The 57,671-nt window shown below is 69.3% G+C and carries 42 protein-coding genes, 1 tRNA gene and 1 CRISPR repeat array (1 of these 44 running past the window's edge); of the genes, 17 read left to right on the top strand and 26 right to left on the bottom strand.

Annotated elements, in window-relative coordinates; translation table 11 throughout:
* On the bottom strand, positions 1-98 hold the 5' end (the start) of the coding sequence (locus GXY85_08485) for a MotA/TolQ/ExbB proton channel family protein (protein ID NLW50859.1). 808 nt of this gene lie to the left of the window's left edge; 98 of the gene's 906 nt are visible here — the first part of the coding sequence; its start codon is at positions 96-98; the stop codon falls past the left edge of the window.
* 192 nt (positions 99-290) lie between these two features.
* Positions 291-1,118 carry a hypothetical protein gene (locus GXY85_08480; GenBank protein NLW50858.1) on the bottom strand — a complete coding sequence of 276 codons (828 nt, stop codon included), beginning with the start codon at positions 1,116-1,118 and terminating at the stop codon, positions 291-293.
* A gap of 146 nt (positions 1,119-1,264) precedes the next feature.
* Between GXY85_08480 and GXY85_08475 the strand changes: the two genes are divergently transcribed.
* From GXY85_08475 to clpB, 5 genes are all read left to right on the top strand, one after another.
* Complete coding sequence (locus tag GXY85_08475; GenBank protein ID NLW50857.1) at positions 1,265-3,997, top strand: LPS-assembly protein LptD; 2,733 nt, start codon at positions 1,265-1,267, stop codon at positions 3,995-3,997.
* Between the two features lie 13 nt (positions 3,998-4,010).
* Complete coding sequence (gene xseA, locus GXY85_08470; protein ID NLW50856.1) at positions 4,011-5,264, top strand: exodeoxyribonuclease VII large subunit; 1,254 nt, start codon at positions 4,011-4,013, stop codon at positions 5,262-5,264.
* Positions 5,254-6,114, top strand: coding sequence for a hypothetical protein (locus tag GXY85_08465; protein NLW50855.1), 861 nt, complete (start codon positions 5,254-5,256; stop codon positions 6,112-6,114). Before xseA ends, GXY85_08465 begins: the two co-directional genes overlap by 11 nt.
* 408 nt (positions 6,115-6,522) lie before the next feature.
* Entirely contained in the window at positions 6,523-8,430 is a 1,908-nt protein-coding gene (gene dnaK / locus GXY85_08460) for a molecular chaperone DnaK (GenBank protein ID NLW50854.1), read from the top strand.
* A gap of 1 nt (position 8,431) precedes the next feature.
* Positions 8,432-11,056, top strand: a complete 2,625-nt coding sequence (clpB, locus tag GXY85_08455) for an ATP-dependent chaperone ClpB (protein ID NLW50853.1) — start codon at positions 8,432-8,434, stop codon at positions 11,054-11,056.
* 49 nt (positions 11,057-11,105) lie between these two features.
* Here clpB and GXY85_08450 read toward each other — a convergent pair whose 3' ends face one another.
* From GXY85_08450 to GXY85_08430, 5 genes are read right to left on the bottom strand one after another with little or no spacing between them, the layout of a single operon-like run.
* The gene (locus GXY85_08450) at positions 11,106-12,038 is read right to left on the bottom strand and encodes an FAD-dependent oxidoreductase (GenBank protein ID NLW50852.1); all 933 of its coding nucleotides are present in this window, start codon (positions 12,036-12,038) and stop codon (positions 11,106-11,108) included.
* Between the two features lie 20 nt (positions 12,039-12,058).
* Positions 12,059-12,502 carry a ferritin family protein gene (locus GXY85_08445; protein ID NLW50851.1) on the bottom strand — a complete coding sequence of 148 codons (444 nt, stop codon included), beginning with the start codon at positions 12,500-12,502 and terminating at the stop codon, positions 12,059-12,061.
* On the bottom strand, positions 12,493-15,498 hold the full coding sequence (locus GXY85_08440) for a YidC/Oxa1 family membrane protein insertase (GenBank protein NLW50850.1): 3,006 nt from the start codon (positions 15,496-15,498) through the stop codon (positions 12,493-12,495). The genes GXY85_08445 and GXY85_08440 overlap by 10 nt, the downstream gene beginning before the upstream one ends.
* Before the next feature lie 40 nt (positions 15,499-15,538).
* Positions 15,539-15,949 (bottom strand): HIT family protein, encoded by a 411-nt coding sequence (locus tag GXY85_08435; protein ID NLW50849.1) that lies wholly within the window; start codon positions 15,947-15,949, stop codon positions 15,539-15,541.
* Between the two features lie 35 nt (positions 15,950-15,984).
* Positions 15,985-18,156: a hypothetical protein gene (locus GXY85_08430; protein ID NLW50848.1), complete on the bottom strand. Its 2,172-nt coding sequence runs from the start codon at positions 18,154-18,156 to the stop codon at positions 15,985-15,987.
* 137 nt (positions 18,157-18,293) lie between these two features.
* On the opposite strand from GXY85_08430, the gene GXY85_08425 reads away from it, so the two are divergent.
* Positions 18,294-18,385, top strand: a tRNA-Ser gene (locus GXY85_08425).
* 55 nt (positions 18,386-18,440) lie between these two features.
* On the opposite strand, the gene GXY85_08420 is transcribed toward GXY85_08425, so the two are convergent.
* The 3 genes from GXY85_08420 to GXY85_08410 form a co-directional block, all read right to left on the bottom strand.
* A complete protein-coding gene (locus tag GXY85_08420) occupies positions 18,441-19,994 on the bottom strand; it encodes a GNAT family N-acetyltransferase (GenBank protein NLW50847.1) in 1,554 nt (517 codons plus the stop codon).
* Positions 19,981-20,988 carry a D-alanine--D-alanine ligase gene (locus tag GXY85_08415; GenBank protein NLW50846.1) on the bottom strand — a complete coding sequence of 336 codons (1,008 nt, stop codon included), beginning with the start codon at positions 20,986-20,988 and terminating at the stop codon, positions 19,981-19,983. The genes GXY85_08420 and GXY85_08415 overlap by 14 nt, the downstream gene beginning before the upstream one ends.
* Before the next feature lie 103 nt (positions 20,989-21,091).
* A complete protein-coding gene (locus tag GXY85_08410; protein ID NLW50845.1) occupies positions 21,092-22,318 on the bottom strand; it encodes a KamA family radical SAM protein in 1,227 nt (408 codons plus the stop codon).
* A gap of 669 nt (positions 22,319-22,987) precedes the next feature.
* Here GXY85_08410 and GXY85_08405 point away from each other — a divergent pair.
* Positions 22,988-23,674: an MBL fold metallo-hydrolase gene (locus GXY85_08405; protein NLW50844.1), complete on the top strand. Its 687-nt coding sequence runs from the start codon at positions 22,988-22,990 to the stop codon at positions 23,672-23,674.
* A 16-nt stretch (positions 23,675-23,690) separates the two neighbouring features.
* Positions 23,691-24,599 carry a hypothetical protein gene (locus tag GXY85_08400; GenBank protein NLW50843.1) on the top strand — a complete coding sequence of 303 codons (909 nt, stop codon included), beginning with the start codon at positions 23,691-23,693 and terminating at the stop codon, positions 24,597-24,599.
* 36 nt (positions 24,600-24,635) lie between these two features.
* Here GXY85_08400 and GXY85_08395 read toward each other — a convergent pair whose 3' ends face one another.
* The 3 genes from GXY85_08395 to GXY85_08385 form a co-directional block, all read right to left on the bottom strand.
* Positions 24,636-26,099: a TolC family protein gene (locus GXY85_08395; protein NLW50842.1), complete on the bottom strand. Its 1,464-nt coding sequence runs from the start codon at positions 26,097-26,099 to the stop codon at positions 24,636-24,638.
* 208 nt (positions 26,100-26,307) lie between these two features.
* Positions 26,308-29,391: an efflux RND transporter permease subunit gene (locus GXY85_08390; GenBank protein ID NLW50841.1), complete on the bottom strand. Its 3,084-nt coding sequence runs from the start codon at positions 29,389-29,391 to the stop codon at positions 26,308-26,310.
* Positions 29,388-30,587, bottom strand: a complete 1,200-nt coding sequence (locus GXY85_08385) for an efflux RND transporter periplasmic adaptor subunit (protein NLW50840.1) — start codon at positions 30,585-30,587, stop codon at positions 29,388-29,390. Before GXY85_08385 ends, GXY85_08390 begins: the two co-directional genes overlap by 4 nt.
* A gap of 280 nt (positions 30,588-30,867) precedes the next feature.
* Here GXY85_08385 and GXY85_08380 point away from each other — a divergent pair, with 280 nt between their 5' ends.
* Positions 30,868-32,343 (top strand): rhamnulokinase, encoded by a 1,476-nt coding sequence (locus GXY85_08380; GenBank protein ID NLW50839.1) that lies wholly within the window; start codon positions 30,868-30,870, stop codon positions 32,341-32,343.
* Between the two features lie 20 nt (positions 32,344-32,363).
* The gene (locus GXY85_08375) at positions 32,364-33,635 is read left to right on the top strand and encodes an L-rhamnose isomerase (GenBank protein ID NLW50838.1); all 1,272 of its coding nucleotides are present in this window, start codon (positions 32,364-32,366) and stop codon (positions 33,633-33,635) included.
* A gap of 8 nt (positions 33,636-33,643) precedes the next feature.
* On the opposite strand, the gene GXY85_08370 is transcribed toward GXY85_08375, so the two are convergent.
* From GXY85_08370 to GXY85_08310, 13 genes are all read right to left on the bottom strand, one after another.
* Positions 33,644-34,753, bottom strand: coding sequence for a hypothetical protein (locus GXY85_08370; GenBank protein NLW50837.1), 1,110 nt, complete (start codon positions 34,751-34,753; stop codon positions 33,644-33,646).
* 14 nt (positions 34,754-34,767) lie between these two features.
* The gene (locus GXY85_08365) at positions 34,768-35,586 is read right to left on the bottom strand and encodes a sugar phosphate isomerase/epimerase (GenBank protein ID NLW50836.1); all 819 of its coding nucleotides are present in this window, start codon (positions 35,584-35,586) and stop codon (positions 34,768-34,770) included.
* A 10-nt stretch (positions 35,587-35,596) separates the two neighbouring features.
* Positions 35,597-36,337, bottom strand: a complete 741-nt coding sequence (locus GXY85_08360; protein ID NLW50835.1) for a sugar phosphate isomerase/epimerase — start codon at positions 36,335-36,337, stop codon at positions 35,597-35,599.
* 14 nt (positions 36,338-36,351) lie between these two features.
* A complete protein-coding gene (locus GXY85_08355; protein NLW50834.1) occupies positions 36,352-37,623 on the bottom strand; it encodes a hypothetical protein in 1,272 nt (423 codons plus the stop codon).
* A gap of 30 nt (positions 37,624-37,653) precedes the next feature.
* Entirely contained in the window at positions 37,654-38,940 is a 1,287-nt protein-coding gene (locus GXY85_08350) for a DegT/DnrJ/EryC1/StrS family aminotransferase (GenBank protein NLW50833.1), read from the bottom strand.
* A 219-nt stretch (positions 38,941-39,159) separates the two neighbouring features.
* A complete protein-coding gene (locus tag GXY85_08345) occupies positions 39,160-40,011 on the bottom strand; it encodes an AraC family transcriptional regulator (GenBank protein NLW50832.1) in 852 nt (283 codons plus the stop codon).
* Positions 40,012-40,093: 82 nt separating this feature from the next.
* On the bottom strand, positions 40,094-40,861 hold the full coding sequence (locus GXY85_08340) for a hypothetical protein (GenBank protein NLW50831.1): 768 nt from the start codon (positions 40,859-40,861) through the stop codon (positions 40,094-40,096).
* A 21-nt stretch (positions 40,862-40,882) separates the two neighbouring features.
* Positions 40,883-43,564 carry a hypothetical protein gene (locus GXY85_08335; protein NLW50830.1) on the bottom strand — a complete coding sequence of 894 codons (2,682 nt, stop codon included), beginning with the start codon at positions 43,562-43,564 and terminating at the stop codon, positions 40,883-40,885.
* A 30-nt stretch (positions 43,565-43,594) separates the two neighbouring features.
* Entirely contained in the window at positions 43,595-44,263 is a 669-nt protein-coding gene (locus tag GXY85_08330) for a cyclase family protein (protein NLW50829.1), read from the bottom strand.
* Positions 44,264-44,265: 2 nt separating this feature from the next.
* Complete coding sequence (locus GXY85_08325) at positions 44,266-45,537, bottom strand: aminotransferase class V-fold PLP-dependent enzyme (GenBank protein ID NLW50828.1); 1,272 nt, start codon at positions 45,535-45,537, stop codon at positions 44,266-44,268.
* A 123-nt stretch (positions 45,538-45,660) separates the two neighbouring features.
* Positions 45,661-46,341, bottom strand: coding sequence for a helix-turn-helix transcriptional regulator (locus GXY85_08320; protein NLW50827.1), 681 nt, complete (start codon positions 46,339-46,341; stop codon positions 45,661-45,663).
* Positions 46,342-46,343: 2 nt separating this feature from the next.
* A complete protein-coding gene (locus GXY85_08315) occupies positions 46,344-47,222 on the bottom strand; it encodes a creatininase family protein (protein ID NLW50826.1) in 879 nt (292 codons plus the stop codon).
* A 12-nt stretch (positions 47,223-47,234) separates the two neighbouring features.
* Complete coding sequence (locus GXY85_08310; protein NLW50825.1) at positions 47,235-48,422, bottom strand: DegT/DnrJ/EryC1/StrS family aminotransferase; 1,188 nt, start codon at positions 48,420-48,422, stop codon at positions 47,235-47,237.
* Between the two features lie 764 nt (positions 48,423-49,186).
* Between GXY85_08310 and GXY85_08305 the strand changes: the two genes are divergently transcribed.
* Genes GXY85_08305 through cas2 form a run of 7 tightly spaced genes read left to right on the top strand, consistent with a single transcriptional unit; the run spans position 49,187 to position 57,018 of the window.
* Complete coding sequence (locus GXY85_08305) at positions 49,187-51,442, top strand: CRISPR-associated endonuclease Cas3'' (protein NLW50824.1); 2,256 nt, start codon at positions 49,187-49,189, stop codon at positions 51,440-51,442.
* Between the two features lie 33 nt (positions 51,443-51,475).
* Positions 51,476-52,150 (top strand): type I-C CRISPR-associated protein Cas5, encoded by a 675-nt coding sequence (cas5c, locus tag GXY85_08300; protein NLW50823.1) that lies wholly within the window; start codon positions 51,476-51,478, stop codon positions 52,148-52,150.
* Positions 52,147-54,084 carry a type I-C CRISPR-associated protein Cas8c/Csd1 gene (gene cas8c, locus GXY85_08295; GenBank protein NLW50822.1) on the top strand — a complete coding sequence of 646 codons (1,938 nt, stop codon included), beginning with the start codon at positions 52,147-52,149 and terminating at the stop codon, positions 54,082-54,084. The genes cas5c and cas8c overlap by 4 nt, the downstream gene beginning before the upstream one ends.
* A 32-nt stretch (positions 54,085-54,116) precedes the next feature.
* Positions 54,117-55,010, top strand: coding sequence for a type I-C CRISPR-associated protein Cas7/Csd2 (gene cas7c, locus GXY85_08290; GenBank protein NLW50821.1), 894 nt, complete (start codon positions 54,117-54,119; stop codon positions 55,008-55,010).
* Positions 55,011-55,018: 8 nt separating this feature from the next.
* The gene (gene cas4, locus GXY85_08285; protein NLW50820.1) at positions 55,019-55,693 is read left to right on the top strand and encodes a CRISPR-associated protein Cas4; all 675 of its coding nucleotides are present in this window, start codon (positions 55,019-55,021) and stop codon (positions 55,691-55,693) included.
* Entirely contained in the window at positions 55,690-56,721 is a 1,032-nt protein-coding gene (gene cas1c, locus GXY85_08280) for a type I-C CRISPR-associated endonuclease Cas1 (protein NLW50819.1), read from the top strand. The genes cas4 and cas1c overlap by 4 nt, the downstream gene beginning before the upstream one ends.
* 6 nt (positions 56,722-56,727) lie before the next feature.
* Positions 56,728-57,018 carry a CRISPR-associated endonuclease Cas2 gene (gene cas2 / locus GXY85_08275; protein ID NLW50818.1) on the top strand — a complete coding sequence of 97 codons (291 nt, stop codon included), beginning with the start codon at positions 56,728-56,730 and terminating at the stop codon, positions 57,016-57,018.
* 184 nt (positions 57,019-57,202) lie between these two features.
* Positions 57,203-57,634: direct repeats of the CRISPR family, unit length 32 nt; unit sequence ATTCGCTCCCGCACGGGAGCGCGGATTGAAAC.
* Positions 57,635-57,671 lie beyond the last annotated feature (37 nt).

Raw genomic sequence — 57,671 nt, 5'->3', positions numbered from 1 at the left:
CCCGTCTGGGCCGTCTGCGCCCGGACCCACCGGGCCGGCATGCACAGGAGCGTAAGGGCGAGGATGAATCCGACAGCGACGGCGCGACTTGCTCGCATGGGTCCTCCTTGCGTAGTTCAGGGGAACGCTGGGGCGGACGGAATTGCGCGGTGCGCGTCCTTCGACCCTCGAGCCCGGCCGGTCCGCTGCCGGGCTCCTTCCCAGATTTCAGAGGCGTCCCAGCTTCTGTGCATCGTACGCATTGCGGACACCCCCGTGCAAGCGAAGGCGCCCGTGCACCGGGCCACCCCCTACCGCGTGCCGATGGGGCCGGGCTCCAGAAAGGCCCTGCGCACGTCGTCGAAGCCCCGGACGCCTCGGCACCGCAGTGCGTTCACCGCCTGCTCGCCGGCATCCCAGGCGGCGGCCACGCCGTCGGGCCGGGCGCCCCACTCCCGGGCCAGCCGCGAGCCCACTTCTGCGCGCGGCAGGAGCCGCTCGAAGCGATCCTCATCCTCCCGCCACCGGTAGATCGGCTCCAGGCGCCCGCCCAGCCGGACATACAGCGTCCGCACGCGGCGCATGGCCCCGCGGCGGGCGCGGGCGACGTGGATGTAGAGCTGCAGCCCGATCCCGCCGAGGTCCCCGGCGGCGACCCCGAACGGCGCCAGCATGGCCAGCGCCTGGCCGGGGTCGTCGGCGTGCATGCAGGTGACGCATCGCCGGCCGCCGCCGGCCAGCCGCAGGAAGTCGCATGCGGCGGTGCCCCAGAGATAGCCGTACCAGCGACCGGCCCCCAGCTCGTGCACCAGCAGCGTGGCGGGGCGCGGGATGCGGCCCCGGGCGGCGTCGCAGAGCACGTACGCGTCGGCGACGGTGACGATCGGCTCGCCCGGCGGGAGGAACCCCAGCAGCGCGGCCATGATCGTGGTCTTGCCGGCCCCGCCCGGAACGGCGCCCGTCAGCCAGCTCGTTCCGTTCAGAACCATGATGCGGCAGAGGGCGGCCATCTCGGCGTCCATGGTGCCGGCATCGACCAGGTCCACGATGCTCAGCGTGCGCCCGCCCCGCTGATTGAGCCGCTCGATCTCGACAAGGTTGCCGTGTTCGATGCCGCCGAGGCCCGACAGAGTCGTCACTGCACCCCCTCCCCTCGTTCGGAAGCGCGGACCGCAAGGCCCGGATCAGGTTTACACGCACGTGCCGTTTATGGTAGAAGATGCAGGCTGCTTTTTGTAGCGGAGGCGCCGGTACGCCTTCGATTCCTGAGGCTGGGAACACCGTTATGAACCTTCGGCGCAGCGTGCGGGCGGTGCTGCTTGGGGTGCTTCTGCTCTCGACGTGTGGAGCGCTTCCGTGCCGCGCCCAGGGCCGGCTGCTGGAGTTCGACCACAGCCATGAGACGCTGTATCTTGAGTCGAACCAGACGGTTACGACGTGGGAGGACGGCCCGGTCCGTGTGTTCATCGCCGATGCGGGGGCCGTGATCCGCCAGGGCGAGTCGCGGCTGAGCGCGCCGCGGATGGTGGTGTGGTTCGACCGGGAGGCCTCGGCGCGTGCGGGCGTGCGTGCGGCGCGGGTGCGCGTCTACGCAGAGGGCGTGGAGAACCTGCAGGGACGCGGAGTGCCGGTGCGGCTGGTCGAACGCCGGTCGGTGCGGGAGGCCGGCGCCGTCTCGATGCACTTCTCCAGCACGCTCGCATTCGTCTGGGACTGCCCGCTGAACCGTCGGGAGGCCCCCGTGCCCTCCCCCCTGCTGACGCGGGCGGAGGACATGACGGCCGAGGCGCAGGGCGAGTTCCTGTGGACGGACTACCTGCCACCCACCGCGGAGGAGCGGCTGCATCTGATCGCCCAGAACCTCAATGCCGAGTACTCGGAGGTAGAGTTCGCCGAAGGCAGGATGGTCGGCGTCTACATGGGCGACGTGCGCGGCACCTACGCCAACATGGACATCCGGGCCGACGCCGCCGTCGCGTGGTACAGTTCCTCGCAGCGCATGTGGGAACTCTACGCCGAGGGCAACGTGCGCATTGCGCGCGCCGCCGCACCGGCGGAGCAGTCGCCTTTGCGGGCGGGCGCCGAGGCCGGCGTGACCGACGTGCTGGACTTCCTGCACGCCGACCGGCTGTACATCAACCCGGAGACCGCCCGGGGCCTGGCGACGACTCCGCACGTGCGCGTCAGGGACCCCTACGCGCCCGTCGAGAACGTCTACGTGGTCCGGGGCCAGGAGGCATTCATCGTCGACAGCCAGACGCTGGTGATCACGAAGGCGTCCCTGTCGCAGTGCGAGTTCGCCCGGCCCCACTACCACTTCGAATCGCGCCGCGCCCAGGTGGTGCGCCACGGGCCCAACACCGTCTTGAACGCATGGGACGTGCGCCTGAAGGCGGGCAGGGACGACCGGACGCTGCTGTGGGTGCCCTTCCTCGGCACGAACCTCTCGAATCGGGCGTTCCTGCTGGCCGACTACGCCCTGGGCGTCTCCAGCAAATTCGGTGCCTTCATGCAGACCACGTGGCTGCCCATGGACCTGATGGCGGCGCCGCCCGACTGGCTCGAGGAATGGACCGTGAACCTCGACTACTACGGTGCCCGCGGGCCGGCGGTCGGGACGCAGATCGAGTACGGGTTCGGCTCCGGCCGCTACCCCACGCATGACGGCCGGATCGACGCCTACTTCGTCCACGACCGCGCCAGCAGGGACGACAACGACGTCCCCGTGCCCCAGCGGAACCGCGGGCGCTTCCACTGGGAGCATCGGTCGCAGTTGAGCCCGTTCTGGCGGGTCGACGCGGAGTACTACCGGCTCTCGGACGCCAACTTCCTGAACGAGTACTTCGAGGATGACTTCGAGAACAGGAAGCCGCCGGAGAGCTACCTGCTGGCCCGCTACCTGCGTGACTCCACCTACCTGGCGCTGCTCTACAAGGCGCAGGTGAACGACTTCCTGACGCAGATCGAGGAACGTCCCAGCGCGGACCTGCAGGTCCTGGGGCTCTCGCTGGGCCGCCTGGTCTACGACGGATCGCTGACCGCCGGCCTCTACGACCTGGAGTTCAGCGACCTGATCGCCCCGGCCCCGAACGATCCGCCGGCCGTCACCCGCTTCCACACGGATCACCGGCTCTCCCTGCCGTTCATGGCCGGCATCGTCCGCGTCAATCCCTTCGTGCGCGCCCTGGCCACCACCGTGAGCCGAAGCGCCGACGACGGCACAGGGTTCCAGGGCCGCGTCAGCCGGGCCGGAGTCGGGGCGGGCATCACCGCGAGCACGACGTTCTCCCGCGCCTACGACCTGACCTCCGAGCGGTTCAACCTCAACCGCCTCCGACACGTCGTCACCCCGCACGTCGGGGTCGAAGCGCTCTCGGTCTCCGGAGACGGCTCCGCCGACTTCATCCAGATGGACGAGATCGACACGATCGACAACATGGTGCAGGCCACCGTCGGCGTGCGCCAGCGCCTCCAGACCAAACGGCTGGTGGACGAGCAGTGGCAGTCGATCGACTGGGCGAAGCTGGACGTGGCCCTGGTGGCACGCAGCAGCGACTCGGTCAACACGGACCTGGACGAGGGCTACATCAGCGCCGACTTCCGGATGCAGCTCACCGATCATCTGTCACTGCATTCGCGGGACAACCGCATCTCGCTGGGCGATCTCCCCTCGGTCTACAACATGGGTCTGGCCGCCGAGTACATGCCCCGCTGGGCGCTGAGCATCGACTACGACCGGATCAGCGACGTCTGCTCCACCGTGACCCTGACGCTCAGCCGCGAGTTGAGCGACCGCTACCGGCTGCTCCTGTTCGAGCAGTACGAGTTCGACTCCCGGGGCACGGGCGATCGGGCGAACCTGGGCACCACCGTGATACTCCGCCGCGTGCTGCACAAGTGGGTGCTGGACCTCGGCCTGCACGTCGAGAGGGCCAACGACGAGGTGGCGTTCATCTTCGGCTTCGGGCCGGCGGGATGGGGTGTCTACACCGATCCCCGCCGCGCCGGGCGGCGCTGATCGGGCCATGCAAATGCCACTGCCCAGCAGAGACGGCGCCCCGCAGCCGCTGACCATCTCGCAGATCACGGCCGCCATCCAACAACAGCTTGAGGACCGCTTCGCCGACGTGTGGGTGACCGGCGAGCTGTCGCGCGTGACGCGCGCGGCGTCCGGGCACGTCTACCTCACGCTGAAGGACGAGGGCGCCGTGTTGCAGGCCGTCGCCTGGCGCGGCGTCGCCTCCGCGCTGCGCTTCGACCTGGCCGAGGGCATGGAGATCGTCGCCCGCGGCAGGATCGACGTCTACCCGCCCCGCGGAAGCTACCAGTTGATCATCTCCTGGGCCGAACCCCGCGGGCTGGGCGCCCTGCAGGCGGCCTTCCGCCAGTTGCTGGAGAAACTCGAGAAGGAGGGCCTGTTCCGCCAGGAGCACAAGAAACCCCTCCCCGCCTGCCCCAACCGCATCGGGATCGTCACCAGCCCCACAGGCGCCGCCATCCGCGACATCATCAACGTCCTCGCCAGGCGCTTCCCCATCGCCGACGTCTACCTGATGCCCGCCCGCGTCCAGGGCGCCGGCGCGGCCGAGGAGATCGCCCGCGCAATCGACACCCTGAACCGGAAACGCCCCGACCTGGACGTGCTGATCGTCGGGCGCGGCGGCGGCAGCCTCGAAGACCTCTGGGCCTTCAATGAGGAGGTCGTGGCGCGCGCCATCTACCGGAGCACCATCCCGGTGGTCAGCGCCGTCGGGCATGAAATCGACGTGTCCATCTCGGACTTCGTGGCGGACGTGCGGGCCGCCACGCCGACCGAGGCGGCAGAGATCGTCGTGCCCGACGCCGCCGAGCTGCGCCGGACCCTCGACCAGCGGCACGAGCGGCTGGCCCTGGCGCTGGAGGCGACAGTGGTGCGAGGCCGTCAGAGGCTGGATGCCCTGGCCGCGCGCCACGCGTTCCGCTCGCCGGAGGCGCCCCTGTGGGAGCGCGCGCAGAGGGTCGACGACATCCTGGAACGACTGCGCCTGGCCTTCTCCCACCGATGGGACCGCCTGGGCGAGTCGGCCCGCGCCCTGGGAGGACGGCTGGAGGCGCTCAGCCCGCTGAGCGTGCTCGGGCGGGGATACAGCGTGACGTTCGGGCCCGACGGTCGGGTGCTGCGCTCGTCGGACGGGGTGGCGCCGGCCGAGACGATACGAACGCGGCTCCAGCAAGGCGAGATCATCTCCGAGGTCCGCCGAGTCCGAGGCGCGCAGGATATGGAAGGAGCGGACGGTGACGAGTGACCGACGTCCAACGGCTGCACACGTGCTGATCCTGGCCCTGCTGGCGGTCCTGTGTACGGGGGCCGCGGAGATCGAGGGCGAGGCCCCGCCGGACGACCCGGCCCGCGCGGCGGACGCGCCCACGGCCGCCGTCGTCCGCGACCCCCTCTACCGGCTGGAGTTCGCCCTGCCCGCCCGCTTCTGGCGCCACGTCGACAACGAGGAGCTGTCCGCAGAGGCCCGCAAGACGCCGGGCGGCTGCGCGCCCCCCCCGCAGGTCCCGGACAACCTCCTGTTCATGTTCACACACAGCGACGCGCCCGTCCTGGGGCGTGTGGAGCTGGCCGAACGGGCCTTCCTCCTGAGGAACAGGACGGGGCTGGAGGAGTACGTCGATGCCCGCATCGAGGCGATCGCCTCGCAGGCCGGCGGCGCGATGCAGGACAGGCAGGTCTCGTATGCGGAACAGCCCGGCGCCATCGTCCATCGGCTGGACTTCACGGTGCCGGCCGCCCCCGGGCGCGGCGGCTGCGTGCCGAGCGGAGCCCGCCCCGCCATGCGCTACTCCATCGTGCACCACTTCGTGCGGCCGGCCGGCGCCGACTGCCTGCTCTTCGTCCTCTCCTGCTTCGGGCCGGCCGACGCCTTCGCGCGGCTCGAGCCCGAGGTCGGGCTGATCGTGGAGAGCTTCCGGTACACGGGCGAGCTGCAAACGGAGTTCTTTGCCCCCGACGCCCCCGAGGAGAGGCTGCTCACCGCGGCGGACGCCGCCCCGGCCCGGCCGGGGGGCTTCAACTGGCTGATGCCGGTGGCCGTGGCCATGCTGGTCTGGATGATGCTGCGACGCAGGAAGCAGAAGGCTGCGGCCTGAGGGCGTGCGCGTCGCCTCGTGGTCAGAGCAGGGCAAGCCTGCACATCTGCCGTCTGCCCGACTCTGACTGCCGGAGCCGTTTTCCCTGCCATTCTGGCAGTCTCGGCAAGCCGCCGAAGGGCGTCGGAAGCCGCCCGCGCGTGCGGTCCCCCATGAGACCGGCGCCGATGGGTGTTTCCGGCGATCTGGGCGCGATTCGGCTTCAGCGGTATCCCGTTTGCTGTTAGGCTCTGTCTGAAGATTCGTCGTCGGCCCGAGGCCGAGCGAGAAGCCGGAGGGCGAGGCGGCAGGCGCCAAAGTCATCCGCGCTTGGTAGCCGGCCGGAGCCAGAGGGATTCTCAGACAGAGCCCAACAGCGGAGAGCTTTGTTTTCCACGTGCGCGCTGAACCTTGAGGAGGCCGTAACTGATGGCCCGAGGCAAGATAATCGGCATCGATCTCGGCACGACCAACTCGGTCGTGGCGGTCATGGAGGGCGGCAAGCCGGTGGTGATCCACAACCAGGACGGTGCGCGGCTGACGCCATCGGTCGTCGCCTTCACGCAGGACGGCGAACGCCTGGTGGGGGTCAAGGCCAAGCGCCAGGCCGTCACGAACCCGACGAACACCGTCTTCAGCATCAAGCGGTTCATGGGGCGTCGGCACAACGAGGTGGCCGCCGAGGAGAAGATGGTTCCCTACCAGATTGTCGGCGGCCCCGACGAGCTGGTAAAGGTCAAGGCGGGAACCGAGGAATTCACGCCGCCGGAACTGTCCGCGATGATCCTGCAGGCGCTTCGGCGCGCGGCCGAGGAGTACCTGGACGAGAAGGTGGATCGTGCGGTCATCACCGTGCCCGCCTACTTCAACGACAGCCAGCGCCAGGCCACGAAGGACGCCGGCACGATCGCCGGGCTGAAGGTGGAGCGGATCATCAACGAGCCGACGGCCGCCTCGCTGGCCTACGGGCTGGAACGCAAGGGCGACGAACGCATCGCCGTCTTCGACTTCGGCGGTGGGACGTTCGACATCTCCATCCTGGAGGTCGGCGAGGGCGTCTTCGAGGTCAAGGCCACCAACGGCGACACGCACCTGGGCGGCGACGACCTGGACGAGGTGCTCATCGGCTACATCGCCGACGAGTTCCGGCGTCAGCAGGGCATCGACCTGCGCAAGGACACGATGGCCCTTCAGCGCCTGAAGGAGGCCGCCGAGGCGGCCAAGTGCGACCTGTCCACGTCGCCCGAGACGGACGTGAACCTCCCGTTCATCACGGCCGACGCGACCGGGCCGAAGCACCTGCAGATGACGATCAACCGCGCGAAGTTCGAAGAGATCTGCGCCCCGGTCCTCGAACGGCTCAAGGGCCCCTGCCGCAAGTGTCTGGAAGACGCGCGCCTGCAGCCCGGCGACATCGACGAGGTCGTCCTGGTCGGCGGCTCCACCAGGATCCCCAAGGTCCAGGAGATCGTCAGGGATATCTTCAAGAGGGACCCGCACAAGGGCGTCAACCCCGACGAGGTCGTCGCCGTCGGTGCCGCCATCCAGGGCGGAGTGCTGGCCGGCGAGATCGATGACGTGGTCCTGGTCGACGTCACTCCCCTGTCGCTGGGCATCGAGACGCTGGGAGGCGTCAGCACCGTGCTGATCCCGCGCAACACCTCCATCCCGACCAGCAAGAAGGAGATCTTCAGCACGGCCGCCGACAACCAGACGAGCGTGGAGATCCACGTCCTGCAGGGCGAACGCCAGATGGCGGCCGGCAATCGGACGCTCGGACGGTTCCAGTTGACCGGCATCCCACCGGCGCCCCGGGGCGTGCCGCAGATCGAGGTCAGCTTCGACCTCGATGCCGACGGCATCCTGAACGTCAAGGCGCGCGACCTGGGCACGAAGCGCGAGCAGCACATCGAGATCAAGAGCGATTCCGGACTGACCGACAGCGATGTCGAGCGTATGCGCAAGGATGCGGAGGAACACGCGGCCGAGGACCAGAAGCGTCGGGACCTGGCCGAGACCCGCAACCAGGCCGATCAGTTGCTCTGGATGAGCGAGAAGACGCTCAAGGAACACGGCGAGAAGCTGCCGGCCGACCAGCGTCAGACGATCGACACCGCCCTGGAAGACCTCCGCAAGGTCAAAGACAGCGAGGACGTCGAGGACATCCGCCGCAAGATGGAGGCCGTCCAGACGGCGTCCCACCGCCTGGCGGAGATCATCTACGAGCAGTCCAAGGCCCAGCAGGCCGGTGCGCAGGCCGACGGCACGACCCAGGAAGCGGCCGAAGAACCCGGCGACGACAACGTCGTCGACGCCGACTTCGAGGTCAAGGAGTAGAATGCGGCCCGAACGCCACACGGTCAGAACCAGAGACGCCCTGGAGGCCGCCCAGTCCGAGGCGCGCAACCGGAGCCATCAGCAACTGACCGGCCTCCACGTCCTCCTGGCCTTGCTGCAGCAGGCCGACGGCGTCGTTCGGCCGATCCTGCAGCGCGTCGGGGCCGACGTGGAGGCACTGCGCACGGCCGTGCACAGTGAGCTGGACCGCCTCCCGCGCGTGCAGGGCTCGGGGGCCGCACAGATATACATGGCCCCCGACCTCGCCGACGCCCTGGAGGAGGCCCGCAAGCAGGCCACGCAGTTCAAAGACGACTACGTCAGCACCGAGCACCTGCTGCTGGCGTTCCTGGCCCGCCCGGACTCCCCGTGCGGCCGCATCCTCCAGCAGCACGGCGTCAACCGCGATGCCCTGCTGGCTGCACTCCGGGAGGTCCGCGGTGGCCAGCGCGTCTCCGACGAGAACCCGGAGGACAAGTACCAGGCGCTCGAACGCTATGCCCGGGACCTGGTGGAGATGGCCCGCGCGGGCAAGCTGGACCCCGTCATCGGCCGCGACGGCGAGGTCCGAAAGGTCATCCAGGTGCTCGGCCGGCGCACGAAGAACAACCCCGTCCTCGTGGGAGACCCCGGCGTGGGCAAGACGGCCATCGTCGAGGGCCTGGCCAAGCGCATCCTGGACGGCGACGTGCCCACAAGCCTGAAGGACCGGCGCGTGCTCTCGCTCGACATGGGGGCGCTGATCGCCGGGGCGAAGTACCGGGGCGAGTTTGAAGACCGCCTCAAGGCCGTCCTGCGCGAGATCGAGCACGCCGGCGACGTCATCCTGTTCATCGACGAACTCCACACCGTCGTGGGCGCCGGTGCGGCCGAGGGCGCCGTGGACGCCTCCAACCTGCTCAAGCCCGCCCTGGCGCGCGGCGAACTGCATTGCGTGGGCGCCACGACCCTGAGCGAGTACCGCAAGCACATCGAGACGGACGCCGCGCTCGAGCGTCGCTTCCAGCCCGTCATGGTCGGGGAGCCGACCGTTGAGGACACGGTGGCCATCCTGCGCGGCCTCAAGGAGCGCTACCAGGTTCACCACGGCGTGCGCATCACGGACGACGCCATCCTGGCGGCTGCACGGCTGAGCAACCGGTACATCAGCGACCGCTTCCTGCCGGACAAGGCGATCGACCTGGTCGACGAGGCTGCCTCGCGGCTGCGGATGGAGATCGACAGCGTGCCGGTGGAACTGGACCAGGTCCGGCGGAACATCGTCCGCTTGCAGGTCGAGCTGGAAGGCCTCAAGAAGGAACGCGGCGGGGCCATGGACCAGGTCAAGCGGGTCACCGAGCAACTGCGCAGCCTGGAGGAACAGGAGCGGGCCCTGCGCACCCAGTGGGAGAACGAGAAGGACATCATCGCCTCCATCCGCCAGGCCAACGCCCGGATCGAACAGGCCCACCTGGAGGAGCAGCGCGCCGAGCGGGCCGGCGACCTCCAGGCCGTGAGCGAGATCCGCTACGGCACGCTGCCGCAGCTCCGGAAGGAACTCGAACAGAAGCAGGCCGTCCTGGCCGAACGCCAGCAGGAGCGCCGGCTGCTGAAGGAGGAAGTCGACAGCGACGACATCGCCGAGATCGTCTCCGGCTGGACGGGCATCCCCGTGCGGCGGATGCTGGAGTCCGAACGCGACCGGCTCCTGCAGATGGAGGCCGAACTGCACCGGCGCGTCGTGGGTCAGGACGAGGCCATCCGCGCCGTCGCCAGTACCGTGCGGCGGGCGCGCGCCGGCCTGCAGGACCCGAACCGCCCGCAGGGCTCGTTCATCTTCCTCGGCCCGACGGGCGTGGGCAAGACGGAGCTGTGCAAGGCGCTGGCCGAGTTCCTCTTCGACGACGAGAGCGCCCTGATCCGCTTCGACATGAGCGAGTTCATGGAGCAGCACTCGGTGGCCCGCCTGATCGGCGCCCCGCCCGGCTACGTGGGCTACGAGGAAGGCGGCCGGCTGACCGAGAGCGTCCGCCGCCGGCCCTACAGCGTCGTCCTGTTCGACGAGATCGAGAAGGCCCACCGCGAGGTCTTCAACGCCCTGCTCCAGGTGCTGGACGACGGCCGCATGACCGACGGCAAGGGCCGCACCGTCGACTTCACCAACACGATCATCGTGATGACCTCCAACATCGGCAGCGAGTGGTTCGCCGATCCGGTCGCCTCCCAGGACCCGCGGGCCACCCAAGAGCGCGTCCTGCGCGCCCTGCGCGACCACTTCCGTCCCGAGTTCCTGAACCGCATCGACGAGATCATCACCTTCGGGCCGCTCTCGCAGGAGATGATCGAGCAGATCGTCGGCATCCAGATGGGCTACCTGGAGCGCCGGTTGGCCTCGCAGGACCTCGCCCTGAACCTCACCCCCGCCGCCCGGCACCTCCTGGCCGCCGTCGGGTTCGACCCCACCTACGGCGCACGCCCCCTCAAGCGCGTGATCCAGCGCGAGGTGGAGAACCCGCTGGCCGAGAAGCTACTGGAAGGCCGCTTCCCGGCGGGCGGCACGGTCGTCGTGGACGCCGATGGCGGGGAGATCGTCCTGCGCGCCGAGGGCGCGCGCGGGCCGTCTCCCCAGGCCCCGGCAGAGGCATGAGAGTCGCACGTCCCGCACGCAAGACCGGGCTCCGCCCGGCCGGTGCCCGTCAGTGGGAGAAGTCCTTGATCCGCTGCTCGGCATGCATGGCGGCCGTGATGCCCTCCCCGATCGCCGTGCCCACCTGCCGGTAGGATCCCCTGCGCACGTCGCCGATGGCGTAGAGCCCCCTGATCCCGGTCTCCATGTTCGCATCGACCTCGATCAGGCCTCCCGCCTGCTCGGGCAGCACGCCCTTCAGGTAGCCGGTGTTCGGGTCGTGGCCGATGAACACGAACACGCCGTCGCACTCGAGCATCCACTCCTGGTCGCTCCGCACGTTCCGCACGCGAACGCCCTCGACGCGTTCCTCTCCCAGCACCTCCGTGACGACGGTATCGAGGACGAACTCCATCTTCTGGTTCTCCTGCGCCTCGGCCAGATGGGCGGGACGCCCTCGGAACCCCTGCCGGCGATGGATGAGCGTGACCGACGAGGCGAACCGCGTCAGGAATACCCCCTCGGTCAGGGCCGCGTCGCCGCCGCCGACCACGACCACCTTCCGGTCGCGGAAGAACGGCCCGTCGCACGTGGCGCAGTAGCTGACCCCGCGGCCCGACAGCTTCCTCTCCCCTGGAACCTCCAGCCGCCGGTGGTAGGCGCCCGAGGCGACCATGACGATGGGCGCCACGTAGTCGCCGCCGCTCACGTGCACGCGCTTCAGGCCGCCGTCCTCGACCGAGACGTCCTCGGCGCCCGAGTTGACGACCTCGACGTCGAACTTCTGCGCCTGGGCGACCATGCGGTCGATCAGCTCGGCCCCGGCGATCCCCTCGGGGAATCCGGGGTAGTTGTCGACGTCGTAGGCTTCGATGATCTGGCCGCCGACGAGACGGCTCTCCAGGATCGCCGTCCGCAGCAGAGCGCGTCCGGTGTAGACCGAGGCGCCCAGTCCGGCCGGGCCGGCGCCGATGATGACCACGTCTCTCCTCTGATCAGCCATGCCGGCAGTCCTTCTCTCTGTCAGTTCTCACGCAGGAACGTCGCTTCATACTGCTCTTCCAGGCGGGCCTTGTGCCCCGCCTCCATGGCCGCGAGCTTCCGGAAGAGCGCGGCCGCCGAGGGCTCGCCCACGGTCGCGGCCATCTGCGCGTAGAAGTCGCGGGCTTCCAGCTCCTTGCGCATGGCGTGCGCCATCGTCGCCTGCAGGCCCGCCTGCGGTGAGAAGGGCTTCGACTCCATGGAGTCGGCCAGCCCCGCGTCCCGCGGCGTCTCCGGCTGGAACGAGATCAGATGGTCCGCGTCGAGCGCCTCCAGCATCTCCTGATGCCGCGCCTCCTCGTGGGCCAGGTCTGTCAGCAGTGCCTTCACGCCCGGGTCCCGCGCGGCCGCAGCCGCTGCCGCATACAGGTCGTGGGCAGCCGCCTCCCTCGCGATGGCGGCGACCAGCAGTTCCTTCAGTTCCATCGGCTACCCTCCGTCATTCCGGTGCCCGGTTCCCGCAGCAGCCGGGATGCGCCCCGGGCCTCTGCTCCCGTCTCCTGGCGAAACCCCGCGCAGAAGGCCAGCACGGGGAGGCCGTGGTCCGCGTCCGCCGCGTTCAGGAGCCCGACGAAGCGTACCCCCTGACGACGGAACTCGACGCAGGCATACCGGTCCCTCCGCAGACGCTCGCTGAGGCGCGGTGCGGCATCCGCCGCCAGGTCGGCGATCCGCCCGTTGGTCTCGGGGGCCCCGAACAGCAGCACGACCGGCGCCTCCGGCGTCGGCCCGATCTCCCCCAGGCCCACCACCGGCAACCGGCCGCCGCAGCGCCGGCGGACCAGGGCGTTCAGCAGGTCGGCCTGCGCGTTCTGCACGGGCGAGTCCCAGTCCACCGCGATGGCGGCCCGGGGCTTGCCGGCCTCCACGAGCGTCAGGTCGCGCCAGCGCAGGTTCGGCTCGCGCAGACCGCCCTCGGGCGCCGACGCGGAGATCTGGGCCAGGACCTCGCGCTTGGCCGGAACGTCCTCCATGCGGGCCGTCCGCGGGCCGCCCAGAAGAGCCGCGTAGCAGACCTCGTCGAGGCCGTCGCGGAACCCTTCCCATGCCAGGGTGTCCAGGGCCCGCAGGTCGTCCGTGGACTGCAGGGCGGGCCGGTTCGGCTGGTCGAGCACGATCGTGTCCGCGTCGCCGGTCGCCCACCGATACGCATGCAGCCGCCCTTCGTGCGCGGAGATGTCGGCCGGAAGGCCCGGCGCCCATGCACCCAGCCGGACGCGACCGGCCAGGGCAGCGGCCGCCTCGACGGCGCCGGGCGCATCCGCACGCAGCAGCACCAGGTCGGTCAGGTCGGCCAGCCGGTCGACCATGGCCGGCGTCAGGCTGCCGGGCTCGAACGGCCCGCACACGGACCAGCCGGCGCTGCGCAGGGCATGGGCCGTCTCGAGCCACCCGGCCCCGGCATCGTCGACGCCGTACGGCTCGGGCGACACGAAGCAGAGCCGGTCGAACCCGAGCGAACGCAGGTGCTCCGCAAACGCCCCCCAGTACCACTCCAGCATCCGGCCCCTCTCCCCCGGCGGCGCCTCGGGCGGCAGCAGGCCGTCCGGCGTCAGGCGCCCTGCCACGGTCACGTCCGGCAGCCCGGCCACGAGCAGGCGAGTGAGCCGGGCGGTGGCCGCACTGAAGTCCAGCGCCGGGAGTGCGCCCCCCGCCTCGGAGGCAGACCGGTCCCGCATCCACCGGCGCACCGGCACCGCCGGCCCCGTCTCCGGCAGAACACGGACCGCGTCGCCGTGGGCCACCGAGTCGGCGTCCAGCGCGACATTGGCCACCTCGGCCCGCCTCAGCGCGGCCGTCGGGATGTCGGCCCGCCAGTCCGTCTGAAACGGATCGACCCGCGGGGCCATCAGGTAGAGGCGTACGGCGCCGGGCCGAAGACGCCGGACCGGCCAGATGGTGGCCTCGATCGGCAGCGAACCGTTCTCGCGCCCGCGCCGAACCTCCAGATGCCCCGCGTAGGTCGCCGCATGGACGTTCGGGCTGCGCAGCCTCAGCCCGACGGGCGAGCCGGTCTGCACCGGCCCCGCTCCCGCCGCCGTGACCGAACCCGGAACGTGCGTGCTGTCGGCGGCCCGTGCGGCGACGATCCGCAGGAACTCCCAGGCGCTCGAGGACAGCTCGCGGCCCATCTGCCTCGCCACGAACCGGCTGAGCCGGGCCTCCAGGGGCCCTCCTGTCAACCCCTGCGAGACGCCGACGACCAGGGTCTCCGTCTCGTCCACCCCCAGGTCCGTCCGAACGACGCTCAGACGTTCGGACGGCCCGCCGTAGAACATGTCCGCGCGGCTCTCCGGCCCCGCCGCCCCGCCCTGCCCGGCACGCGGCCGCACCGTCCCCAGGCGGCCCAGCCCCACCGGCCGGCCGGGGGACGGCTCCAGGCGCGGCCCGTCCGCCGCGATGCGACATCGTCCCAGGACCAGGGGTGCGGGAAGGCCGGGGAGAAGCAGACGCATGTCGTAGACGCCCGGCTTCGGGTTGCCCCAGTGCAGTGTCATGGGGGTGGGCCGGCCGACGGCCAGTGTCAGCCGTCCGGCATCGATGGACAGGACCGCCCCCGTGGGGTCGGCCAGTTCGAGACGTGCCCGGCCGTTGACGGTCTCCAGCAGCGGCAGCACCTGCAGCGAGATGCGGCAGGCATTCGCCACGTGCTCCATGCCGACGGCGCAGAGGTGCGACTCGCTCGCACTGACCAGCCCCTCCATATGCTCGACGGGCACAAGCGTCAGGCGGGTCCGCAGAACCCGCCCTTCCGGCAGCGCACGGAGCCAGCCGTTCGCAACCATCTCGTCCGGGCCGGGACGCTGCAGGTCGAGCTGGCTCAGGGCGCCCCCGCGCGCCACGACGGCGAGCCCGTCGCCGCCGGGGGCGGTCAGCGCGAACCAGGCAACAGAACGGAACGAGGCGCCCGAGGCGTCGGGCAGTTCTTCCGCCGTCCCGCGCATCTGCCCCCCGGCATGGCGCACGACAACCCGCCCGTCCGGCGCCGTGGCCCCGAACCGGAACCCCGTGCCGAGGGTCGCGTCCGAACCGGAGGCATTCGTGACCTCGTAGTCCACGCGCACCAGCCGGACGCCGTCGAGCACGGAGATCGTCTTAACGACCTCGAGGCCCTCCACGCTCTCCCAGTGCAGGCGCAGGACCGCCAGCGAGTCGGACCGCACGAGGTCGGCCAGACGGTACCGGCAGGGCCGGCCAAGGTACACGTCGCGCACCAGGTGGCCCGAACCTCCGGCCGGGGATCCGCGAAGGACCACGGCCGCCCCGTCGGCCGGCAGGACCGCCACCGACACCGCCCCGTTGTCCAGTCTGTAGGTCGCGCCGCCGTCGGACGGGATCTCGGTCAGCCTGGTCGCTGCCCCAGCAGGTGCACACGCACCCCAGAGCAGGAGAACGACCAGCGCTGCCAACGAGATCCTCATCCCTGCCCCCCGGCCGCCTGCATCCGGCCCCCGGGCGGCGTCACAGCAGGCGACGAATCGCCTCCTGCAGCGCCTCCAGTTGCCCGGCCTCCGGTTCGATCTGCCGCCAGCCCGGGTCAAAGCCGTCGCCGGGCCTCCGCGGAATCACGTGGAAATGCGCGTGGCGGACGACCTGGCCGGCCGCCTCCCCGTTGTTCTGAAGGACGTGGAAGCCCGCACTGCCGGTCGCCTGCACCACGGCGGACGCCACCCGCCGCACCATGGCCATCGCCGCCAGCATCTCGCCCTCCGTCAGCCCCATCAGATCGTCGGCATGGCGCCTGGGCACGACCAGCGCGTGGCCGGGGTTGACCGGACGGATGTCCAGGAAGCTGACCACGTGCTCGTCGGCGGCCAGGACGGCCGCCGGGATCTTCCCTTCCGCGATGCGGCAGAACAGGCAGTCCGACATGGCCGATACCTCCGTTCACTGGCGATCAGTGTCCATTATACCGCGTCGCGCCCCATCCAGACGAGGAGGGCCGCAAGCGACAGCGCCAGCACCAGGATCAGCACCCATCGCAGCCGTCGGGAGCGCGGGCCGCCCGTGGCCCCTTTCGGGAACCGCGGCCGTTGCGTGAACTGGAGGCGCTGGTGCCGGTCCAGGCGCATGCGCGCGTTGATGGCCCACCCGGAGCCTTCGAGCAGGGCGCTCAGGTCGCGGCGGCTCAGCTTGATGGCGGCCACGATCGCCGTCGGCACGAACACGACGAGCGGCACGGACAGAACCGCCAGGGTCGTCTGGATCGGGTTCGTCTTCATGAACCCGAACAGGTCGACCAGCCTGGAGCTGACATAGGCGAACGCGGAGCCCAGGGCGGCCACCGAGACGCTGGCGCCCAGCAGGACGTCGCGGCGGCGGGCCGACGTGCGCGCGGCCTCGGCCCCGGCGGCGACGGGCGCCTGCCTGGCCACGGCCTGCTCGACGCCCACCTGCACCTTCTCGGTGACCTTGTCCAGGCGGTTTTCGAGCGCCCTCTCCGCCGTACCCGAGATGGCCTCGATCTTGCCGCTGACAAAGCGCCCGAGGCGCACGAACGGCGATGCCAGCGCTTCGTGGAAGCTGATGGGGTTGTCGATGATGTGCACGATGCGCGCGTCGTAGTGCCGGCCCCGCCGGTCGTAGAACACCCCGCGCTTGCCAGGGCCCAGGTTGCCGAGCGTGCCCGCGGTGGCCGGCAACGCCACCACCATCATATCCTCGGGCACGTCCGTTCGGGTCAGTTCGGCATAGAACACGTACATGCCCCCCGAACGTGCAACCTTCGCGTGTTCCTGGACGTCTTCGACCCTGACGGCGAAGTTGAACCAGCGGCCGTCCATGACCAGCGAGCCCATCTCGAAGGCGGCACGCCGTCCGGGGGTGTAGAGGTCCGGGAAACTGACGAAGTTGTTCGCCAACGACAGCAGATGCTTGTGGTAGAGCAGCAGCCTCTTCAGTTCGCGCGCCTCCGCCAGCCGGACGGCCACCTCACGGTCGGCCCTCAGCAGGGCGCGGGTCCGCGCTGCATACCGCCCGCTCAGGCACTCGGCCAGCCGCTGCCGACCCAGCCGTTCGACCGCCCCGCCCTCCTTCGCAGCCACCCATTCGGCGTAAGGAGAGAGCACCTCCGTCACCCGGCGCCACAGGTCCTCCGTCAGGGCCGGCACCGCCTCGCGCAGGATGGGCCAGACGGTCGTGCGCGCAAACGTGCGGATCGCGTCGTGGTAGATGGGGTTGACCGAGTCGTCGAGCGCCAGCAGGCCCTCGGCGTTCGGCTCCGCCAGCGGCGCACGGGCCAGGCCGGCGTCGATCGCCGAGGGGCTGCTCAGGTCCGCCGGGGCCACCTCGCTTGCGCCGATGCCCATGCGCCGGGCGGCCGAGGGGTCGAACCGTACGACTCGGCAGCGGGCGAAGAACCCGTCCACCTTCTGCGCCACGGCCCGGAACGCCTCATAGGCCGCCGGCGTCCGCTCGCCCAGCGGCATGACCCGAGTGGCCGAGACGCCTTGCGGCAGGTCCGCCTGCGCGACCCACCGGAGGTAGGCGCGCGCCTGCTCGAGGAACTCATCGAGCTGCTCCTCGGTGATGCCGGCCCGGCCGGTCAGGTCCCGCGTGCCGCCCGTGCATTCGGCCGCGTCGGAGATGAAACGGGCCATGGCGTCGTCCCGGGCGGCCTGGGGCGTGATGACGCCGTCTCCGTTGATCGGGCGCGTGTGCAGTTCCTGCTCGAACGCGTGCACGTTCTGCACGCAGATCGCGTCCGACTCCGTTTCGCCCAGCCGAGCCAGGATGTAGCGCGCCGCGCCCGCCAGCGCCTGTCCCTCCGGCCGGTCGACGTCGATCCACGCCAGGGCCACCCGGTCGGTCTCCTCCGTTAGGTGGTCGCGGTCGGAGAGTCGCTCCAAAAGCCACCGGATCGCGGCGCGAACCTCCTCGGCCCGGATGCGACGGTTCGAGTCCGCATCCACGAACGCGAGGAACTCGGACGTCGAGTCGAGTCCCGACAGTGGAGCGCTCGTGGCCACCCAGAACGCATCGTCCAGGGACAGCACGCGCTCCAGATCCTCAGCGGAGCGGATCCGGAGGTGATAGCTGCGGCCGAATCTGTCGAAGTGCAGGCCCTGCCCTGCCGTCATTGCCGGCTCCCCGGGGAGTGCGGTGCTCATGCGGCGTGCCCGTTATAGCGCATGCGCGGCGCACTCGCAACGGACCGTCGGGCGTTGCATGTCGCGGGGATATGCACTACACTGGCGCCCATGGTCGACGGCCCCGCGGAGAGGTGGCTGAGCGGTCGAAAGCGACGGTTTGCTAAATCGTTGAGGGGCGAAAGCTCCTCCGGGGGTTCGAATCCCCCCCTCTCCGCCATAGCATCCTGCCCCACAATCGGCCCCAAGGGCAATCGCCTGCGGAGGTCACAGCGTCACGAAGAGGCCGGCGGACCGAGGCGCTTGAGGTAGATCACCTTGTCGTCCCCCGGCGCGTAGAAGTCGGGCACGCGCCCGGCCTCCTCGTAGCCGACGCGCACGTAGAAGCCGCGTGCGCGGTCACCGGGCGGGCCCCCCGAAGCCTCGACGACGGCCAGCCGCCCGCCGCTGCGTGCAATCAGGTCCTCCGCGTGCGCGATGAGCGCGCGGCCCGCGCCCGTGCCCTGCGCCCATGGGGCGACCATGATCCAGTAGATGTCGTACGTGGCCTGCGTGCACGGGGTGGGCCCGAAGCAGACCCAGCCGGCGGGCCGGCCGCCCACCTCCGCGGTGAAGGACCGGTAGTCCCCCTCGGGACCCTGGGCGAGGGCGTCATCGAGCACCTCGCAGGCCACGGCCACCTCCTCGGGGCGGAACACCCGCGTCTCGACCGCGATGGCCGCAATCGCGGCGCGATCGTCGGGCCGCGAGCACCGGATGCGCACTCCCCCCGGCGCGCCCGGCGCCGCCTGCACGCGCCCCTCGGTGCGGGCCGCGCGACGGCGGGCGTTCTCGAGCACGACGCGGACGAACTCCTCAAACGGGATCGAGGCCGCCGCCAACGCCGCAGCGAAGCCGCCGTCCGGCGAGAGGTCCGGGTTGGCGTTCACCTCCAGCACGTGGGGGCGCAACTGCCGGTCCAGGCGGAAGTCCACGCGTGCGAAATCGCGGCAACCCAGCGCCTCCCAGGCGCGCAGGGCCTGGCGCCGCACCTCGTCGGCGGTCGCCTCCGGCAGGTCCGCCGGGATGCGCCGGGGCGTGTTGCGGAACTCGGCGGAGTCCGCAAGCCACTTGGCCCGATAGCCGACGATCCGGGGCGCCTCCGGCGGAAAGTCCACGAACTCGATCTCCGCAAGCGGCAGCACCTCCGTCGAAGCCCCCCGCTGCAGCACCGACACGTTGACCTCGCGTCCGGACAGGAAGCGCTCCACGAGCGCCGGGCAGCCGAACTGCGCGCAGACGCGCTCGACGGCCGCGTCCAGGCCCGCCCCCTGGCCCTCGAACACCGAGTCCGCGTCGATCCCCTCGCTGGCCTCCGCCCGGCACGGCTTGACGATGAGCGGCCCCCCGGGCAGGCCGGTCGCGTCCGCCATGGGCGCCACGGCCAGCACGCCGTCCGGCACCGGCACCCCGGCCGCCCGCAGCGCCGCCTTCGCCTGCCACTTGTCCAAAGTGTGGACCAGGCAGAAGGTGTCGCCGCCCGTGCACGCCTTGCCGAAGGCTGCGCAGAGCGCGGGCACGAGCGTGAAGTCGCGCGCATCGCCCCGCAGAGCCTCGACGAGGTTGAAGACCGCGGCCTCCGGGGCCGTCGCCAGTTCCCGCGGCAGGTCCCCCAGGGTGCGCACGCCGGCGCTTCGGAACGGGACGCCCAGGGCCTCCAGCGCGTGCCCGACCGCCCGCACCTGGTCCAGCACACCCGCATCGGCCTCCGCGCACGGGGCGTCGTCGACTCCGTCGGCGTTCAGGGGCACGTTGTACAGGATCAGGACGCCTTCGCTACGGTCGGGCATGGTCACCTCCCGCGCCGGAGCCGACCCGCGTGGTCGCGCTCTCGACGATCTCCCCGATCAACCGGACGAAGGACATGCCTTCCTGCGTGGCGATCATGGGCAGGTCCGAATGGGTCGGGTGCAGGCCGGGCAGCGGATTGGCCTCCAGGAAGGCGGGCCGCCCCCGGGAATCGAGCCGGAAGTCCAGGCGGCCGGCGTCGCGGACCTCGAGCACCCGGTAGGCCCCCAGCGCGAGGGCCTCCAGCTCATCGCGCAGTGCGGACGCCTCCAGCGGCCGGTAGTCCACGAACTCCTTGCAGCGCTCCTTCATCTCCCGCGAGTAGTCGCTCTCCGGGGCGTCCGGCCGTATGCACACCTCCATGGTGCCCAGGATGCGCGCGTCGCGTCCGGTGCCCAGGATGCCGGTCGTGAACTCCCGCCCGGGCAGGTACTCCTCCACGATGACCGGCTGGCGGTAGCGCGCCAGCAGCCGCCGGCAGACCTGCTCGAGACGCTCCCGCGTCTCGATCCGCGAGGAGCCGTCGATGCCCTTCCCCGTCCCCTCGGCCAACGGCTTGGCGAACAGGGGGTAGGCCAGATCGACGTCGGGCAGGTCGTCCTCGCCCGCCACGACGTGGAAGCGGGGGGTGGCCAGCCCGGCCGAGGCGACGACGCGCTTGGCGACCGCCTTGTCCAGTGTCATCGCGCACACGAGAGGGTCGGAGAACGTGCAGGGCACCTCGTAGAGTTCCAGCAGCGCCGGCACGACGGCCTCTCGGCAGCGGCCGTGCCGGCCCTCGGCGATGTTGAACACGAGGTCCCACCGGCGGCCGTCGCAGAGCCGGCGGACCAGCGCGCGTGCGTGCCCTACCCGCTCCACGTCGTGGCCCAGGGCCGTCAGCGCGTCGGCCAGGGCGTCGATCGTCTCGTCGGAGTCGAACTCGGCGACCTCCTCCTCGCTCCAGCCCATGGCCAGGTAATCGCTCCGGAGGTCATAGACCAGGCCGATACTCAGACCCATAGTGCACCCTCACCGCCTGGGGGCCCGTGCGCACGGCGTCGAGGGCCGCGCGCACGGGAAGGCTTCGAATGGAACCGTTGTTGAACGCGGCCCGGCGCTACCCCACCGCCCGGTCTCCGTGGGCCGGCCCGGGCTTGCGCCGCCGGCGACGCGGGACCGCCGGCTCGACGTGGCGGGCGTTGCCGCTGGCCAGATGCCAGACGCCGGTCGGTGCGGTCGAGGCGTCCGCCTCACCGGCCGGCCAAGGGGTGTCCGAGGGCTCCGGGTAGGCGACCAGCACCCCCTGGTAGTTCCTCAGCACGGTATGCGTGGGGCTCACCGAGACGACGTAGTTGGGCAGGACGGGGATCTTGCCGCCGCCGTCCGGCGCATCGACGATGAAGCTCGGGATCGCCAGGCCGCTGAGGCGCCCGCGGAGGTACTCCATGATCTCGATGCCCCGGGCCAGGGGCGTGCGGAAGTGCTCGACCCCGCGCACCAGATCGCACTGGTACAGGTAGTACGGGCGCACGCGAATACGCAGCAGGCCGCGGAACAGCGCCTCCAGAATCTGCGGTGAATCGTTGACGCCTCGCAGCAGCACCGACTGGTTGCCCATGGGGATGCCGGCGTCGGCCAGGCGCTCGCAGGCCTCGATCGAACGGGGCGTCAGCTCGGCCGGATGGTTGAAATGGGTGTTGACGTAGAGCGGATGGTAGCGGCGCAGCATGGCCACCAGATCGTCCGTCACCCGCATGGGCATGACGACCGGGCAGCGCGTGCCGATGCGCACGACGTCCACCGAGGGCACGCCCCGCACCGTCTGCAGGACGGCCTCCAGGGCTGTCGTCTCCATCGTGAACGGATCGCCTCCGGACACGATCACGTCGCGCACCTCCGGATGGGCCTCCAGGTACGTGCGGATGCCCCGAAGCTGAGCGGCCGTGACGGTCGTCTCGCGCTGCCCGGCGATGCGCTTGCGCGTGCAGTGGCGGCAGTAGGAGCCGCACACCGTCGTGGCCAGCAGCAGTGCCCGGTCCTCATACCGGTGCACCAGCCCGGGCACCGGCATGTCGTCGTCTTCCTTCAGCGGGTCGCTGCACAGGTGCGGCGGGTCGCAGCATTCCCGCCCCTGCGGAACGCACATCTGCAGGATCGGATCGCCGGGGTCCAGCGAACGGATCAGGGAGGCGTAGTACGGCGTGATCGCCATGGGAAATCGGCCGATCGCCTCGGCCGTCCCCAGGGAGGTCGGCAGGTCGGGAAACAGCCGCTGCAGTTGCGCGAGCGACCGGACGCGCCTGCGCATCTGCCAGTGCCAGTCTTCCCACTCCGGTCGCTCCATCAATGCCGCAAAAGACGGGGCGTCCGAAACGGTGGGTCGGGGGCAGACGGCTATGCCGCCCGCATCCGATGGAGGTCTGTCGTCGGAATCCTCTCCGGTCGAATCGTCCGTGTGCTTCATCGTTGGTCTTCTCACCCGCTCTGGTTGGCGCCTTCGGGATGGGGAAGGACGCCGCATACTCGAGGACCGGTGTGCACGCGCACACCGTCAAGACAGACAGCCGGCCACGACGGTCGTTCTACTCAGTTGTCGCGGTACCCGATAGCCGTCCCCCCATGTCTTGGCGCACTCTGCGCTCGTTCCTCGGACGCACAGCGGCCCGTCTGCCGCTGCAGCCATTGCCACTACACCTGTCACCAGGCGGGCAAGATCATCCCCATTAGTATGACGTATGCCACGGCGTTGTCAATACCTGAATCGTGTTTTTCGTAAAATCGGCGTCGCGAGGAAGACCCGCCGGAAGCGCCCGCCGGCCGCGCATGCCCCCCTGCCCCCCCCGCCGCCGTGGGGGCCCGCGCGGCGCCACCCACCGGGGGGCTCGGCTGTCCTGGACGCTGCCGCGACGGGGCCGTAGAATGGCACATGAGGACCTGCCGTCGAGCCGGTCGGCCGCATCGGGACGTTCGGCATCGGGAGCACCTCGAGACCCTGTTCCGGCGGATTGCCTGCATGGCTGCCCAAGTGACGCTGATCTCCAACGCCGGCCTGTGCATCGCCGCGGCGGGCGCCGTCGTCTACGTCGACGCCTTTCACGGCCTGGCGGACGAAGGCGGCCAGGCCGTGCCGGGCGACGACCGGGCCGACCTCATCCTGGTCACCCATGCGCATCGGGACCACTTCGACGCCCGGCGAGTGGCCGATGCGGCCGGGCGCACGGGCGCGACCGTCGTCGGGCCGCGCTCGGTGATCCGGCGGCTTCGGGACAGGGTGCCGGCCGACCGGCTCTGCGAGATGGAGCCGCCGCTTGCCCCTGCGGGCGAATGCGCCCGAAGCGTCTGCCGGCAGTTGCCGTCCGCACGGGTGACCGCCTTGCGCACGTTCCACACACGCGACCACAACTCGTACCTGGTCGAGACGGCCGGGTTCCGGTTCTTCCATGACGGCGACAACGAGGACACGAGCCGCATCGACGCGGCCGCACTCGGCGCGCTCGACGTCCTGCTGATCGGGCCCTGGTGGGGCGGCGGCTGGGTGGCGTTCATCGAGACGCTGGCCCCGCGGCGCTACGTGCTGATCCACCTGGACGCCGACGAACGGCGCAGGCACGCGGCCGGGACGTTCCTGCCGGATCTCTGCGACCACGTCCCGGACGGCCTGGCGGTCCTGGCGCCGGGAGAGATGCTGTGCCTTGACTGAGGGGAGGGTACCCGTTTTGAGCCGAGACAACGCACCGTCCTGCACCCTGCGCGAACGCCAGACGCAGTTCGTCGAGGTGTTCCGTACAACGCCCGCGGGCACCGTCTGCCCCAACTTCTACGTGCTCGCGCACGCAAACGGCTGCACGTTCGCACCGCAGTGCAGCTACTGCTACCTGAAGTCGTCGTTCTGGTACCTGGACGGCGCACAGGCGTTCACGAACACCGCGCGCATCATGGACGAAGTGCGCGACTGGATCGCGACCGACGGTCTGGAGTCCTACACGCTGAACACGGGCAACCTGTCCGACAGCCTCGCCTTCGAGCCCGACCGCCCGCTCATGAGCAAGCTGGTCGAGGTCTTCCGAACCGCGGCGGAGGCGAAGGGCCGCCCGCACTGCCTGCTGCTCGTGACCAAGGGGGGCATCGGCGACTGCGGGCCGCTGTTCGAGACGACGCCCTGCGCGAACGTGATCGTTTCCTTCTCCGTGAATGCCCCCGATGCGGCCGCGGAGTATGAGACGGGCGCGGCCTCCGCAGAGGACCGGCTGGAGGCGGCCCGGCGCCTCATGGATCAGGGCTGGCGCGTGCGGATCCGTATCGACCCCATGATCGCGGGCTTCGATTACGCGGCGGTCATCGAACAGGTCCGGCGGCTGGCGCCGGAACGGGTGACGCTGGGGACCCTGCGCGCGGAGGCGAACCTCTGGCGTTTCGTCGACAACGGCCTGTTCGCCGGCCTGGAGAAGCCGGCCGACCGCCACCAACTGGCCCGCTACCCGCTGGAGGTCCGGCTGGGCCTCTACCGCCCGGCCGTCGAGGCCCTGGCCGACGTCTGCCCCGTCGGGCTTTGCGAGGAGACCGAGGGCGTCTGGGCGACGCTCGGTCTGGACCCGGACGCCGGGAACTGCAACTGCGGCGCCTGACCGTCCGGCCCGCCGGCCGGGCGGCGCCGACCGGCGCTACCCATTGGGGGGCGCGGCGGCGCCTCCCCGGAGCAGTGCTGCGGGGCCGTCCGGGGGGCCGTCGCCCGGGGCCGCAATGCCCCGACGGGTCAGCAGGGAGCCCTCGAGACGGTAGAGGTCGACCAGGGCTTTGCGGTAGCTCACGGCCGCCTGCAGCTCGGCGATCCGGCTTGCCAACAGGTCGCGCTGCGCCTGCGCAACCAGGAACGTCGTCGAGGCGCCCACGCGGAACTTCTCCGTCTCGGCGCGCAGGGCTTCCTCTCGGAACGCCCGCGTGACGGCCGTGGCCGCGACCTCCTCGCTCGCGCGCTCAACCGCGATGTACGCAGAGCGCACGTCGAGTTCCACAAGCTGCTCCAGATTCGCCAGGGCAGCCTCGGCCTGACGCCGGTTCAGAGTGGCCCGCCGGTGGCGGGCCTCGGCCGCGCGGTTGAAGAACGGTCGCTCGAACGCCGCGCCCACCGTGACGTCGTAGCCGTGTCCGTCCAGATCGCCCGCCGCCCCCCCGAACGACCGTGCGTAGCCGCTCTTGCCGAGGGTCAGGAACAGGTCCAGGCGCGGCAGGAGCCCGTTGCGCGTCCGGACGACCTCCAGTTCGTCGCGCCGCACGGCCAGGCGGCTCTGGTTCAGCTCCGGCCGCATCCGCAACGCAACCTGCACGTGCGCGGCCACTTCGTCCAGTTCCACGCGCTCCATCGGAGGCTCCGCGCGCATCTGCAGCTCACGGGCGTAGGGGTCGTCCCCGGGGACGTTCAGCAGCCGAAGCAGCCGCAGACGGGTCGTCGCCAGGGACGCGCGGGCGGCGATCAGGCCCTCGCGCCGCTGGGCGACCTCCGCCTGGGCCGGCGCCCGTTCGACCTCGCCCAGCGTCCCGACGGCGATACGCTCCTCGGTCTCGGTGAGCTGCTGCTCGGCCAGTCTGAGGGAATCCTCGAAGATGGCGATCTGCTCGGACGCCAGCGCGCAGTCCCAGTAGGTCTCCTCCACCTGCGCCACAAGCGCCTCGGCGTAGCCGCGCAGTTCATACTCGGTGATGCGCGTGTCCAGGCGTGCCTGGCGCAGGGAGGCCAGGTTGACGTCCGAGCCCTGCCCGCGCAGAACGGGCTGTGCCACCGTCACACCCACGCGTGCGGCGGCCCGGTCGGCCGCACCGGAGGCGGCCGTGCGGTCGGCCGTGGCGGAGACCCCCACGGCCGTGCCCGTCGGGAACACCTGGTCGACGCCGAGCCCCAGCTCGACGGTACCGGTCACGTCGGAGCGGTTCGCGCCCCCGGCCCCGTCCGTCTCCCGGCGCGACCACGCGGCGGCGGCCGAAAGGACGGGGTCGAAGCCCGCCCGCTCCTCGTCCTCGAACGTCTCGCGAATCGACGGGCGGAGCCGCTGGACCGACAGCTCCCGGTTGTTCTCGAGCGCGAGCAGGATGGCATCCTGTACGTCGATGGACAGAGGCCCGTCGTCCATCGGACGCGGATCGGCGGAGTCCCGGGCCTCGCGTGCGGGGGCGTCGGCGGGCGTCCGCGTCGGCGCGATCCTGACGTCCGCGGGCTTCGCCTCGGCGTGCAGGTCGCCCTGCAGCGCGCAGGCCCCGGCGGCCGGCAGCAGGACGAGAAGGGCCAGAAGGACGGGCCGTGCACGCTTTGCCGGGGCGGCGGGCAGGCTGCGCATCGTGTCACTCATCGTTGGCGGGCGTCTTGCGTTCGAAAACGGAGTAGACGACGGGCACAAAGACCAGGGTGATCAGCGTGGAACTGAGGAGCCCGCCGATCAGCGCCCGGGCCATCGGCGCCTGGGCCTCACTGCCCTCGCTGAGCGCCAGCGCCAGCGGGAGCATCGCGAGGCTGGTCGTCAGGGCGGTCATCAGGATCGGACGCAACCGGCGGCGTGCGGCCTCTTCGATGGCCTCTCGAAGGGGCAGGCCGTCGCGGCGGCGCAGCAGGTTCGTCTGATCGACCAGCAGGATGGCGTTGTTGACCACGATGCCGCCCAGCATGATGCAGCCGATGTAGGACTGGATGTTGAAGGTCGTGTTCGTCAGGAGCAGCAGCAGGATGACGCCGATGGCGGCCTCCGGCACGGAGAACATGATGACGAAGGGGTCGCGCAGGGATTCGTACTGGGCGGCCATCACCATGTAGACGAGAATGAGGGCGAGTATGATGCTCAGCAGCAGTTCACGGAAGGCTTCCTGCTGATCCTCGTAGTCGCCGACGAACGCGATGCTGAACCCCCTGGGGACGGGCACCGAGCGGAGCTTCTCGGCCGCGTCCCGGACAACGCTGCCCATGTCCCGCCCGCTGATGTTGGCCGACACGGTCACCACGCGTTCCTGGTCCTTGCGAGTGATGCGGACGGGCCCGGTCTCGGGCTCGACGGTCACGACGTTCCGCAGCACCACCGGCTGGCCGTCGGCGTTCGTGATCGTCAGGTCCAGCAGGTCGCGCAGGTCCATCCGCTCGGCGTCCTTCAGCTTGACGATGACGGGGAACTCGTCCCCCCCCTCGCGGTAGTTGGTGGCCCGCGTGCCGGAGAGGACGGTCTGGAGCATGTTGCCGACGGCGTCGACGGTGACGTTCATGTCTGCGGCCTTCCGGCGGTCGACGCGGACCAGTTCCTCCGGGGTGCCGGACTCGCGGCCCAGGCGGACGTCCGTCACCCCGGGGACCTCCGCGAGCACCTCCTCGACCCGTGCGGCCAGCGCGTCGCCGATGTCCAGCTCATACCCGCGCACGTCCACCTGCACCGCCTCCGAGGAGCCTCCGCCCCGCATCCGCATCATGCCCTGCCCCGCCCGGACGCGGACGGTCATGCCCGGGATGCCGGACAGCGCCGCGCGAAGGGCGGCCGACACCTCCTCGCTGGAGCGATCCCGCTGCGCAGCGGGCACCAGGGAGAGGCGCAGGTTGCCCGTGTGGGAGCCGGCCGCCCGAAAGCCGCCGCCGCCCACGCCCGTCACCATGTGCCGCAACTCGGGCACCTGCTCGGCGACGATGGCCTCGATGCGCCTGAACTGCCGGTCCACAACGTCCACGCGCGTGCCCACCTCCATCTCGCCGTCGATCCGCACCTCCCCCTCGTCCGAGGCGGGCATCAGTTCGCTGCCGACCAGCGGAATCAGGGCAAGGGCGCCGACCAGCATGGCCACAGGCACGGCAACGGCGATCAGGCGGTGCCCCAGCGCGGCGTGCAGGAGCTTCCGGTAGCCGCTCTCCATCCCCTCGGTGAAGCCCGTCCCCATCCGGCGCGCTCTCTCGAGGAGCCCACTGTGGGCGGCATGCTCCCTGCGGGGGGCGCGGAAGAGCCGGGCGGCCAGCATCGGCACCACCGTCAGGGCCACCCCCAGCGAGCAGAGCAGCGCGAACGCCACCACGTAGGCCAACTGGCGGAACATCACGCCGGACATCCCGCGCATGAACACCAGGGGCAGGAACACGGCCACCGTCGTGAGCGTGCTGGCGATGACGGCGGACGCGACCTCATCGGCGCCGTCGACGGCCGCGCGCTCGGCCGGCACTCCGGACTCGTGCAGGCGGTAGATGTTCTCCAGCACGACGATCGAGTTGTCCACCAACATGCCGATTCCCAGCGCCAGCCCGCCCAGCGTCATGATGTTGAGCGTGAACCCGCAGAAGTACATCAGGGCGAACGTAGCGATGATCGACAACGGAATGGCCGTGGCGATGACGCCCGTGCTGCGCACGCTGCGCAGAAAGACCAGCAGCACCAGCACGGCCAGAAGGCCGCCGTACATGGCCGTGGTCCCGACATTCGTGATCGAACGCTCGATGTAATCGGCCGAGTCCGTGATGGGCACCAGGCGGATCTGCGGGATATCGCGAGCGAGGAGCACCAGCTCCCTGCGCACCCGCCGGGCCACGTCGACGGTGTTCGTGCCGGACTGCTTGTTCACCGACATCTGCACGCCGTTCTGGCGGTTCACCCGCGCGATCCGGGTGATCCGGGGCCAGGTGTCGTCGACGGTCGCCACCTCGCGCAAAAGCACGGGCACGCCCTCGCGCACGGTCACGACCGTGTTGCGGATCTCGTCCAGGCTGCGGTACTCGCCGGGCGTGCGGATGAGCACGTCGTAGATGCCGCGCTCGATGTTGCCGGCCGGCACGTTGACGTTGCCGGCACGGACGCGGCTGATGATCTGGTCCAGGGACAGCTCCAGTCCCTTGAGCCGGTCGGGGTCCAGGTTGACGTGGATCTCCCGCTCGCGCCCGCCCCAGACGTCGATCGCCGCCACCCCGGGCACCCGTTCGAGGCGGTACTTGATCCGGTCGTCGATGATCCGACGCATCTCCACGGGGTCCAGGCGGCTGGACGCGCCCAGGACCATGATGGGGAAGCTGGCCAGGTCGAACTTGCGCAGCATCGGGCGCTCGGCATCCTCCGGCAGGCGCCCGATCACCCGGTCCAGGCGGTCGCGTATGTCATTGGCCGCCGCGTCCAGGTCGGTGCCCCAGGCGAACGATAGGCGCACCTGACTGGTGCCCATGCCGGAGGTCGAGTTGACCTCTTCGACCCCGGGCACGGCGCTCAGGGCCTGTTCGGTCGGCCGTGTGACCAGTTCCTCCATCTCCTCCGGGCTGGCATCCTCGTAGGATGTCGCGACCGACAGCGTCGGGAAGGTGATGTCCGGCATCAGGTCCACGGGCAGGCGCGCCAGCGAGACGCCGCCGAGGATCACCACGACCAGGGCGACCATGGTCGTCAGAACCGGACGGTGCACGGCGAGGCGCGTAACGTTCATGAAGCCGCCCTCTCCCCCGCCCCGGACTCGTCCGCGTCGGTCACGACCGTGACCGCCGACCCGTCCTCCAGCAGGTGGTGCCCCAGGATCACGACCGTGCCCGTCAGTGCCGGCTCGAGTATCTGCTGCCGGTCCCCGTCCAGGGTGCCCTGCACCACGGGGACGAACCGGACGGTCCGGCCGCTCTCGTCCGTCTGGAAGACGCCGAAGCGCCCGTCCCGGCGCGCCAGGGCGGAGGACGGCACGGTCGTCGCGTTCTCGACCCTTCCGAACTCGATCGAGGCGCGCACGAACATGCCCGGCTTCAGAAGCCCTTGCGGATTGGGCAGCTCGACCTCGACCCGTGCCTGTCGTGAGGTCTCGCGCAGCAGAGGGGCCACGCGCACGACCCGGCCCGAGAAGGTCTCCTCCGGGAACGCGTCCGTGGTCACCATGACCTCCTGGCCGGGCTGGACCTTCGTGTAGTCCCGCTCGATGACGTGAAGGGCGGCCGTCAGCGTGTTCAGATCCAGGATCGAGACGATGGGGTCGTTGGCCCTCAGAAGCGCCCCCTCGTCCACGAACCGCTCCCCCACGAGCCGCTCGTCGGCCCCGTCCTCCCAGTCCACCGCAATCTGCGTGTACGACTGGCGGACCTGTGCGGACTGGAGCGCCGCCCTCCTCTGGGCGACCTGCGCGGCGGCCACCCGCGCGGCGGCCGTCCGGGCCTGGAAGTTCGCCTCGGCAGCGTCCAGGTCGGACTCGGAGGCGATGCCCTTCTCCCTCAGCGCCTGCACGCGCTCATACTCCCGCCGGCCGATCGCCAGCGCGCTCTCCGTCTGGATCAGGTTCGCCTCGGCGACCTCCAGCTCGGCCCGCGACTGCTCAACCTCGAGGACGTACTCGTCGTCGTCCAGCACCGCCACGACCTGTCCCCGACTCACCCGGTCGCCGATGTTCACCAGCAGTTGCTCCAGTCGGCCGGATACCTTCGGCGCCACGGTGAACTCGGACCGCGGCCTCAGCGAGCCGGTGAAGAACGCGACGTCCCGGATCAGCCCGGTGCTCACGGGGCCAACCTCGATCGGCACGGCCTGCCCCCTGCCTGCGCCGGGCCCCGCCGCACCCGCCGCATGCGCCCGGGCCTTGACGTAAACCCGCCAGCCCAGAAGGCTGAGCAGCACCAGGACGACCACGATGGCGATTGGCTTCTTCATACGTTCCCAGATGTTGCAGGCGACGGGGGGACCGGGAGCTACCGAAAACCGTACAGGGAAAGATGATCGCCGAAACGACGCCCGCGCGCAACGTCCTTGCTCCGAAACGCCGGCCGTTTCCCCCCCCACGGACTACCCGGAAGGCGGACGCCTCAGCCACCGCCGGCGAGACGCCGCCGCTGCGCCCCGCAGTACAGATGCCTCAGACGTGCCTGCCGGTTGACAGAGGCCGCCTGCACGGTAGACTGGCGGGCATCCACGGGACCTGAGGTGGACCGCCATGCCGATCAAACACTGCTACATCGCCGTCGACCTGGGCGCCGAGAGCGGGCGCGTGATGCTCGGCACCCTGGAGGCCGGGCGCCTGGAACTGCTCGAGGCGCATCGATTCCCGAACGGTTCGGTGCCTCAGGGCGACTCCATCCGCTGGGACATCGGGCGGCTGTTCGCCGAGATCGACCAGGGGATCGCCCGGGCGGCCGGCCGGGCCGGCGGCCGCCTCGAGGCTGTCGGCGTCGATAGCTGGGGGGTGGACTTCGGCCTGCTGGACGAGGACGACCGCCTGATCGAGCCGCCCTATCATTACCGCGACTCCCGCACCGACGGCATGATGGAACGCGCATTCGAGCGGCTGCCGAGGCGCGAGTTCTACGGCCGGACCGGCATCCAGTTCCTGCCGATCAATTCGGTCTTCCAGCTCCTGGCGATGCGCCTGGCGGGCGACCCGGTGCTCGAACGCGCGAAGCGGCTGCTCTTCATCGCCGACCTGGTCAACTGGCACCTGTGCGGTCAGCGGCTGGCCGAATACACCCTGGCCAGCACCTCGCAGATGATGGACATGCGCACGGGGTGCTGGTCGGAGGCCGTCCTGTCGGCACTCGAACTGCCGGCCGACATCCTGCCGGACATCGTGCTGCCCGGCACGGGCATCGGCGAGCTTCGGCCCGAGCTGGCCCGCAGGATCGGCGTGCGGCCCCTGCCCGTCGTGGCGGTCGGCGCGCACGACACCGCCTCGGCGGTGGCCGCCGTTCCCGCCGAGGGCGACCGCTGGGCGTATCTGTCCAGCGGCACATGGTCCCTGCTCGGCGTCGAGCGGGACCGCCCCATGATCACCGACGAGACCTTCGAGGCGGCCTTCACCAACGAGGGAGGCGTCGAGGGCACCTTCCGACTGCTGAAGAACATCATGGGGCTCTGGCCGCTCCAGGAGTGCCGGCGGCAGTGGGCGTCCGAGGGAATGACGTTCGCCTACGAGGCGCTGACGGCCATGGCCGAGGCGTCCGAACCGTTTGCAGCGGCGCTGGACCCGTGCGACGACGCCTTTCTGGCGCCGGGGAACATGCCCGCGCGCATCAACGAGCACATGGCCGCGCACGCACGGACGCCGTTCGCGGACAGGGGCGGCATGGTCCGGGCCATCCTGGAGGGCCTGGCCCTCGCCTACCGCCGGCACGTGCGGCAACTGGAGTCCGTCGTCGGCCACGGCGTGGACGCCCTGCACGTCGTCGGGGGCGGTTCCCGCAACGGCCTCCTGAACCGTTTCACGGCCGACGCGACCGAACGGCCGGTCGTGGCCGGCCCGGTCGAGGCGACCGCCATCGGCAACGTCCTGATGCAGGCGCTGGCCACGGGCCGCGTCGATTCGATCGAGGAGGCCCGAGCGGTCGTTTGCAGGTCGTTCCCCACGCAGCGGTACGAACCCGGGGATCCCGAGGTCTGGCGTCACGAAGAGGAACGCCGGCTCCCGGCAGACTGAACGTCGAACGAGGAGTACCCATGACGAACAGAGCGCAGGTCGAACGGGTCTACAGCGAGGCGAGTTCGCGGTATGCCGAACTCGGGGTCGATGCGCGGACGGCACTGGACCGGCTGAGCGGCGTCGCCGTCAGCCTGCACTGCTGGCAAGGCGACGACGTGGCCGGCTTCGAGGCGCCCGACGCGGAACTCTCGGGCGGCGGCATCCAGGCCACCGGCAACTACCCCGGCCGCGCGCGCACGCCGGAGGAACTGCGGGCCGATCTGGACGTCGCCGTGTCGCTGATCCCGGGCACGCACCGGCTCAACCTGCACGCCATCTACGGCGAGTTCGCCGGGCAGTCGGTCGACCGCAACGAGATCGGCCCCGAGCACTTTGCCGGCTGGACAGATTGGGCGCGCCAACGAGGGATGGGCGTGGACTTCAACCCGACCTTCTTCTCGCACCCGCTGGCCCAGGACGGCCTCACGCTCAGCCACAGCGATGAGGGCGTGCGGCGGTTCTGGATCGAGCACGCCATCGCCTGCCGCCGTATCGGCGCGCACTTCGGCCGGGCACTGGGCACCCCCTGCGTCACGAACCTGTGGATCCCTGACGGCACAAAGGACACGCCGATCGACCGGGCGGCACCGCGCCGCAGGCTCAAGGACGCGCTGGACGAGATCTACGCGGAGCCGCTCGACCGCGCGCACAACCTGGACAGCCTGGAGGGCAAGCTGTTCGGCATCGGCTCGGAGAGCTTCGTGGTCGGATCCCATGAGTTCTACCTCGCCTACGCACTGGCCAACGCCAGGCTGCTCTGCCTCGACACGGGCCACTACCACCCCACCGAGCAGGTGGCCGACAAGGTCTCGGCCGTCCTGACGTTCCTGGATGAGATCCTGCTGCACGTCAGCCGCGGCGTGCGGTGGGACAGCGACCACGTGGTCACGTTCGGCGACGACGTGACGCTGCTGGCCGCCGAGCTGGTCAGGAACGACTACCTGCCGCGCGTCCATCTGGGGTTGGACTACTTCGACGCCAGCATCAACCGCGTCGCCGCCTGGGTCATCGGCACGCGTGCGTTCCTGAAGGCGCTGCTCCTGGCGATGCTGGAGCCGACGGACCGCCTGCGCCGGATGGAGCTGGAGGGCGACACCACGGGGCGCCTGGCGCTTCTGGAGGAACTGAAATCGCTCCCGTTCGGCGCCGTCTGGGACTACCACTGCCTGCAGTGCGGCGTCCCCGTCGGCCCGGCCTGGCTCGAAGAAATCCGCCGCTACGAGCGCAAGGTGCTCTCGCAACGGCAGTAGGCGACGGCTCAGGGCGCCCAACCGGTGACCGTGTCGATCATGGCTTGGAAGGCCGGGAAGCAGGCCTCGCCCTTGTCGCGCATGTAGGGGGAGGCGGTCGGGCAGACGGTCAGGCCGCGGCGGTCGTCGAAGGCATCCCGGATCAGCGCCAGCGTCTCCTCGCGGATCTCGTCAGGGCCGCAGCCGTACATGCGGTCGATCTGGATATTGCCTTCCAGTGACATACGGCCGCGAGCGGCGGCCTTCGCCTCCGCCGCCGTGATGTCTCCCTGCGGCGGAGGCTCGAACGGATGCAGCACGTCGATCCCGACGTCCACCATGTCGCCGATGACTTTTCTGATGGAGCCGTGGCAGTGCACGTGCACGCGCCCGCCCGCTTCGTGGATCATGTCCAGGATCGGCCGGTCGTAGCGCACGTTGAAGTCGCGGAAATCGCGCGGGCTATGCACGGGCGGGATGATGAGTTCCTCGCCCGAGATCGAGAAGAACGGGCCCACGCCGTGCGCCAGAAGATAGCGCAGGCGGTTGAGCAGGACGTTCATGCGCCACTCGCACAGGGCGTGGAGCAGGTCGCGGTGTGTCACCGACATGAGGGCAAACAGCTCCGAGCCGAGAAGCTCGACCGCTACGCCGCCCGGATTGTGTCCGAGTCCGGCCTCCGCAATCCCGGCGTCGCCGATGGCCGCCTCGCAGCGTGCGTGGGCCGAGACGTCGCCTCCCACGTCGGGCAGCGGCAGCGAGAGGTATGTCTCGACGTCCTCGGGACCCTTGATGAAATGTGATCGGTCCAGGCCGGGCTGCCCTTTCAGGCTGACAAGGCGGGTGCTCTGCAGGGGCCCGGCCGGCGTGTGGAGCGTAAGGACCTCCAGTTCCCAGTCGTCCGAGTGCGGCTCCCGGCGGCGGTCGATCCGGTGATGCGATTCGCAGGCCGCCGTATCCCAGAAAGCCTTCCGCTCAGTGTGCGCGCGCATGTAAGCCTTCAGACGATCGTAACTTGGATCGTCCGGCGGGAAGGCAGTACGGATGTACACGCACGGACGATCCTGCTCCTGATGGCGGTAGCACCGCGTCAGCCGCTCCCGGCGCGTCAGTTCCCGCACGTTCCGGCGATCCTCCACGCGGGCGCTCGATGTCAGAGGGTCTCCTCAAGACTTCGGAGGTATGCGACGGCACGGCGCACGCCTTCGGCCGGAGTGTAGTCGTTGCCTTCATACTCTATGTTGATGCAGCCGTCGTAGCCGGCCTTCTTCATGGCGGCGAGCGACCCGGCCTGGTCGATGTCGCCCTCGCCGATGAGGGCGGCCACGTAGTGATGCCCGTCCAGCATGAGGCGGGCGCCCGGATTGGCCGCATCAACGATGCGCCAGTCCTTGAAGTGCGCGTGCACGACGTGCTCGGCGCAGCGCGCGAACGACGCCCCCGGGTCCTCGCCGGTGCCGGCGTTGCCGTTGTCGAACGTGAGCTTCAGGCCGGGCACCTCCCGCATGGCCTCCAGCACGTCATCGCCGACGACGAAGGGGCTGTCCGCACCCGGGAAGTTCTCGATGGAGAGCACCAGGCCGGCGTCTTGCGCGATCGCGTTGGCCATCTGGAGCCCGCCGATCCAGCGCTTGCGGGCTTCGGTCCGGTCGACGCCCTCGATGCCGGGCGTCGTCACCATCATCAGCGGCGCGCCGAGGACGAGGGCCTCGTCCACCTGCCGCTTCGTTGTGTCGAGCGCCTTCGTCAGTTCGCCTTTATCGGTCGCGGCCAGGTTGGCGCTGTAGATGTAGCAGACGACGGGGATGCCGGCATCGTCCACGCGGGCGCGCACCTCATCAACCGTCATGCCGCAGCTGCCGAAGAAATCGATCCCTGCCATGCCCAGTTCGGCCGTCAGCCGCAGCATCTCGTCGAAGTCGAAATGCTCCTTCTGGCGCGTCATCGTGTACGACATCATCGAGTATCTCATGGATGCTCCGTTAGCCGAGGACTTTGTGCAGGTTGTCGATGCTGATTCGGGCGCTCTCCAGCGCGGGGCGCTCGCAGCGGTCCTGCTCATAGATGATCCACTTCGAGCCCGCATCGTCCGCCGCGTTCAGCACGGCCTCCAGGTCCAGGACGCCGCGGCCGATCTCGATGAACTCGTCGTTCGGGCCGATGTCCTTCAGGTGAAGCTGGGGCACGCGGCCGGCGTACTTGCGGATGTAGGCGACCGGATCGGCGCCGCCGCGGGCGATCCAGTGCGTGTCCAGTTCCGCCATCACCTGCGTGGGGTCTGTCTGCTCGTAGAGCGCGTCCAGCGCATACTTGCCGTCGAACGTGTGGAACTCCTGGGCATGATTGTGGTAGCTGAACAGGATGCCCTTCCCCGCCGCCACCCTCCCGGCCTCCTGCACCAGCGCGATGGCGGCCGGCCAGTCCTTCTCCACGTCGCCGGCCAGACTCACGCTGATGTAGGGGCATCCGACGCCGGCGGCGTAGGCGTACGCCTGGCTGTCGGGCGCGGCGATCTGGTCCTTCGGCGCGTGCAGGCCGCAGGCGCGCAGGCCCAGGCTCCGGAGCAGGTCTGCCAGTTCGTCGGGCGGCATGCTGCCGTAGTTCCAGGCGAACTCGACGCCGTCGTATCCCATGTCCGCCAGGGCCTTCAGGGTGCCCGCAAAGTCCTTTTCGCAGTCTCCGCGCACGGAGTACAACTGGATGCCGACCGGTGTGTCTTTCACGGGTACGCCTCCGTTCAGTGTTCGCGGATGAGCCGTATGGCGGCGTCGGCCAGAAGGTCGCCCGCCTCGGGTGCCAGCCTGCTGGAGCCGGCGAAGGTCGTCTCGTAGCCGCCGCGCACGAACGCCTCGCGCGTGGGCACATAGCCGACCATGCCATTCGCCTGCGCGGCCACCAGCGCGTGGCGCGGGTGGCACGAGGTCTTGATGCGCAGGCCGTGCTCCACGAAGTACTCCGCCGGGATGCCCACGATCGCCAGGCGGCCCAGGAACAGCGCCTGGACCTCCGCCGGCTGGGCGCCGCGCGTGCGGATGCGCTCCAGAACCTCCGGCATGCCCTCGTCGTAGAGCGCGGGATCGATGAACCTCTGGGCGCCTCGCACGGTGCCCCGCACCTCGTCCTGGGAAGGCACGCGACAGGGCAGCGTGACGGTGGTGGCGGCGGCCCCGAGCGGCCAGTCGTCCGAGAACTCCATCGCGCCCAGCGCCTTCCACGCGTCCTCGGCCAGCCGCCGCCCGGCGTCGTCCATGCTGAAGACCGGCCGGCCGGCCGGCTGCTCGCAGGAGATGTTGCCCTGCGCGCCCGCCAGGAAGACGGTATGCGGGCAGCCCAGGGACCGCATCTCCCGCGCAAGCACGCCCGGATACCCGCCGGTGAACTGTGTGCCGCCGCCCAGGTGCGTCGGATGGCAGGCGAAGTTGACCATGGCGCCCAGAAGCGTGCCGTCCTCCCCACGCGCCGCCAGCACCGACACCTCGGGGTCGATCGGGCCTTCCAGGCACACGGCGTCCGGCTCGGTGAAATGCGCGTGCGTGCGCACGGTGCCGTCACGCATGATGACACGCCGGTTGGCGGCGACGTCGAACTCGCAGGTGCGCGCGAATCCGAGCGTCGCCGGGCGCAGCGCATCGAGTGCCCGGCCGAAGGCCGCCACGCACCGGCCCGTCATTTCCTCCACGTAGCCGTCATCGCGCGGCACGACGCCGCAGTGGGCCACGGCGGGGCCGCCGTGGTTGTGCGTGGCCGCCACCATGATGCCGCGGCCCGGGAACCCGTGCTCCGCCTCGATGCGACGGCGGATGCCCTGCGTGGTTGTCCAGCGCACGCTCAACGTGTCGAGCACAACGAAACCGATCCGTTCCTCTCTGCGTTCGAACACCGCCACGCGCGCGTGCAGCGGGTCGTGCACGGAGTCGGGCACGATGTCCTTGAGCCAGCCGATCTTGTGCGTGCCCGGGGGCGGCGTGATCTCGATCTCTGCGAACCCCGCCCGAAGTTGCGGCTTCATGGTCGCCGTCTCCTTGCACCGTCGAGGCGCTCACGAAAGGGCGTCGGGGTCGATCCGGTCGATGTTCTCGAAGACCTTCCGGATCGCGCCGGCCACCTTCGCCGCGACGTCGGGGCCGTTGGGCGCCCGGAGGGCCATTACCAGGGCGAAGTAACTGTCGCAGTGACGCTGCGCGACCGGGAAGTGCGCCGGATCATAGTCGACGCCCTCGTTCGCTCCCTTGATCGACCACGGGAAGCCGCCGCCGTAGGCGTTCCGGGCCTGGAAAACGGTCATGGCCGGCAGGATGAACCGCTGCCAGACGCTCGCCGGCACACCCTCGGCGTTGACCGCTTTGACGACGGCGTCGCGCATCTTCACCCGGTCGCCCGTCCAGCCGATGGCGTCGAAGTCGATCCGGCAGCAGTAGTTGTACCAGTTGTGGGTGTGCCGCGGCGGCTCCGTCGGCAGGATCAGCCCCTTGATGCCGGCCAGTTCGCGGTTCATCACGTCGCCGTTCGCCCGGAGCATGCGCCAGTAGCCGTCCATCTTCTGCAGTTGCGCGCGGCCGAAGGCGGCGGGCATGTCGGCGCCGCGGTACATCCAGCCCAGCGCGTAGGCATGGTAATCGCGGCTCTCGACGGGGGTGCGCGTCTCGCCGAAGCTCCAGACCTGCGCGGCCTTGCGGGCGATCTCGTCGTCGTCGGTCACGAACATGCCGCCCTCGCCGGCGCAGAGGCACTTGTTCTGATTGAAGCTGAAGGCGGCGCAGTCGCCCATGGTGCCCGTTCGGCGGCCGTCGAAGAGCGCGCCGTGCGCCTGGCAGGCATCCTCGATGACCTTCAGGTTGTGCTTGCGCGCGATGGCCATCACCTTCTCCATGTCCACGGCCAAACCGTGCAGATGGACGACGATGATCGCCTTCGTCCGCGGCGTGATGGCCGCCTCGATCCTGTCGACGTCCATGTTGATCGTGTCGAAGTCGATGTCGACGAAGACCGGGATGGCGTTGTGGTGGATGACGCACGTGGCGCTGGAGGACCAGGAGTAGGCCGTCACCAGGACGTGGTCGCCGGCGCCGACGCCGCAGGCGGCCACGCCCATGTGCAGCGCGGCGGTGCCGCTGTTCGTGAAGATCGCATGCCGGTTGCCGTTCCAGGCGGCGAACTCGTTCTGGAACGCAATGCAGTTGGGGCCGTAGGCGTGGCTGCCGCCTTCGAGGGAGGCCATGACCATCCGACGGTCGGTCTCGTCAATCGGGGGCCAGGGCTTGATCGTGCCGGGGGCGACGGCCGGGCGGCCGCCGAGGATGGCCAGCTTCTCGTCTGCGCTGCTCATTTCCGCTCTCTCCGCGGGGGCGTGGGGACTGGGGACGGGTTCGATGCACGTCATTCTGGCCCATGGCACAGGCCGAGGCAAGAGGTGGGTTCTGTCATCTCGGGTAGTATCTTGCTGAGTCCGCGGCCCCATGCCTGACGGGGCGCCCGATCTGTTGGGGAGATCAGTCGGATCGGACCGATCGGACTGATCGCGGGCCGGCGGGCGGCCCCCCTCTCCCTACGGGCGGTGCGACGCAACGAAGTCGCGCGGCGAGCAGCCGAAGTGGCGACGGAAGACCTTCGAGAAGTAGTTCGGGCTCCGGTAGCCGACCGCCCGGGCGATCTCGGAGACCTTCAGGACGCCTGCCAGCAGCAGCGCCTTGGCCCGCTCCATGCGCACGCTCGTCAGGTAGGAGAAGAGCGTGAAGTCGCTCTCGGCGCTGAACACGTGCGAGAGGTAGTAGCCGCTGACGTGCAGCGCCTCGGCGATCTCGTCCAGCGACACGCAGCGCGCGTAGTGCTGCTGGATGTACTGGCGGGCGCGGCTCATCAACTCGTGCCTGCGCACCTCTCCATAGGCCGTCGGCGCCTCCTGCCCCTCGCCCGCCGGGGGAACCAGATCGCGGTAGATCAGCATCAGCAGCGTCAGGATGCGCGAGCGGGCCACGAGCTGGTCCATCTCCCGGCCCTGTGCCAGGTCGGCCCGCAGCAGGTCGGCCAGCCCGGCGATCTGGCTCCGACACGCCGGAGAAAGCCGTTCGAGCGACTGGGGCGGCACGGCGCGGAAGTAGTCCTCCTCGGCCTCCCACCGGAAGGCGCAGTAGAAGACCTCCAGCCCCTCTTCCAGGTCGAACTCGTCCCGGTGGGAGGACGCGGAGGGCACCAGAAGCGTGTCCCCTGGGCCGGCCGACACGGGGCCGCCGGGCATGTGGACCTTCACCGAGCCCGCCACCACGTGCAGTATCTCGGCCGCACGGTTCACGTGCGCTTCCTCGGCGTAGATCGGGTCGAACGCCATCAACCCGACGGACGCGATCTCGGGCAGTGGCGCCTCGACGCCGGACCAGACCTGGGGATCATCTTCGCTCATCAACGGCCGCCTGGCGGCAGGGTCGTGCCTTCCCGCCGGGCAGTATGGTATGCGCCCGAAGCGGTGTCAACCGCACGCCCGACTACGGACGGCGGGCTGCGCGCAGCGCCTGGAAGTCCCCCTCCGGCGGATGCCGGAAGTAGCCCGCGCGGCTGGCGCCCGGCAGCCCGGTCAGACGGCAGGCGTCGGCCATCATCTCGGCCATCTTGAACCCGGTGACCATGCCGTCCAGAACGGGCACGCCGATGGCGGCCAGCGTTCGATCCATGCGGGAGCTGAGGACCGAGCCGATGTGCGTGCACCCGGCGATGATCAGTTCCGCGCCGTCTTCTTCCACGCAGCGGCGGGCAACGTCGACGGCCACCCGGAAGACGTCTTCCTCCGGAGTGCGGTCCGGGTACAGGTCGTTCGCGTCGATTCCGATCGGCCGGTGCGAGGCCAGGCGCCCGTCCAGGCCGTACTGGCGGAGCATCATCCGCTGGATCATGCCGTTCTGGTGGTCCACGGTGATGAGCGAGTAGCGGGCGGCCATCATGTGCGCCACGAGCGCCGCCGACTCCAGCGTGGCCGTCACGGGGATGTCCACGAGCGAGCGGGCCTCGTAGAGCCCGATGTCCAGGTTGCAGGAGATGAACACCGCGTCGCAGCCGTCGCGCTCGGCCTGCATGACGCGCTCCAGCGTCGGGGCGGTGCACTGCTGACGGAAGTAGAGGAACTGGTTGTTGGCCAGGGGGTAGGAGTCGCCGATATCGACGACGTCGAACTCCGTGTCCGGACGCCGGATGCGTTCCAGGTTCTCCCGTCCCCGGGCCTCGTTCCCACGAAATGGATTCACGACGCGTATACGCACGCCTCTCTCCCTCGCCAAAGGCTACGGGCCGGCCAGCGCCCGGGTGACCTCGCCGGCCAGGGCGAACAGCTCCGCCGTGCGCTCCTGGTGGCCGGAACTGAGGAACCAGTTGTGCCCGCCGACATTGGCCTGGTTGCGCCAATTGCGGGCCAGGCAGGTGGTCTCCCAGCCCTTATCGCTTCCCGGCCGGGTATGATAGAACTGCAGGTTGCTCAGGCTGAGCCACATCATCATGTGGCGCGCCTGCAGGTGCTCCTCGCACCGGCGGGCCAGATCCGTCCCGAGCCGCGCCTTGCGTTCCGCATCCGTCAGCGCGTGCTCCAGAACGATCCGGGCCTCGCATTCCTGCACGCCGGCGCGCAGGGCCTCCATACGGTTCGTGGCGACCGCGCCGCCCGGGCCGGGGGCCATGACCGCCTCCGGGATCACGAGGTTCCGCCAACTGCTCTCCGGATAGCGCTCGTAGGAGCGGCCGGTGCGCCGGTCGCGGTTGTCCCGCAGGACCCTCCAGTACTCCGCCCCGAGCCGGCCGGGCCCGCGCTGGGCGCCCGTGATGCACACCTCCGGGTAGCGGAGCCAGCGCGTCGTCGGGTGCTCCTCGCGGCTGAAGCGGTCGAACTGCGACCACAGCACCGGTCGGTTCCAGCCGTGGAAGCTCTCGAGAATCCCCTTCCCCCTGCCGTGGCCGTCGGCCCCGTCGTCGGAAAACCGCACGCTCCAGACGACGGCCTGGTAGGCGATGGGCGTCACGTCATACATCCGCTTGCCTTCGGCGGGCCCGCCGTGGGACTGGATGGTCCAGGGCATGCCGCCGGTCATCTCATGGAAGAGTTCGACCTCGGCCTTCGTCGCCCAGGTATCGTGGAAAAGCCCCAGCGTGGCGATGTCCTCCTGGCCGCGCTCGCGCAGCCGGCTGCGAAGCTGGTCGAACAGCGGCTGCCAGAGCGGGCGGCTGGCCTCGGCGTCCAGGTGCGACGGCAGCGAAAGAAGCTCGGTGGCCGTCGTTCCGTCCGGCCCCGGCGAGACCATCGTGACCATCGGCCCCTGCCCGTACCGGCCGCCGATCTTCTCCATGTGCTCCAGATGCGAGCGCACGCGGAAGGCCACTCCGTGCGGGTTCTCGGCCGCGTTCGCCGGCAGCATGTAGACATCCCACACGACGAAGATGATCAGCTTCGGCGCGCCCATGTTCCGCTCGGCGACGTCCAGGTAGCGCTCCATGATCGAGAAGTCGTAGGTGTAGCCGTCGCCCTGCCGGACCCAGCGCACCATGGACTCCTCGTTGCCCAGGTTCGTATGGGCGATGAGCGGGACGTAGACGGTGCGGCTGCCCGTCTGGCCGATGAGGCGGAACGAGTTGGCGATCATCTCGAAGTGCTCGTCCGACCAGAGCGGCACGCCGTGTTCCAGGGCCAATGTGTCCGGGCACTGGATCATGTCCACCCAGGTGCGATAGTCCTGGGTGTCCGGCAGCGTCCAGTCGGCCACCCGCACCTCCAGCGGCACCGTCAGGGCGGGCTCGCCCTCCGCCCCCACGGCCACGGCGCCCGTGTACGTGCCGGCGGGGATGTCGGCCGGCACCCGCACGGTCACCCAGACGGGCACGTTGGCGCCCGGGACGGGGCTGACGGCGTCCGGCAGCTCCATGTCGCGGTACCACGCGCGCTTCAGGGGCGCCACCGGGGCCTCCGCCGGGGGCTCCGGCGACAGCGCACCGAACTGTCCCGCGTCGTACAGCACATAGGGATGCAGGGAGTTGAGGCGCGTCTGCTGTCGGGGCAACTGCCGTCCCCACTCGACTCCGTAGCGGACGCCGACGGCGTCGGCCGGGATGCGGCCGCCGGGCCCCGTCAGGTCGCCCGGCACGGCTTTCAGGCCGCGGATCGGCGTGCGGGATGCGACGACGAGCTTGCCGGAGAAGAGCCCGTTCCGCGCGCCGACGATCGTCACCGGCCGCGATGCGTCCGCCGGGTCTCCGAAGTCCAGCGTCAGGTCCAGCGCCAGCGGGTCGGCCGGCCAGGCCTGGAGCCCGTCCGGGCGGACGGCGTTCGGCACGAGGCCCGCGGCGTCGGCGGCCGTCAGCCGCACGCGCTTGATCTCGCACGTGTTGACGTTGTAGACGTCCTCGCCCTCCTCCGCCCCTTCGGTCGGATACGGACCGCGCACCACTTCCAGGGCCAGCACGTTCACGCCCTGCCGAAGCGCGTCCGCGGGGATCGGCAGGTCGGCAAGCGAGCGTTCCTGCCCGCCGGGGCCGTCGGCCACGGCCTGCCCGGGGGCCAGGTGCGCCCGCCCCACTTCCCTGCCGTTCAGATAGACGACGATTCCGCCGCTGTAGTCGGCCGAGAGGCGAAGCTCACGCACGGCCGCCGGATCGGTCACGGTGAAGCGCCCGCGCAGGCAGGCGCGGGCCAGCACGCCGGTCCTCGGCACGAGCGTGAGCGGCCCGCGGTTCCAGAACCGGTCGTCGAAGTCGGGGGCCTGCCAGCCCGCGGGCGCCGCGGGCGTCTCGTAGCCCATCCAGCGGCAACTGAACGGCGCCGTCTCTCCGGACTCGAGCACCGGCGCCGCCAGTTGGCTGTGCATCCGCCAGACGCCGAGCGTGTCCAGCACCACGGTGGGAGGGACGTTCTCCTGAGCGTGGACTCCGATGACGCCTACGGCAACCGACAGGCAGACGACCGTCAGAACGTATCTCCGCATCTCCCGTTCACTCCCTGCACTCAGTTCCTGTCAGGACTCCTCCACCGCCAGCACGCGGGCGGGGAAACCGTCCGCCCCGAGGACCTTCAACGGGGCGGCGATCAGCAGCACCTCGGTTCCCTGAATCTGGTCGAGGTTCGCCAGGAATTCTACCAGAACGATGCCCCGGCTGAGGAAGAAGTAGTGCAGCGGGGAGATCTCGCCGAAGGCGATCCTGTCCCGCGGGTCGTCCGGCGAGGGCACGTCCAGCCCGACCAGGCGCACGCCGCACTCGGCCAGGTACTCGCAGGCATCCATGGTCAGGCAGGGCCACTTCTCGTAGTAGTCGCGATGCATCCAGCGCCGGTACCAGCCCGTGTGGATGATCGCCCCGCAGCCCGAGGGGATGGACACGCCGGTCGCCCGCAGGTCGTCGGCCGTGGTCTTCGCGAAGTCGCCCTTGCCCTCCACGTTCAGCACCACGGCCGTGTTCACCAGCACCTCGGGCGGGATCTGGTCGATGGTCGCCCCATCCTTCACAAAATGGTACGGCGCGTCCATGTGCGTGCCCGTGTGCGTGCCGAGGGTGACCTTGCGCGTGGCGCGCCCCTCGAGTTCGTGCCGTCCGAGGATGCTGATCTCAACGGGCGGGTGCCAGGGCACGGGCGTCGTCAGCATGCCTTCGTGAATCGGGAGCGTCAGATCGATCAAGCGCTTCATGCTCAATGCCTTTCCATCCGGGCCGTCGCCGTCAGGAACGCCTCGACGTCGGCCGGCGAGTTGTAGTGCGCCAGCGATGCCCGCACGCACTCGCTGAGCCCCAGCGCTTCGAGCGTGTGGCGCGAGTAGGCGTCCGAGACGCGGTTGTGCACGCGAATGCCGGCGACGGCCAGGCGTTCGACGGCCTCGCCGGACGTCATGCCGTCCACGCTGAAGCCGAGACAGGATTCCTTGACGGACAGGTCGTCGACCTCCCCGTGAACCGTGACGTGCGGCATCGAAAGCAGGCCGGGCGCGGCCCCGGTGCCGTGCAGCATCATGCGGGTCAGCGCGCGCTCGTGCTGCGCCACGGCCCCCATGGCCGCCACCACGAGCGCCCGGCGCTCCTTTGCCTCCGTGAAGTGGCCGCCGAGCCAGCAGAGATAGCCGAGCACCTCCGACCATGCGGCGTAGCCCGCCTGCTCCCGGGTGCCCTGCTCCCAGCAGGTCGCCGGCTTGCCCCGGAGCTTGTCGTGCGGCAGTTCCACCACGCGTTCGGACACGTAGAAGGCCGAACTGCCGATCTTCGAGAACATCTTGTAGGAACTCACCAGGTAGCCGTCGCACCCCAACGCCTCCACGTCCACCAGGCCGTGCGGGCCGTGCTGGGCACCATCCACCAGCACGTAGAGGTCGGGCTTCTTCTCCCGAGCGGCCCGGATGATGTCGGCGACGGCGTTCTGCGTGCCCGTGATGTTCGAACTGTGGATGACCGTGAGCACCACCGTGCCGTCGTCGACCTGGGCCGCCACCGACTCGGGCTCCACGATCCCCCGGGACGGCGTGAGCCCGGCGACGCGCCATTGGAGGCCCCGGCGTTCGCACAACGTCCGCACCGTGTCGTATGTTGCCGGATGGTCGAGGTTTGTGACGACGGCGTTCGTGCCGGCCACGTTCTCGATCATCGGGCGCAGAACGGTCCAGGCGTTGCTCGTGGTGCTCTCTCCCACGTCGACAACTCCGGAGGACGCGCCCATCAGAATACGCAGAGCGTCGCGCCCCTCCGCGATGGTCTTCTCGATCCGGCGCGACGTGGCGTTGGCCCGCCCGGCGTTGTCGGGGATCGCCGTCTGCTCGGCGACGACCTCCACCACGCGCCTGAGGGTCAGTGCTCCGCCTGCGTTCTCGAGGTAGACGCGCGGCCCCACGATCGGGTCCGACGTCACGTGGCAGAAACGGCCGCGGATCTGCCCGAGAAGGCCGTCTTCGAAAAGCGCGCCGCCCTGTGCATCCATCGACTGGCTCCGCAAAGTGCCGCATGAACCCGAGTGCATTCCTGCAGGCTACCACGACCCGCATGGGGCGTCCATAGGGCGGCGTGATGCGGGCTTCGAAAACGTGCTCGTCCGCCCCTCGGTTCAGCGTGCACGCGGGGCGTGGGAGCGGCGGTACTGGGTGGGTGTGACGCCCGTCTCGCGCTTGAAGGCGTAGGAGAAGTAGTTCGGGTCGCCGTAGCCGACCTCGAAGGCCACGTCGGTGACCCGCCGCGCGCCGTCCCTCAGCAGGGCACTGGCCCGCGCAATGCGCTCTCCCAGCAGGAGCTGCTTGAACGTGCGCCCCGTGCTCCGCCGCAGGGCGCGGCTCAGGTGGGATGCGCTGCACCCGACTGAAGCGGCGACGTCGCGGCGCGTCAGGTTCTCGGTGCAGTGCCTGCGCACGTAGTCGACGGCCGCACGGGCGACCCGCTCCTGGGGGCTGACGCCGATCCGCACCAGCGCCACAAGCCTGCTCACGGCCGCCCTGGCCACCGCCGGCAACGCGGACTCGTCGGCCGCCCGGGCGAACTCGTCCAGCACCTCGATGACGTTCTCGAGCAGGCGCTCCGGGTCCGCACCCCCGGCGTACGCCCCCCGGTTGGCGATGGCCATGACCTGGACCATCCGCAGCCGCATCTCGCCGAACCCCCGCGAGGCGCTCCCGTGGGCGATCATCCGCCAGACCTGCTCCACCGTCCGGAGCGCGGCCCGCTCGTCGGCCACCTGCACCTGGTTGGCCAGCCGGGCGCAGAGGTCCCATCGATAGGCCCCGGGCGCCGGCACGGCTAACCCCTGCGTCTGGAGGGCCCCAGCAGGGTCCGGCTCACCTCGTCGACGACCTCGCGCACGGCCTCGGCGAAGTAGCGCCTCCCCTGTTCCGGGTCCGTGTGCTTCCGGGGGTCATGGCGCAGGCGCACGGTGTGGTCGCGCGTCCCCTTGCCGTCGAAGGTCTCCCCGTCAACGATGGCGAAGTCCGTGTTCCTGAGCCGGCCGTCCTGCGGCAGTTGCGACAGGTCCAGGCATTCCGGGAAGCTGGCGGCCAGCATCGAGCACTCGGCGGCGTCCGCGTGGCCGATGCTCTGCCCCAGCAGCGCCGCAGGGAACCCGGGATACGTCCACAGGACGCGCTTGCCGTTCCGGACGCCGGCGTTGTACTCCGCGCAGAGCCGGTCGAGCACGCCCTTCTGATTGGTCGCACCGTGCCCGTTGACGATGAGCACCCGGCGGAAGCCCATGCGGTCGAACAGGATCTCCAGCGTGTCGCGCACGACGGCGGCGAAGACTTCCTCCCGGTAGTAGCCGCTGCCGATCGAATTCCCCGGGAAGTCCATGCCCTCGATGAACTCGTCGCCGTCGAACCCGATCGCCCTGAGCATCCCGTCCGGCCGCTCGCGCTCGGTGCCCACGAACAGGGGCGGGTAGTACGGGCAGCGCAGCTCCCGCGCCACCTCGCGCGCGAACGCATGGGCCAGCAGGTTGTCGCAGCCCATCGCCACGTGCGGGCCGTGCCATTCCACGGGCGCCACCGGCAGGATGACCAGGCCGATGCGCTCGCGGGCCTCCACGACCTCCTGGGGGAACAGGTAGGCCATGTTCCAGTCGCCCTGCTCGATGGGCCGGGCCGAACGGCCCGACCCATCGTCCGCCGTGCAATGGCCGGCCATTGTCTGTCCTCGTCAGACCCCGCAGGCCGTGCGGAACGCGTCCGCACACTGCCGGATCTCCTCATCGGTCGAGTTGATGTTGATCCCGGCCCCGGCGCCGAGCCCGGCGTCGACGACGCCGACGCTCAGGGCCAGGCTGCGGGACAGGATGTCGTCCGTGCGCGGGTAGGCGCCCCGGCCGTGGGGCCGGCCCCGCTCGGCCAGGTAGTGCATCACGTGTTCCATGTTGTAGTAGACGTGCCAGCCGCTGCCGTTGACGGTCTTGCTGCCGATCTTCGCGGCCACGTCCGCGGCCCGCTCGGCCGAATCGAAGACGGCCACCAGCAGCGTGCCGCACTCGCCGTCCGGATCGTACACCGTCCGGTAATGCATGCCCGGCACCTCGCCGATCGCCTCGCGCAGCCGGGCCTTCTGGGAACGCAACGTGCTCAGAATCCGATCGACCTTGCGGTACTGCGCAAGCGCCATGGCGCCGGTCAGTTCGTTCATGCGGAAATCCAGCCCAAGGATCTGGCGGTGCCCCACTTCCACGCCGGCGCGGTTGGGCGTGTGGCCCTGGTCGTGGAAGCCGAACGCGCGCTCGTAGAGATCCTCGTCGTCCGTGATGGCCACGCCGCCGTCGCCGGCCGTCACCGTCTTGAAGAAGTTCAGGGAGAAGGCGCCGATCTTGCCGATCGCGCCCGTCTTCCTGCCCTTGTAGGACGCGCCGACGGACTGGCAGGCGTCTTCCAGGACGGGCAGGCCCGCCCTGTCGGCAACGTCCATCAGGGCGTCCATATTCGACGGATTGCCCAGCATGTGGACGGGCATGATGGCCTTCGTCTTCGGCGTGATGCGGCGCTGCACGTCCTCGGGGTCCAGGGTCAGGCTCTCGTCGATCTCGGCCAGCACGGGCAGGCCGCCGGCGGCGATCACGGACGTGTAGCTCGCCACGAACGTGTAGGCCGGGCAGATGACCTCGTCGCCCGGGCCGATGCCGAGCGCCTGCAGCGAGATCAGCAGCGCGCTGGTGCCGCTGGAGGTCGCCACGGCGTACTTCACGCCGCAGTGCCTGGCGACTTCCTGTTCCAGCGAGTAGACCTTCGCCTTGAAGCGGGGGTCCTTCAGGTTGCCGTAACGGAACACGTAACCGGAGTCGAGGACTTCGTTGACCTCCCGCTTCTCCTCCTCACCGATCCAGAACGCGCCGGGCCCGGGCATGGTAGGTTCTCCTTGCTTCGTGGAATCCCTGGGAGACGACATCGCCGCTCACCACGCGGAGGCGGCCAACGCCCCAATTGTCCCCGAACCTCGCCCGGTCTGCAAGGCCCCGCCCCTCCGAGCCCCGCCCGCCGCGCCGGGCGCTGCCGGCCACGCGCGACGGCCGATCTCCCGGGAGTCGTCTGCTTCTGATTGCTGCCGTCCATATTTGACGCCTTTCCCGCTGCTTCCCACCGCCCGTCGCCGAGGCATGGCCGTCGTAGGACGTTCATCGCCGACCCCTTGCGGCTTCCCTGTCAGCCCGTCGAAGAAGTCCTCTTGTGTGGCACAGGCGCCCTCGCCTGTGCGTTCTTTCCTGCAGTCAGGCCGTTCGAGACCTGGACCAACAACCAAGGCCTGCCCGACGGGGCGGGGCGGCTGTTCCACACTTCTTCAGCGGGCTGCTATCGCCGGGATCGGCCGATGGCACGCCGTGTGCAATCTACCGCCGGGCCACTGAAAGTGTGCGGGCAGGCGACGCCCCTCAGGAAAACCGAACGCACCGGCGAGAGTTGACGCCCTACACATGAATGCTACAATCCGACACAACGAGGGGCTGCCGCATGCCGCACCGCGTCTGAGGGCCTCGTCCCGAAAAAACGTGCGCCGCGCAGAAGCCACACGCCGCCAGGCGAGAGGAGGGGCAGGATGATGAACGAGAGGCCCGAGACCGACGAGCATTCCGGATACGGGGCGGCCGATTCGCTCGCCGAGGAGGTCTGGTGATGGCGCACCCGGAGTTCTACGCACACGCGCCCGAAGCTGGCTCCACTCGCACCGATTGGCACGTCCTTCGCACACACCTCGAGACCGTCGCCAGCCTTGCCCGACGGTTTGCCGATGCCTTCGGTGCTGGCGAATGGGGATACATCGCCGGGCTCTGGCATGACATCGGGAAGTACCAGCAGCGATTTCAGGATCGACTCAGAGGCCAGGCTGTCTCCGTCGAGCACTCCGGGCCGGCCGCAGCCCTGGCGATGGCGGCTGATGCACGGAAGTCACGGCCCATCGCCTTCGCAGCTGCCGGACACCACGGCGGTCTGCCGAACCCGCGCATGAGCGGGCCGGGGCTGCCCAGTCCTCTGGCGGAGCGACTGGAGAAGGCTGCGCGACTGCTCGCGGAGATCTGGGAGGATCTGCCCCCGGCGGTCCGCGATGCGTCTCTTCCAGCCTTGCCGACGCACTTGACGAAGGCATCGCCCGGAGCAGCCGGTTCGAAGCGCTTGACCCGGAGCATCGAGTTCTGGACGCGCTTCCTCTTCTCAGCCCTTGTGGATGCCGACTGGCTGGACACCGAATCCTACTTCAGACCGGACATCGGCGCGCGCCGCAGCGCCTTTGAGAGCATCGAGTTGCTGCGCAAGCGGCTCGACGGGTACATCGATCACATCGTTGCAGGACTCGACGCATCCGTGCGGGCATCGGGGGTGAACCAGGCGCGCGCCCACGTGCTGGACGCCTGCAGAAAGGCCGCCGCAGCCGCGCCCGGTGTCTTCAGCCTCACCGTTCCCACAGGTGGCGGCAAGACGCTCTCCGCCATGTCGTTCGCCCTCCGCCACGCCGTCTTTCACGGTCTCCGTCGCGTCATCGTCGTCATCCCCTACACCAGCATCATTGAGCAGAATGCGCACGAATACCGCAAGGCGCTCGGGGCCGCGAACGTCGTGGAGCATCACAGCAATCTCGACGTCGCGCGCGTGAAGCAGGCGCTCGGGGAGGAGATGGCCGGGCGGCACGAACTGGCCACGGAGAACTGGGACGCCCCCGTGATCGTGACTACGAGCGTACAGTTCTTCGAATCGCTCTTCGCCAACGGGCCGTCGCGCTGTCGCAAGCTGCACAACATCGCGCGCAGCGTGATCATCCTGGATGAAGTGCAGACCGTCCCCCCGCATTTCCTCCTCAGCATCGTCGAGGCTCTTGAGGAACTGACGAACCACTATGGCTGTTCCCTTGTGCTGTCGACGGCGACGCCGCCGTCGCTTAAGGAGAGGCAGCGGTTCGAAAACGGCCTCAGAAACGTGCGGGACATCGTTCCTGAGTCAGAAGCGCTCGACACGAAGCTGGCCCGCGTGCGCTACCACTGGCCGGAGCAGGACGCTCCACCTGTCGCCTGGGAATCGCTCGCCTCGGAACTCGCACGGCACGAACAGGTTCTGTGCATCGTACATCGCCGTGCGGACGCGCGCCTTCTGGCCGAGATGCTTGCCCAACTGCAGGATGAAGAGAGCGTGCACCACCTGTCCGCGCTCATGTGTCCGGAGCACAGGACGCTCGTACTGGAGGGAGTAAAGGGGGCGTTGATCTCGGGCCGCCCCTGCCGCGTCGTCTCGACTCAGCTCGTCGAGGCGGGTGTCGACGTGGATTTCCCGGTTGTCTATCGGGCCATGGCGGGTCTCGACAGCATCGTGCAGGCTGCGGGGCGATGCAACCGCGAGGGCCGGCACGATCGGGGAGACGTCTTCCTCTTCCGAGCGCCGACGCGTCCGCCGGCGGGCACGCTCAGGAAGGCCATGGAGTCGGCCGAAACGCTCCTCCACGAGGTCGGAAACGGTTTGCAGCCAGACTGCCCCACGCTCATCGACCGGTTCTTCCGGATGCTCTACTCCAAGGAGACGCTCGACGCACGGCAGATCCAGACACACCGGCAGGAGCTGAACTTCGCAACCGTCGACCGCAACTTCCGGCTGATTGAAGACGGTTTCTCACGACCCGTGATCGTTCCATATGGAGAGGCGCCGGCTCTCGTCGCCGATGTGCAGAGGGACGGCCCGTCGCGGGAGGCGCGGCGCCGGCTGCAGCGTTACGTCGTCAGCATCTACCCCAATGCCTTTGACAAACTGCAGAGCGCCGGCGCGCTGGAAGAAGTGGTTGAAGGGTTGTTCTTCCTTTCCAGTGCCTACGCAGACCTTTACAGCGAGCGTTTCGGCCTGACACCGGGCGACGACACCCCCGTCGGCCGGACAGACCTGATTGTGTGAAAGGCTCAGCTCCTTTTTCTGAGGGAGGGACAGATGACCGCGTCGAGAAGCCCGACGTTGCGGTTGCGCGCGGCAGGCCCCCTGGCCTGCTTCACGAGGCCGGAACTGAAAGTCGAACGTGTTTCTTACCCCGTCATGACGCCTTCGGCCGCTCGGGGGCTTCTGGAGGCCGTGCTCTGGAAGCCGGCGATCCGGTGGCACGTCGAACGAATTGAGGTGCTCAAGCCGATCCGCTTCACCAGCTTCCGCCGTAACGAAGTCAACTCCATGGCCAGATCGCCGTCTCGCGCGGACCTACGCAGCTACTTCGCCGAGGACGACCGCGCGCAGCGCAACACGGTGGCTCTGCGCGACGTCGACTACGTGATCCACGCGCACGTGTCCATGACGGATAAGGCCGGGCCGGACGACACGATGAACAAGTTCGTGGCCATGTTTGAGCGCCGGGTAGCCAAAGGACAGCACTTCCACCAGCCGTACTTCGGCTGCCGCGAGTTCGTCGCTCGCGTGATGCCTGCGGACGCGGCCGGCGAGCCGATCGCCGAATCCGGCGACCTGGGCATCATGCTCTGGGACATCGACTACGGCGCCGCGGGAAACCGCCCCCTTTTCTTCCGGGCGGAACTCCGCAACGGCGTCCTCGAGGTGCCCGCCGACCCTGAGGTGACACTGGCCGGCATCGGCGGCGAAGCAGGAGGTGGGACATGATCCTCCAGGCACTTCATCGACTTGCAGAACGGGAGCATTTGTCAACCTTCCTGGACATCGGACCGGGCGCCGTCTCATGGCTGCTTCGGATATCCCAAGATGGCAATCTCGTCGGCGCTCCCGAAGACCTTCGTGAGACTCCGGCCACAGCCAAAGGATCCCGCAAGCCCAAGGCATCCAAGCGGCTAATCCCAGATCAGCCGTACCGGTCTGGGACGAAAGCTCCACCCTACTTCTTGGTTGATAACGCCAAGTATGTCTTCGGCCTGGCAAACACTGAACAGAAGGAGCCAGGTGATACCGAACAGGCAAGATCGTTCCGCGAGCGAATCAAAGAATGCGCCAAGTCCACCGGGGATGAAGGCGCACTGGCTGTTGCAGCTTTCCTGGAGAAACTTGCTACTAGACAAGTCCGGGTTGAGCTGCCAGAGGACCTTCAAGCGGACGATCAGTTTGCCTTCGTGTTTGAGCCCGACATCGACGCTTTTGTCCACGAGCGGCGGCGCGTGCGCGAGTATTGGCATCAGCGGTGCGCCGCAGCGGCTGCGGGCGATTCGTCGACATGTCTGGTTTCGGGAGTACGATTCGGCACGCCCGACTTGTTTCCAAAGACACCGGCTTCCCCGGGGCGTAAACCGCAGTTAGCTTTGGTCTCGTTCGATGGACAGTCCTCCTGGTCCTACGGCTGGGAAAAGAACCAGAACGCCCCAGTATCACCGACAGCAGCGAAGATGTGTGGCAGGGCACTCGCTCGGCTACTCGATCCGGCCTATCCGGATCCCGACCAGCCAGGCATGACGCTGCCGCGGCGGCACGTGCGTCTGAGCGCAGATACCGTAGTCTGCTATTGGGCCGCACAGGACAGCGGCGATGACTTCTCCGATGCCATCGCTCCTTTGCTGGAGGGCGACGAAACCGTTGGAGAGATGTTCCGTTCCGTCTGGCGAGGAAGGCCCGTGGCCATCAGAGATCCCTCGGCCTTTTATGCTTTAGCGCTTACCCTTCCCCCAAAGGGCCGCATCATCGTCCGCGACTGGCTGGAAACCACCGTCGGCATCGTCGCGGAGAACCTGGCTCGACATTTCTCCGACCTGCACATCGTCCGTCGGGCGCGCCGCCGCGATGCGCCGGAGGACATCCCTCTTGCGCTGACCACGCTGATGGACGCCGTGGCCCAGCCGGCCGAACGCCGGTCCGAAGGCGTGCCGTCGCACCTGGCGGCGCAGTTCGTGCACGCGGCGCTCTCGGGCATCCCCTACCCGCTGGCGATTTTTCAGCGGGCCGTCCTTCGATTCCGCGCGGAACTTGGGAAGGAGAACCAGGAGAACAAGCAGAAGGCATGGCAGGTGCGCAACTGGAACGATGGCAGGGCCGCCCTCATCAAGGCCGTGCTGAACCGGCGCATCCGCTCCCGCATATCCACTCTCACTGAGGAGGTCCGCGCGACCATGGACCCCAACCGTACCGATCCCGGCTACGTGCTTGGCAAGTTGATGGCTGTCTTCGAACGGTTGCAGCAGGCGGCCATCGACGACGCCAACGCATCCGTCGTCGACCGCTACTTCAGCGGGGCATCTGCCTCGCCGAAGACGGTCTTCGTGCAGCTCTACAAGAACGCACGGCACCACGCGCGGAAAGCGCGTGACGAGAAGTCCACGGCCGGCCTCGCCTTCCGACTGGACCGCCTTGTCGATGAGTTGAGCGAGTCATTCGGGCTGAAGGACAAGGCCATCCATCCCGAACAGAATGCCCTGCCCGGTTTCCTCGACCAGGAACAGCAGGGACTCTTCGTCATCGGTTACCACCAGATGCGGCACTGGCTCTGGATGAACGCGGAGGAACGTGCAGCCTGGGAGGCCGAGCATCCGAGCGCCCCTCGCGCCTACCTGTGGAACAAGAAAGAAGCGGCGCCCGCACAGCCGGAGGCCGTCTGATCCGTTCTTCATAACCGGAGGAGAAACACGTCATGTCCGAACCCATCAGCAAGCGTTACGATTTCGTCCTGCTCTTCGACGTCAGGAACGGCAATCCCAACGGCGACCCCGATGCCGGCAATGCTCCTCGGATCGATCCGGAGACCGGCCATGGAATCGTCACGGACGTCTGCCTGAAGCGGAAGATCCGCAACTACATCTGCCTGGCAAAGGGGTGCTCGGAAGGACACCCGGAGCCGGGATATGACATCTACGTGAAGGAAGGCGCCATCCTGAACAAGCAGCACGAGCGCGCCTATGAAGCGCCGGGCGTCAAAGACGCGGACAAGGGCGCCGAGCGCATCGAGCTGGCACGGCAGTGGATGTGCCAGACGTTCTTCGACATTCGCATGTTCGGCGCCGTCATGACAACCAGCACCAACTGCGGTCAGGTGCGCGGGCCCGTGCAACTGGCGTTTGCCCGGTCCATCGATCCCATCGCGCAGTTGGAGCAATCGATCACGCGCATGGCGGTGACGACGGAACGCGAGGCGCAGGCCCAGTCGGAACGCCAGGAGGGCCAGGCGCGCACCATGGGCCGGAAGGCCATCGTGCCCTACGGGCTCTACGAGGTGCACGGCTTCATCTCTCCCCACTTTGCCGCGAAGACCGGGTTCTCAGAGGAGGACCTCCAACTGCTCTGGCAGGCCCTGCTGAACATGTTCGAGCACGACAGATCGTCGGCGCGCGGCGAGATGGCCACGCGACAACTCATCGTCTTCGAGCACGAAAGCGCCCTGGGCAACGCGCCGGCGCACTCGCTGTTCGCGCGGGTCCATGCGGAGAAGAGGGACGCCACGCGCCCGGCGCGTGCGTTCGGCGACTACGACGTGACTATCGACGGCGGCGACCTGCCCACCGGCATCACCATGCACAAGATGCTCTGAGGCCGGTCATGCACGACGAGGACGATCTCCTGCCCATCTCCGCCCTCCAGCACCTCGCGTTCTGCGAGCGGCAGTGGGCGCTCATCCACCTGGAGGGCCTCTGGGACGAGAATGTCCTCACTGCTGAAGGCAGTCGCATGCACAACCGCAGTGACAGGGCTGAGAGAGAGATGCGGGACGGAGTGCTCATCGTGCGGGCGCTCCGTCTCCGCTCACTCCGTCTCGGGCTGGCCGGTCGCGCCGACGTCGTGGAGTTCCGTCCCTGCAGTCATGACCTCGGGTCGGGCTTGCCGGGCGTGGCGGGCGTCTGGCGTGCGTTCCCGGTCGAGCACAAACGGGGCCGGCCGAAGCGGAATGCCTGTGATCGAATCCAGCTTTGCGCGCAAGCCCTATGCTTGGAGGAGATGCTCGGAGTCCCGGTGCCGGAAGGCGCCCTGTTCTACGGAGCGAGGCGGAGACGCCTGGATGTCTCATTCGACGGGGATATCCGCCGGCAGACAGAGGAGCTTGCCGCGCGGCTGCACTGTCTGACCGAATCCGGGCGCACGCCTCCGCCTCATCAGACCAAGGCGTGTGACAACTGTTCTCTGATGCACATCTGCATGCCGAAGGTCACAGGGGGGCGGAGCGCCCGCGTGTACCTGAACGCAGCCTTGACCGAGGAGGAAACCCCGGAATCGTGAAGCGCCTGCTCAACACCCTCTACGTCACCACGCAAGGTGCCTACCTCGCCCGCGACGGCGATTCCGTCGCCGTCCGCGTCGACGGCAAGGCCGCCCTGCACGTCTCAGCGCGCGCCCTCGGAGGCGTCGTCTGCTTCGGCCAGGTCTCCTGCAGCCCGCCCATGCTCTCCCTCTGCGCCGAACAGGACGTTGCCGTCTCGTTCCTCAGTCAGAACGGCCGCTTCTGGGGACGCGTCCAGAGTCCGGTCTCTGGCAACGTCAGGCTCCGCCGCGAGCAGTACCGCCGCGCCGACCGGCCGGACGCCTCGGCCGACCTGGCGCGGTCGTTTCTTGCCGGCAAGATCGCCAACTGCCGTGCCGTCCTGCGCCGCGCGGCGAGAGACCATGCAGAATCCGCCGACGACGCGGCCCTGGCGGCGGCGGCCGACGCGCTCACGCACACGCTCACAAGCCTCGCCCGCCCGCTCAGGCTGGCGGCCCTGCGCGGCATCGAGGGAGATGCCGCCGGTCTCTACTTCGGCGTCTTCGACCACCTTGTCGTGGCTCAGAAGGCAGACTTCTTCTTTCGCCAGCGTTCCCGCCGGCCGCCGCTCGACAACATGAACGCGCTCCTCTCATTCCTCTACACACTGCTGGCGCACGATGTCGCCTCGGCGCTCGAGGCCGTCGGCCTGGACCCGCAGGTCGGTTTCCTCCACCGCGACCGTCCGGGCCGCCCCAGCCTCGCGCTCGATGTCATGGAGGAACTGCGCCCTGTGCTGGCCGATCGGCTGGCGCTCAATCTGATCAACCGCAGGCAGGTCGCCCCCGGCGGATTCCAGGCCACGGAGACGGGAGCCGTCGTGATGGACGACCGCACGCGCAAAGTCGTCCTCGTCGCCTATCAGGAGCGCAAGCGGGAGGAACTGCGGCATCCGTTCCTGGACGAGAGAATCGCCGCCGGACTGCTCCCTCACGCACAGGCATTGCTCCTGTCACGGCACCTGAGGGACGACCTGGATGCCTATCCGCCTTTCCTCTGGAGGTAGCGCCTGATGCTGGTCGTCGTCTCATACGACGTGAACACGCAGGAACGGGAAGGCCGCCGCCGCTTGCGCCGCGTGGCAAAGGCCTGTCTGAACTACGGCCAGAGAGTGCAGAACTCCGTGTTCGAGTGTTTGATCGAGCCCGCCGAGTGGACACAACTGCGGGGGCGGCTTCTGGACGAAATCAACCCCAAGCAGGACAGCCTGCGCTTCTACTTCCTCGGGAAAAACTGGAAGAACAGAGTGGAACACCAGGGAGCGAAGGAGCCGTATGACCCGGAGGGTCCTATAGTTGTCTGAGCCGGAGCGCGAACCCCAAGTGCCGCCACGGTTCCCGGCGGGTTCGCGCGACGTGCATGCTCTTTGACAGACAAGACTTATGACAGATGGAAACCGGCTCCTGTTCACATGAACAGGTAGGACGCACGGGGTTCGCGTGGACGTTCTGACAAGTCTTTGCTGCTGCGCGATTTACATCTGGGGCATTCGCTCCCGCACGGGAGCGCGGATTGAAACAGGTGGGAGAGATAGCCCTCGGTCGCGCGGCTCACATTCGCTCCCGCACGGGAGCGCGGATTGAAACGTGCAGGTACTGCCGGCCTACGTGCCCGAAGCGGCGGATTCGCTCCCGCACGGGAGCGCGGATTGAAACACCGCTGAGATGAACGGCTGGGAGGCCTACGCCCATTCGCTCCCGCACGGGAGCGCGGATTGAAACTCCTGGACCATGCGGAGGGCCTGGAGGACGGCCATTCGCTCCCGCACGGGAGCGCGGATTGAAACAGCCACGCAATCTCGGCGCGCAACGCGGAGCCGTCATTCGCTCCCGCACGGGAGCGCGGATTGAAACGAGCGCTTCGAGCGGGATGCGGCGGGGGCTCCCGATTCGCTCCCGCACGGGAGCGCGGATTGAAACCACGTCATCGAGCCGGAGACGTGGAGCCGCGTGGATT

The organism is Candidatus Brocadiaceae bacterium, from assembly GCA_012728835.1.
Taxonomy (GTDB): Bacteria; Planctomycetota; Brocadiia; order SM23-32; family SM23-32; genus JAAYEJ01.
This window is presented reverse-complemented; position numbering and strand designations above follow the sequence as displayed.

Bases quoted from the DNA above. Each gene is read 5' to 3' on its own strand.
- cas2 (NLW50818.1), top strand. From the start codon at position 56,728: ATGCTGGTCGTCGTCTCATACGACGTGAACACGCAGGAACGGGAAGGC.
- GXY85_08450 (NLW50852.1), bottom strand. From the start codon at position 12,038: ATGGCTGATCAGAGGAGAGACGTGGTCATCATCGGCGCCGGCCCGGCC.
- cas8c (NLW50822.1), top strand. From the start codon at position 52,147: ATGATCCTCCAGGCACTTCATCGACTTGCAGAACGGGAGCATTTGTCA.
- GXY85_08350 (NLW50833.1), bottom strand. From the start codon at position 38,940: ATGAGCAGCGCAGACGAGAAGCTGGCCATCCTCGGCGGCCGCCCGGCC.
- GXY85_08410 (NLW50845.1), bottom strand. From the start codon at position 22,318: ATGGAGCGACCGGAGTGGGAAGACTGGCACTGGCAGATGCGCAGGCGC.
- GXY85_08305 (NLW50824.1), top strand. From the start codon at position 49,187: ATGGCGCACCCGGAGTTCTACGCACACGCGCCCGAAGCTGGCTCCACT.
- GXY85_08440 (NLW50850.1), bottom strand. From the start codon at position 15,498: ATGAGGATCTCGTTGGCAGCGCTGGTCGTTCTCCTGCTCTGGGGTGCG.
- cas7c (NLW50821.1), top strand. From the start codon at position 54,117: ATGTCCGAACCCATCAGCAAGCGTTACGATTTCGTCCTGCTCTTCGAC.
- GXY85_08385 (NLW50840.1), bottom strand. From the start codon at position 30,587: ATGAAGAAGCCAATCGCCATCGTGGTCGTCCTGGTGCTGCTCAGCCTT.
- dnaK (NLW50854.1), top strand. From the start codon at position 6,523: ATGGCCCGAGGCAAGATAATCGGCATCGATCTCGGCACGACCAACTCG.
- cas5c (NLW50823.1), top strand. From the start codon at position 51,476: ATGACCGCGTCGAGAAGCCCGACGTTGCGGTTGCGCGCGGCAGGCCCC.
- GXY85_08395 (NLW50842.1), bottom strand. From the start codon at position 26,099: ATGGACGACGGGCCTCTGTCCATCGACGTACAGGATGCCATCCTGCTC.
- GXY85_08430 (NLW50848.1), bottom strand. From the start codon at position 18,156: ATGACGGCAGGGCAGGGCCTGCACTTCGACAGATTCGGCCGCAGCTAT.
- GXY85_08390 (NLW50841.1), bottom strand. From the start codon at position 29,391: ATGAACGTTACGCGCCTCGCCGTGCACCGTCCGGTTCTGACGACCATG.
- GXY85_08435 (NLW50849.1), bottom strand. From the start codon at position 15,949: ATGTCGGACTGCCTGTTCTGCCGCATCGCGGAAGGGAAGATCCCGGCG.
- GXY85_08375 (NLW50838.1), top strand. From the start codon at position 32,364: ATGACGAACAGAGCGCAGGTCGAACGGGTCTACAGCGAGGCGAGTTCG.
- GXY85_08355 (NLW50834.1), bottom strand. From the start codon at position 37,623: ATGAAGCCGCAACTTCGGGCGGGGTTCGCAGAGATCGAGATCACGCCG.
- GXY85_08380 (NLW50839.1), top strand. From the start codon at position 30,868: ATGCCGATCAAACACTGCTACATCGCCGTCGACCTGGGCGCCGAGAGC.
- GXY85_08365 (NLW50836.1), bottom strand. From the start codon at position 35,586: ATGAGATACTCGATGATGTCGTACACGATGACGCGCCAGAAGGAGCAT.
- GXY85_08330 (NLW50829.1), bottom strand. From the start codon at position 44,263: ATGAAGCGCTTGATCGATCTGACGCTCCCGATTCACGAAGGCATGCTG.
- GXY85_08335 (NLW50830.1), bottom strand. From the start codon at position 43,564: ATGCGGAGATACGTTCTGACGGTCGTCTGCCTGTCGGTTGCCGTAGGC.
- cas4 (NLW50820.1), top strand. From the start codon at position 55,019: ATGCACGACGAGGACGATCTCCTGCCCATCTCCGCCCTCCAGCACCTC.
- GXY85_08325 (NLW50828.1), bottom strand. From the start codon at position 45,537: ATGGATGCACAGGGCGGCGCGCTTTTCGAAGACGGCCTTCTCGGGCAG.
- GXY85_08445 (NLW50851.1), bottom strand. From the start codon at position 12,502: ATGGAACTGAAGGAACTGCTGGTCGCCGCCATCGCGAGGGAGGCGGCT.
- clpB (NLW50853.1), top strand. From the start codon at position 8,432: ATGCGGCCCGAACGCCACACGGTCAGAACCAGAGACGCCCTGGAGGCC.
- GXY85_08310 (NLW50825.1), bottom strand. From the start codon at position 48,422: ATGCCCGGGCCCGGCGCGTTCTGGATCGGTGAGGAGGAGAAGCGGGAG.
- GXY85_08475 (NLW50857.1), top strand. From the start codon at position 1,265: ATGAACCTTCGGCGCAGCGTGCGGGCGGTGCTGCTTGGGGTGCTTCTG.
- GXY85_08405 (NLW50844.1), top strand. From the start codon at position 22,988: ATGGCTGCCCAAGTGACGCTGATCTCCAACGCCGGCCTGTGCATCGCC.
- xseA (NLW50856.1), top strand. From the start codon at position 4,011: ATGCCACTGCCCAGCAGAGACGGCGCCCCGCAGCCGCTGACCATCTCG.
- GXY85_08315 (NLW50826.1), bottom strand. From the start codon at position 47,222: ATGGCCGGCCATTGCACGGCGGACGATGGGTCGGGCCGTTCGGCCCGG.
- GXY85_08420 (NLW50847.1), bottom strand. From the start codon at position 19,994: ATGCCCGACCGTAGCGAAGGCGTCCTGATCCTGTACAACGTGCCCCTG.
- GXY85_08345 (NLW50832.1), bottom strand. From the start codon at position 40,011: ATGAGCGAAGATGATCCCCAGGTCTGGTCCGGCGTCGAGGCGCCACTG.